General features: G+C 40.3%; 53 protein-coding genes (1 of these 53 running past the window's edge). 37 read left to right on the plus strand and 16 right to left on the minus strand.

Features of this window, described 5'->3' with window-relative positions; translation table 11 throughout:
* Positions 1–453, plus strand: a 453-nt coding sequence (locus M472_RS40650) for an ATP-binding protein (protein ID WP_021071778.1), incomplete at its 5' end; no start/stop codon positions are given.
* A 278-nt stretch (positions 454–731) separates the two neighbouring features.
* On the opposite strand, the gene M472_RS40655 is transcribed toward M472_RS40650, so the two are convergent.
* Positions 732–1,496 carry a MarR family transcriptional regulator gene (locus M472_RS40655; RefSeq protein WP_021071779.1) on the minus strand — a complete coding sequence of 255 codons (765 nt, stop codon included), beginning with the start codon at positions 1,494–1,496 and terminating at the stop codon, positions 732–734.
* An 862-nt stretch (positions 1,497–2,358) separates the two neighbouring features.
* On the opposite strand from M472_RS40655, the gene M472_RS40660 reads away from it, so the two are divergent.
* Genes M472_RS40660 through M472_RS40675 form a run of 4 tightly spaced genes read left to right on the plus strand, consistent with a single transcriptional unit; the run spans position 2,359 to position 8,175 of the window.
* Positions 2,359–2,886, plus strand: a complete 528-nt coding sequence (locus tag M472_RS40660; RefSeq protein WP_021071780.1) for a hypothetical protein — start codon at positions 2,359–2,361, stop codon at positions 2,884–2,886.
* On the plus strand, positions 2,879–3,643 hold the full coding sequence (locus tag M472_RS40665; protein ID WP_021071781.1) for a TlpA family protein disulfide reductase: 765 nt from the start codon (positions 2,879–2,881) through the stop codon (positions 3,641–3,643). The genes M472_RS40660 and M472_RS40665 overlap by 8 nt, the downstream gene beginning before the upstream one ends.
* Positions 3,633–6,797 carry a SusC/RagA family TonB-linked outer membrane protein gene (locus M472_RS40670; RefSeq protein ID WP_031301966.1) on the plus strand — a complete coding sequence of 1,055 codons (3,165 nt, stop codon included), beginning with the start codon at positions 3,633–3,635 and terminating at the stop codon, positions 6,795–6,797. The genes M472_RS40665 and M472_RS40670 overlap by 11 nt, the downstream gene beginning before the upstream one ends.
* Positions 6,798–6,822: 25 nt before the next feature.
* Entirely contained in the window at positions 6,823–8,175 is a 1,353-nt protein-coding gene (locus M472_RS40675; protein WP_158499939.1) for a RagB/SusD family nutrient uptake outer membrane protein, read from the plus strand.
* On the opposite strand, the gene M472_RS40680 is transcribed toward M472_RS40675, so the two are convergent.
* From M472_RS40680 to M472_RS40690, 3 genes are all read right to left on the minus strand, one after another.
* Positions 8,176–8,526: a hypothetical protein gene (locus tag M472_RS40680; RefSeq protein WP_021071784.1), complete on the minus strand. Its 351-nt coding sequence runs from the start codon at positions 8,524–8,526 to the stop codon at positions 8,176–8,178.
* A 305-nt stretch (positions 8,527–8,831) separates the two neighbouring features.
* Positions 8,832–9,830 (minus strand): helix-turn-helix transcriptional regulator, encoded by a 999-nt coding sequence (locus M472_RS40685; RefSeq protein WP_021071785.1) that lies wholly within the window; start codon positions 9,828–9,830, stop codon positions 8,832–8,834.
* A gap of 66 nt (positions 9,831–9,896) precedes the next feature.
* Positions 9,897–10,292 carry a hypothetical protein gene (locus M472_RS40690; RefSeq protein ID WP_021071786.1) on the minus strand — a complete coding sequence of 132 codons (396 nt, stop codon included), beginning with the start codon at positions 10,290–10,292 and terminating at the stop codon, positions 9,897–9,899.
* A gap of 300 nt (positions 10,293–10,592) precedes the next feature.
* On the opposite strand from M472_RS40690, the gene M472_RS40695 reads away from it, so the two are divergent.
* Together M472_RS40695 and M472_RS40700 are read left to right on the plus strand one after the other, a co-directional pair.
* Positions 10,593–11,711: a hypothetical protein gene (locus M472_RS40695; RefSeq protein WP_144062782.1), complete on the plus strand. Its 1,119-nt coding sequence runs from the start codon at positions 10,593–10,595 to the stop codon at positions 11,709–11,711.
* 78 nt (positions 11,712–11,789) lie between these two features.
* On the plus strand, positions 11,790–12,284 hold the full coding sequence (locus tag M472_RS40700; protein WP_021071788.1) for a helix-turn-helix domain-containing protein: 495 nt from the start codon (positions 11,790–11,792) through the stop codon (positions 12,282–12,284).
* Between the two features lie 210 nt (positions 12,285–12,494).
* On the opposite strand, the gene M472_RS45920 is transcribed toward M472_RS40700, so the two are convergent.
* The 11 genes from M472_RS45920 to M472_RS45300 form a co-directional block, all read right to left on the minus strand.
* Positions 12,495–13,637, minus strand: coding sequence for a TlpA disulfide reductase family protein (locus tag M472_RS45920; protein WP_021071789.1), 1,143 nt, complete (start codon positions 13,635–13,637; stop codon positions 12,495–12,497).
* A complete protein-coding gene (locus M472_RS44720) occupies positions 13,637–14,767 on the minus strand; it encodes a TlpA disulfide reductase family protein (RefSeq protein WP_021071790.1) in 1,131 nt (376 codons plus the stop codon). The genes M472_RS45920 and M472_RS44720 overlap by 1 nt, the downstream gene beginning before the upstream one ends.
* An 11-nt stretch (positions 14,768–14,778) precedes the next feature.
* Positions 14,779–16,182, minus strand: coding sequence for a RagB/SusD family nutrient uptake outer membrane protein (locus tag M472_RS40715; protein WP_021071791.1), 1,404 nt, complete (start codon positions 16,180–16,182; stop codon positions 14,779–14,781).
* Positions 16,183–16,227: 45 nt separating this feature from the next.
* Positions 16,228–19,683, minus strand: a complete 3,456-nt coding sequence (locus tag M472_RS40720; protein WP_021071792.1) for a TonB-dependent receptor — start codon at positions 19,681–19,683, stop codon at positions 16,228–16,230.
* Positions 19,684–19,720: 37 nt separating this feature from the next.
* The gene (locus tag M472_RS40725) at positions 19,721–20,914 is read right to left on the minus strand and encodes a FecR family protein (RefSeq protein WP_031301969.1); all 1,194 of its coding nucleotides are present in this window, start codon (positions 20,912–20,914) and stop codon (positions 19,721–19,723) included.
* An 83-nt stretch (positions 20,915–20,997) separates the two neighbouring features.
* Positions 20,998–21,600, minus strand: coding sequence for an RNA polymerase sigma factor (locus M472_RS40730; protein WP_158499940.1), 603 nt, complete (start codon positions 21,598–21,600; stop codon positions 20,998–21,000).
* 788 nt (positions 21,601–22,388) lie between these two features.
* Positions 22,389–22,841 carry a hypothetical protein gene (locus M472_RS40735; protein ID WP_144062783.1) on the minus strand — a complete coding sequence of 151 codons (453 nt, stop codon included), beginning with the start codon at positions 22,839–22,841 and terminating at the stop codon, positions 22,389–22,391.
* Between the two features lie 66 nt (positions 22,842–22,907).
* Entirely contained in the window at positions 22,908–23,999 is a 1,092-nt protein-coding gene (locus tag M472_RS45835; protein WP_235049529.1) for a CHAP domain-containing protein, read from the minus strand.
* The gene (locus M472_RS40740) at positions 23,918–24,301 is read right to left on the minus strand and encodes a hypothetical protein (protein ID WP_021071798.1); all 384 of its coding nucleotides are present in this window, start codon (positions 24,299–24,301) and stop codon (positions 23,918–23,920) included. Before M472_RS40740 ends, M472_RS45835 begins: the two co-directional genes overlap by 82 nt.
* 116 nt (positions 24,302–24,417) lie before the next feature.
* Positions 24,418–25,053, minus strand: a complete 636-nt coding sequence (locus M472_RS40745) for a fibronectin type III domain-containing protein (protein ID WP_021071799.1) — start codon at positions 25,051–25,053, stop codon at positions 24,418–24,420.
* A gap of 343 nt (positions 25,054–25,396) precedes the next feature.
* Positions 25,397–25,621: a hypothetical protein gene (locus M472_RS45300; protein ID WP_144062784.1), complete on the minus strand. Its 225-nt coding sequence runs from the start codon at positions 25,619–25,621 to the stop codon at positions 25,397–25,399.
* Between the two features lie 3 nt (positions 25,622–25,624).
* Here M472_RS45300 and M472_RS40750 point away from each other — a divergent pair, with 3 nt between their 5' ends.
* The 29 genes from M472_RS40750 (at position 25,625) to M472_RS40890 (ending at position 55,726) form a co-directional block, all read left to right on the plus strand.
* Positions 25,625–25,858, plus strand: a complete 234-nt coding sequence (locus tag M472_RS40750) for a hypothetical protein (RefSeq protein WP_144062785.1) — start codon at positions 25,625–25,627, stop codon at positions 25,856–25,858.
* Between the two features lie 500 nt (positions 25,859–26,358).
* Positions 26,359–26,832 (plus strand): winged helix-turn-helix domain-containing protein, encoded by a 474-nt coding sequence (locus tag M472_RS40755; RefSeq protein WP_235049530.1) that lies wholly within the window; start codon positions 26,359–26,361, stop codon positions 26,830–26,832.
* Between the two features lies 1 nt (position 26,833).
* Entirely contained in the window at positions 26,834–27,349 is a 516-nt protein-coding gene (locus tag M472_RS40760) for an adenylyltransferase/cytidyltransferase family protein (RefSeq protein ID WP_021071802.1), read from the plus strand.
* A gap of 179 nt (positions 27,350–27,528) precedes the next feature.
* Entirely contained in the window at positions 27,529–28,578 is a 1,050-nt protein-coding gene (rfbB, locus tag M472_RS40765) for a dTDP-glucose 4,6-dehydratase (protein WP_021071803.1), read from the plus strand.
* A 38-nt stretch (positions 28,579–28,616) separates the two neighbouring features.
* Entirely contained in the window at positions 28,617–29,186 is a 570-nt protein-coding gene (gene rfbC / locus M472_RS40770; RefSeq protein ID WP_021071804.1) for a dTDP-4-dehydrorhamnose 3,5-epimerase, read from the plus strand.
* A gap of 195 nt (positions 29,187–29,381) precedes the next feature.
* The gene (gene rfbD / locus M472_RS40775; protein ID WP_021071805.1) at positions 29,382–30,242 is read left to right on the plus strand and encodes a dTDP-4-dehydrorhamnose reductase; all 861 of its coding nucleotides are present in this window, start codon (positions 29,382–29,384) and stop codon (positions 30,240–30,242) included.
* Positions 30,243–30,262: 20 nt separating this feature from the next.
* Positions 30,263–30,613 carry a four helix bundle protein gene (locus M472_RS45575; protein ID WP_021071806.1) on the plus strand — a complete coding sequence of 117 codons (351 nt, stop codon included), beginning with the start codon at positions 30,263–30,265 and terminating at the stop codon, positions 30,611–30,613.
* A 107-nt stretch (positions 30,614–30,720) separates the two neighbouring features.
* The gene (rfbA, locus tag M472_RS40785) at positions 30,721–31,581 is read left to right on the plus strand and encodes a glucose-1-phosphate thymidylyltransferase RfbA (RefSeq protein ID WP_021071807.1); all 861 of its coding nucleotides are present in this window, start codon (positions 30,721–30,723) and stop codon (positions 31,579–31,581) included.
* Positions 31,582–31,611: 30 nt separating this feature from the next.
* Positions 31,612–34,101 carry an SLBB domain-containing protein gene (locus M472_RS40790; protein WP_031301973.1) on the plus strand — a complete coding sequence of 830 codons (2,490 nt, stop codon included), beginning with the start codon at positions 31,612–31,614 and terminating at the stop codon, positions 34,099–34,101.
* 33 nt (positions 34,102–34,134) lie between these two features.
* Positions 34,135–35,220: a GumC domain-containing protein gene (locus M472_RS40795; RefSeq protein ID WP_235049531.1), complete on the plus strand. Its 1,086-nt coding sequence runs from the start codon at positions 34,135–34,137 to the stop codon at positions 35,218–35,220.
* A gap of 20 nt (positions 35,221–35,240) precedes the next feature.
* Positions 35,241–36,560: a nucleotide sugar dehydrogenase gene (locus M472_RS40800; RefSeq protein WP_021071810.1), complete on the plus strand. Its 1,320-nt coding sequence runs from the start codon at positions 35,241–35,243 to the stop codon at positions 36,558–36,560.
* A 3-nt stretch (positions 36,561–36,563) separates the two neighbouring features.
* Positions 36,564–37,757 carry an L-2-hydroxyglutarate oxidase gene (lhgO, locus tag M472_RS40805; protein WP_021071811.1) on the plus strand — a complete coding sequence of 398 codons (1,194 nt, stop codon included), beginning with the start codon at positions 36,564–36,566 and terminating at the stop codon, positions 37,755–37,757.
* A gap of 1 nt (position 37,758) precedes the next feature.
* A complete protein-coding gene (locus M472_RS40810) occupies positions 37,759–38,886 on the plus strand; it encodes a DegT/DnrJ/EryC1/StrS family aminotransferase (protein WP_021071812.1) in 1,128 nt (375 codons plus the stop codon).
* Positions 38,886–39,458 carry an acyltransferase gene (locus tag M472_RS40815; protein WP_021071813.1) on the plus strand — a complete coding sequence of 191 codons (573 nt, stop codon included), beginning with the start codon at positions 38,886–38,888 and terminating at the stop codon, positions 39,456–39,458. The genes M472_RS40810 and M472_RS40815 overlap by 1 nt, the downstream gene beginning before the upstream one ends.
* Before the next feature lie 2 nt (positions 39,459–39,460).
* Positions 39,461–40,477 carry a Gfo/Idh/MocA family protein gene (locus tag M472_RS40820; RefSeq protein WP_021071814.1) on the plus strand — a complete coding sequence of 339 codons (1,017 nt, stop codon included), beginning with the start codon at positions 39,461–39,463 and terminating at the stop codon, positions 40,475–40,477.
* Between the two features lie 98 nt (positions 40,478–40,575).
* Positions 40,576–41,709, plus strand: coding sequence for a non-hydrolyzing UDP-N-acetylglucosamine 2-epimerase (gene wecB / locus M472_RS40825; protein WP_021071815.1), 1,134 nt, complete (start codon positions 40,576–40,578; stop codon positions 41,707–41,709).
* Entirely contained in the window at positions 41,690–42,823 is a 1,134-nt protein-coding gene (locus M472_RS40830) for a glycosyltransferase family 4 protein (RefSeq protein WP_021071816.1), read from the plus strand. The genes wecB and M472_RS40830 overlap by 20 nt, the downstream gene beginning before the upstream one ends.
* Entirely contained in the window at positions 42,816–44,228 is a 1,413-nt protein-coding gene (locus M472_RS40835) for a lipopolysaccharide biosynthesis protein (RefSeq protein ID WP_021071817.1), read from the plus strand. Before M472_RS40830 ends, M472_RS40835 begins: the two co-directional genes overlap by 8 nt.
* 4 nt (positions 44,229–44,232) lie before the next feature.
* Positions 44,233–44,844 (plus strand): imidazole glycerol phosphate synthase subunit HisH, encoded by a 612-nt coding sequence (hisH, locus tag M472_RS40840; protein WP_021071818.1) that lies wholly within the window; start codon positions 44,233–44,235, stop codon positions 44,842–44,844.
* Complete coding sequence (locus M472_RS40845; RefSeq protein WP_021071819.1) at positions 44,844–45,581, plus strand: AglZ/HisF2 family acetamidino modification protein; 738 nt, start codon at positions 44,844–44,846, stop codon at positions 45,579–45,581. Before hisH ends, M472_RS40845 begins: the two co-directional genes overlap by 1 nt.
* Before the next feature lie 5 nt (positions 45,582–45,586).
* Positions 45,587–46,699, plus strand: coding sequence for an N-acetyl sugar amidotransferase (locus M472_RS40850; RefSeq protein ID WP_021071820.1), 1,113 nt, complete (start codon positions 45,587–45,589; stop codon positions 46,697–46,699).
* 58 nt (positions 46,700–46,757) lie between these two features.
* On the plus strand, positions 46,758–47,846 hold the full coding sequence (locus M472_RS44730; protein ID WP_021071821.1) for a glycosyltransferase family protein: 1,089 nt from the start codon (positions 46,758–46,760) through the stop codon (positions 47,844–47,846).
* Positions 47,836–49,083: a hypothetical protein gene (locus M472_RS40855; RefSeq protein ID WP_021071822.1), complete on the plus strand. Its 1,248-nt coding sequence runs from the start codon at positions 47,836–47,838 to the stop codon at positions 49,081–49,083. Before M472_RS44730 ends, M472_RS40855 begins: the two co-directional genes overlap by 11 nt.
* Complete coding sequence (locus tag M472_RS40860) at positions 49,071–50,168, plus strand: glycosyltransferase family 4 protein (RefSeq protein WP_021071823.1); 1,098 nt, start codon at positions 49,071–49,073, stop codon at positions 50,166–50,168. Before M472_RS40855 ends, M472_RS40860 begins: the two co-directional genes overlap by 13 nt.
* A 535-nt stretch (positions 50,169–50,703) precedes the next feature.
* On the plus strand, positions 50,704–51,789 hold the full coding sequence (locus tag M472_RS40865) for a glycosyltransferase (protein WP_021071824.1): 1,086 nt from the start codon (positions 50,704–50,706) through the stop codon (positions 51,787–51,789).
* 105 nt (positions 51,790–51,894) lie between these two features.
* Positions 51,895–53,043 (plus strand): glycosyltransferase family 4 protein, encoded by a 1,149-nt coding sequence (locus M472_RS40870; protein WP_021071825.1) that lies wholly within the window; start codon positions 51,895–51,897, stop codon positions 53,041–53,043.
* Entirely contained in the window at positions 53,043–53,954 is a 912-nt protein-coding gene (locus M472_RS40875) for an NAD-dependent epimerase/dehydratase family protein (RefSeq protein WP_021071826.1), read from the plus strand. The genes M472_RS40870 and M472_RS40875 overlap by 1 nt, the downstream gene beginning before the upstream one ends.
* Before the next feature lie 102 nt (positions 53,955–54,056).
* The gene (locus M472_RS40880) at positions 54,057–55,022 is read left to right on the plus strand and encodes an MraY family glycosyltransferase (RefSeq protein ID WP_021071827.1); all 966 of its coding nucleotides are present in this window, start codon (positions 54,057–54,059) and stop codon (positions 55,020–55,022) included.
* 272 nt (positions 55,023–55,294) lie between these two features.
* Positions 55,295–55,726, plus strand: a complete 432-nt coding sequence (locus M472_RS40890; protein WP_021071829.1) for a WxcM-like domain-containing protein — start codon at positions 55,295–55,297, stop codon at positions 55,724–55,726.
* 111 nt (positions 55,727–55,837) lie between these two features.
* Here the strand turns inward: M472_RS40890 and M472_RS40895 are convergent, their stop codons facing one another.
* Positions 55,838–56,476: an HdeD family acid-resistance protein gene (locus M472_RS40895; protein ID WP_031301979.1), complete on the minus strand. Its 639-nt coding sequence runs from the start codon at positions 56,474–56,476 to the stop codon at positions 55,838–55,840.
* Positions 56,477–56,825: 349 nt separating this feature from the next.
* On the opposite strand from M472_RS40895, the gene M472_RS40900 reads away from it, so the two are divergent.
* A protein-coding gene (locus M472_RS40900) for a polysaccharide biosynthesis protein (RefSeq protein WP_021071831.1) crosses the window boundary here: on the plus strand, positions 56,826–57,671 show its 5' portion. It continues 1,095 nt past the right edge of the window; the window shows 846 of its 1,941 coding nt (coding positions 1–846); it begins with the start codon at positions 56,826–56,828; its stop codon lies off the right edge, out of view.

A 57,671-nucleotide genomic window follows, 5' to 3' on the forward strand; every position in this document is an offset into this window, starting at 1 on the left:
CAACGGAAGGAAAACATCATAATCTGTGGAGCTTCCGGCACTGGAAAAAGCTACCTGTCTCAGGCACTGGGACACCAGGCCTGTCTCACTGGAATAAAAACACTCTACACAGTAACTGCCCGGATCATCAAGAGACTGAAACTGAGCAAGGTTGACGGTACATATCTCAAGGAGCTGGAAAAACTGACCAAGTCGGAACTTTTGATACTCGATGACTTCGGACTGCAGGCCTTCGATAACCAGGATCGGGAAACATTGATGGATATCATAGACGATAGGCATGGCAAAAGATCCACCATAATATCTTCCCAGATACCGGTATCAGCCTGGTATGAAATCATCGGCGGTGAAGGGACTATCGCTGACGCAATACTGGACAGGATCGTAAACTCCTCGCATAGGATAGACCTGAAAGGTGAATCCTTAAGAAAAGGAATATTGAAAAAGGAATAATCACAGCTTTTTTATATAATTGTATGATCTTTTGAGTGGCACGGTTTGACCGAAATCACTGGCATCAACACTCCGAAATACCCAATTATAGTTTTTAATTCGTTTTTTCTTCTCATGAAATAAGACGCTAAGTTTATACTGTGCCTTTCCTGCTGCGCTAGTTTATTTAATGCTTTTTTCCGGAGTTGGCGATTGCTTATATTGTTTCGCTGTCTTCCTCCTGTTTCAAGCGAAGTATATCCTTGCCTGCTTCGGTGGTGTAATAGGCTTGAATGGGGCTATTTTTGGATCACCTCCCAGTGGCCACCTTTCGTGGGGCCGATGTGTTTTATTAGACCGGCATCTTTTAGCTTCTTTATATTTTTCTGAATGTTAGCGGAATTGATACCGACTGCCGCCGATAGCTTTTCGACAGTCGTGTATTTATTCTTGATGATCTCCTGTAGAATTCTCTCTTGATTAGGAGATAAGTTTATTGTATCTTTTATTGTATCTTTTTGTGATTGATCTTCTTCTTTCGGGACATATAGCTCTAGTATCTTTAATGCCAGATCATAAGTTGTATGCTTCGCTTCCTCAAAGAAATGTTCAAAAAGAACCAATGGTTCTACGCCGATGGCTACTGCGATTCCGTAAACTTCGTCTGCATATATTTCGTCTAATCTCCCAAGTTTTAATATCCTGCTAAATCTGGTTTTTTCTATGTCTGCCGAAGCGTAAAAGGTTTTTTGTGAGTTTAGAAATGGACTAAGAAGCAGAGTTAATCGATTAGTGGAATCCGTTGAAGATATTATCATTTTAGCTTTAGATGCAATAAAAACACTTTTGCAAAATGAATTTAAGTCAAAACCATACTCTTTGTATAGGTTATAAAATAACTTTCCGAATAAATATTTTTTTCCCTTGAATAACGCTTCAATTTCATCTATTTTTTTAGATACACTACCGACCTCAATATCATTAGCCTTAATGAACTCTATTAATGCTGTAACGAATTTTAAGATGTATTCTTTTTTTCTAGGGTCAATTTCCGGTTCTTTCATTTATTTAAGAGAAATTTGTTGCATATTATTATTTCTATTGCTACCTTTGTTCTAGATCAGTTAATCTGGTCGAGTCTCGGATATGGAAACGACGAAATTTCAATGACGCGAGACGTAGGGTTTGCGAACCCCCATTCTTTTTGTATTTTTACAAAGTGAAGGGGTAAGCCTCCCTATTTGAAACTGCGTCATGGGTTATTCGTCGTACCTCATATTCAGTCGAAGATAGCGGGGCTTACCTCTTTTTATATAGCTCCACTTTTCTTCCTCGAGATTCTTAAAGTGTGTAACCAAATTTTATAAACTATGACGACACAAGAGTCTTCCATTGCCAATGTACAGCAAGCGACCCAAGGTCGAGGCTGCTACCCAGCGCTACGCGTACTGATAAAGAACAAGCTTTGTCCCCCCGAGTAGTGTTTCAAAACATTAAAAACCAAGAAGGGGTACATAGACTACGGTCTATTTACACAGTACATGTTAAGGTCCGTATAGGGCAATAATTAGTACTTCTCTTTTGGTTTTTCCGACTTGTACCGATACGAATCCGGCACAGGACAGACGTATTTTCCACACATATGGACTTAAGCAATCTAAAAGTAGGAAAATATAAATGCACTTGCAAGGATTTGAATCAGAATTATATAGATTTTCTATAAATAAACAGGTCGGTTTTTATTCATGCGCAGATGAGGCGTCACCAATTATTAAACCCTTATGAGATAACCCGATAATCCTCGTCTGCCTTTCAATATTATTTTATTGCGGTAAAACCGTAAAGCTGAGAATTCGTAAAATTGCTGCGTCAAATTTACCTATTTGCTCTTTTACGGTTTTGCCTCAAATCTAAATCTTTAAAAAAATGAAGAATTTTTTAAGGGGTGGGAGAGGTACACTCTGTGATCAGAATATAAAGTCTGAACAACAAATAATTAAAAAACTCAGGAAGACACGCGAAGAACGGAAGTTGATGTCTCCTGAAGTAGCGAAATTTCGTGTAAATCGAACCAGAAGATATAACCGTCTTTTGTCACCGGTCCATGATAAATTTGAGTCGCTCGATCTAAATACATTTCGTCCATTTAAAGTTGTCGAAGAGTTTTGGTGGAAATATCGTTGTGATGGTGCAAAGTTTAATCTATATGATTTAATACTATCGGCAAGGAGTACTGTTCGAAAAAGTAATGGTAAGCTTGAAGACCTAAATAATTTCCTTGATGATTTCTCCTTATTTATGATTGCAAGTTATATCATTCATTATATGGATTATGATGATAGCGCTGTTGGTAAATATGTGTTTTTTGATGACCAAAAAAATATCAAGGAAGAGATAAGATTTAGCTTTTTAGAGACATTGGTAGGTATACAGAAAGGAGGGGGACATGTCTGATAAAATTAAACAAAATAGCAATTGTGCCTTGCTCATTTATAGACCTTCTGATGAGTCGGGTCAGATACTTCCCTGCGGTCGAAATGACATTACGGGAAAATGGTGGACGCTATTAGCTAAAAATCAAAAGCTATCAGCTTTATCAATAATATTCTGTGTGTTGTTTAGTTCGCTTGCGTTTACGCAGGTGGTCGCTCAGACGCAGTCGAGGTCAGTACTTCAGGGGGAGATACGCTCGGCTGCCGATGGGCACAATACTATAGATTCAAATATTGTACAGCCCTTGGCGTTGGGGATGAAAGTTCCTGAAGAATTTTGGACTACTAATCACTTGTTTTACAATAATGGGGATACTGTACGGACCAATTTGGAACAGTACCGAAATAAACTTCTGGTTTTGGATTTTTGGGCTACCTGGTGTGCTATCTGTATCGGTCAGATGGAGAAAAATGACAAACTATTTGCGCAGTTTCAAGAAGAAGCCAATATTTTATTGGTAAACCCCCGGGTTACACGTGATACCTATGAGAAAATTAAAACCCAGGAACCATCTATTTTGGAAGCGAGTAAGATGTCAGCGCTACAGTCCATAATAGATGATACTCTGATACAGCAGCTATTTCCGCACAAAATCTATCCACGGTACGTTTGGATCAGTCATGGTCGTTTTCTTGCCCATACCTTGGCTCCTTCTGTAAGTGCAGGGCATGTGGCCGATATGTTAAACATTTTAAGCCAAGGCAATCATGAAAAGTAGCATATCAATTATAGTTATTTACTTATTGACCATGGAGGCTCTTGGGGCACAGATCAGGGGTAGAGTGGTCGATGCGATCAATGGAATACCTATAGCAGGGGTAAATATTCAGGGAAAAGGTTTTAAGACAATGGTGTCTGGTCAGAACGGAGGATTTGACATCCCGAGTGTAGGAGCCGATGTGGTATTGAAGTTTAGTTATCTAGGTTATAAAGATACCAATATTGTCGTTGTCGATAAGTTAATGGAGTTGATCGTTCATCTGGTACCAGCTGGTACGCAGATAGAAGAGGTCTTGGTACGTACGGGCTATCAACAGTTGGACAAAAACAGTACGACCGGGGCTTTTTCGATAGTAGGGAAAGAACAGCTTGAACAACAGGTGGGGTTAGGGCTTACGGCTATGCTACCAGCTGTAGCCCCTGGAGTTATGTATGATAATAACAGTAACTCGACGGGGAGATTAATGGTGAGAGGTTTAAGTACAATAAGAGGGGAAAAGCAGCCGCTTGTTGTTGTCGATAACTTTCCCTATGAAGGTAGTCTCGATGATATCAACCCTATGGATGTGGAGTCTGTTACAGTATTAAAAGATGCAGCGGCCTCTGCTATCTGGGGAGTCCGTGCAGGCAATGGTGTAATTGTGGTGACCACTAAAAAAGGGAAGTATAATCAAAAAGCGCAGTTTCGGTTCTCTTCCTCTATGAAGATTGGTGAAAAACCGGACCTGATGCGCTTACCAGTTATGAGTTCTCCCGACTTTATAGCGATGGAAGAGTTTCTGTTTGATAAAGGATATTACGATTCTAGGATAAGCAATCCAGCAATGTTACCATTGACACCCATCATCGATGCGCTGGCTGAGCTGAGAACGGGTGCTATCGACAGCACCGATTACAAGATGTTAAGGGAGCGGTTGCTAGGTATTGATGTACGTAAAGATTATTTAAAATATCTATATAAACCATCGCTTCTCCAGCAGTATCACCTTGAGGGGCAGGGTGGCAGCGAACGCTACGCTTGGGCATCTTCATTGGGGGTTGATCGAGATCAATCTACCACGAATAATGACTTCCAAAGGGTAGGCTATCGGCTGTCCAACCAATGGAAGCTATCCAAATCTTTGACGTTATCTACCGATGTGAATTTTACATTTATCAAGAATGTAACCGGTAACTCTGGATATGGAGATATTAAACTTGGTACGTACGAACTTTATCCTTATGCAGAGTTTGTAGACTCGAATGGAAGGTCTCTACCGATTGCGCAGCGAAACAAAAGCTACATTGATCAGCTTAATAACGAAGGGCTTTTATTAAACTGGGACTTTGTTCCGTTGGAAGACCATAGCTACCTGGATAATAAAAGAAAGCAGTTCATTGTTAATTGGAATACTGGATTTAATTATAAGTTGTTTGATTGGCTTGCTCTAGACGTCAAGTATAATCTGGTGACTGATCGCAGCGAGCAGAAGAATCATCGCAACGAAAGGAGTTATTATGCCCGTAATCTGATTAATTCTTTTTCAGTGATTGATAAGGCTACAAATACAGTGAAGTATAATGTACCCAAGGGAGGAATAGTCGACCAAGGTTTTGCAAATCAATGGGCGCACAATGCTCGTCTTCAGGTGGATATCAATAAGCGGATAGGAGGTCACTTTTGGTCAGGGCTGTTGGGTTTCGAGGGTAGAAGTATGCGTAATGAGGGCTACTCAGATCGTTTGTATGGCTTTAATGCAGACAATCTTACAATTTCAGATGTCAATTATCTGGAAACTTTTCCAGATGTAGTGACGGGAACACGAAGCTATATTCCAAATGGACAATCAGTGATGAGAACTAACATTCGTTATGTGTCGGTATTTGCTAATGGGACATACTCTTATGGGCAAAAACTAAACGTGACGGGAAGCTTACGAAGAGATGCGACTAATCTATTTGGTTTACGAACTAATGATAAGTGGAATTTGTTATGGTCACTAGGGGCGAGTTACAAAATTATAGACAGCAAGATAGGCTGGGTAGATCGTTTGCGATTGCGAACCACTTATGGTTTTAGCGGCAATGTAGATCCCAGTATGGCATCTGTCAATACAATACGACATATTGGTTTTAGTTCTCAAACTAATAGTTCTATCGCAAACTTTGCAAGTTATGCTAACCCCGATCTGAAGTGGGAAAGCATTGGTACATTAAATTTGGGAGCGGATCTTGGTCTATGGGGAGGTCGTGCCGAAGTCATTTTTGATTGGTACCGTAAGTATGGTAGAGATCTGTATGGAATGGATGAGGTAGACCCGACAGCCGGTATCGGTGAGTCTGTCGTGCGAAATGTCGCTAAAATGAAAGGCCGCGGAGCTGACTTACAGCTGAATGTACATGCCATACAATCTAAGGACTGGGGGCTCACCTTCCAAACAAATGTAAGTAGGTCAGCAGATAAAGTAGAAAGTTACTACCTGACAAACCTATTTGGCAATCAGTTTATGTTTGAAGGAGCTATTTCTGGTCTAGAAGGACGTCCTGTATATGCTGTCTACGCTTTTCCCTGGAAATCATTGGATACGGATGGTAATCCTATTGGTTATTTTGAGGGGGAAGAGTCAAAAGATTATGCAAGTATTTATAATAATACATTGTTAAAAGATATGCACTACGGAGGGCCTTTGCTTCCAAGGTGGTTCGGTTCAGCAGGGAGCAGTATCCGCTATAAAGAACTTTCATTAGACTTTCGGATACTGTATAAAGCAGGTCATTCTATACGAAGGCAAAGTGTTGATTATCCAGTACTTTTTGGGCAGAATGTGATGCATGCTGACTACGGCAAGCGTTGGATGAAGGTCGGAGATGAGCAGAATACGCAGATTCCGGTGATGTTATATCCCTTAGATATAAATAGAGACAGTTATTATAAATATTCGTCTGTACTGGTCGACTCGGGGAGTCACATCCGCTTCCAATATGTTCATCTGAATTATGATTTTAAACAATTACTTCGTGGGACAATGAAACCGAGTTTATTTGTCCATGTAGATAATCTTGGGCTTATTTGGAGTGCCAATAAACAGGGAATAGACCCAGATTATGAAAACAGCTTAAATTCATTTAGGCCACCAACTCAATGGGCATTTGGTGTTCGGATGGCTTTTTAACGCTTAAATGTAAAATATTATGAATATGAAACCATTATATGTAGTCGCCTCGGTATTCTTGTTGAGTATAATTACTGGTTGTGATTCCTTTTTGGATGAAAAGCCTGATCAGAAATTGAGTATTCCTACTACTATAGAAGATCTTAACGCAATACTGAGCGGTACAGGTACTTTAAAGGGAGTTCAAGAGAGTGAGGTGATGACAGATGATTATTATCTTTTAGATGCAGATTATGATGCTTTATTCTGCATGACTGATATCGAGCTGTATAGTTGGAAAGATCCCAATTTTATACAGACCTGCGATGGTGATTCCGGATGGGGATATGGCTACAGTACGATTTACCGAGCTAATGTCGTACTGGAAGCATTAGAAAAGTATCAAGCGCAATATGGTGTGAGTCAAAAGTCGGAAGAGGTAAAAGGGCGAGCTTATTTTTTGAGAGCTATTAATCACCTGGAGATTGCTCAGGCTTGGGGTGAGGTGTATGTTGCCGAAGATGCGGATAAAAAGCAGGGGATCCCGCTTAAGCTAAATGCGGATTTCAATGAGAAAACGACAAGAGCTACACTTGCTGAGACATTCGGGCAAATAGAAGACGATTTTTTGAAAGCTTCTCAATTGCTCCCTGTTCGAGCAGAAAAAATACATCTCCCTAGCCGTGCGGCAGCACTGAGTTATATGGCGCGGATGTATTTGTATATGAACGATTTTCCTAAAGCAGCAGAATATGCTGACCTGACCTTGAAGGAAGGAGGAAGTTTACTCGACTATAATGAGTTTACCTTCTCAGGGCGGTATCCTTTTACCGTGGATGAACATAAGGAAGTTTTATATGGACGTGCTTTGAGTGGCGCTCATTATTCGATGAATGTGGGTATACGTAAGGTCAAACAGGACCTTTATGATAGTTATCCCATAAATGACCTGCGCAAAAAAATATTTTTCAGTGAAAACGTAGATGGAACAATAAGATTTATTGGATCTTACTCTGGAGCTTCACTTTTCTCAGGAACAACAGCTGCGGAGATGTATCTGATACTCGCAGAGACTCATGCACGTGAACAGAATTATGACCTGTCAAGAAGCCTCCTGCTTTCATTTCTACAGCATCGGTTACTGAAAAATACGGCTATACCCAATATCTTAGACGACAACTTGCTTGATGAAGTAATTGAACAGCGTAGGAAGGAACTTCTGTTTCGTGGCGTACGTTTTACTGATGTAAAGCGATTGAATAGCTTAGGAGCAGGTATCAAAATGAAAAGGATCATTAAAGGTAAAGAAGAAATTCTACCCTCTAATGATCCTCGATTTAATTTGCTTATTCCCGAACAAGTGGTCAGAATGTCTGGCGTCAAGCAGAATCGTAGGTAACTATTCGGCCCGACGTGTAGATGTCGCAGCTTCGACAGCTGATAGATTACCAAGGTCTGTCAAATGTTGACTGATAGTCTTACCTGCGGGCACTTGAAGGCTACAAGGCACATCAAGATTTTGATCATCCTCACAAGTAAATTGGGGAGCTTGGGTCGTACTCCAATTTGAGGCTACCATAATATTGGTTGCTAGGGATGCGGATGGACCGTTGTAATAGTATGTAGTTGGAGCTTGCTTGGCTTCCGTTTCTTCTTTTGCAACGGTTCTTTCGTTGATCACAAACATGAGACCCAGCATCAATGTTAGTCCCATGATGGCTTTTAGCCAATTTCTTTTTAAATTTTCCATTTTTTTAATGTTTATATGGTTCACTAATGCCAACCTATTTATACTCCGGGTTGGGCATTGGGAGTCATTTGCTATCATAAGCAGTCTCTACGTTGCACGATGTCAGAGCTGCCCATACTGATAGTCCGAAATACCTTTTGGCCGGTACGCCCTTTTCATTGATACCTGGTATCGCCGAGCCGTTGTACTTGCGTTTTGATAAAGCTAAGGTAGGCTGTAAAACAAAGCGGCTGTTAGGCCAAAGCTGATAGTCGATATAGACCGAAATTGATGTTGTGGTTTTGTAGGTCAGGTGGTTATCGGCGTTAGCGTAAGTTCTCTCGGTATTGGGCCGGCGTGGTGCCTGTTTGCTTTTTGAAAAACCTGATGAGGCTGTTGGAATCACTGAAACCGCAGCGTTCGCTTATATCCGATAAGCTATAAGAGGAGGATGTCAATAGTCCTTTGATCTTGTCGAGCAGTAGTTCGTCCCGGTAGGCCAGTAGGGTGGTTTTGTGTTGTTCTTTATGTATCCTGCAGAGATGCTCGAAGCTTACATGCAGTTGCTTGGCGATATTCTTGAGTATAACGGGCTGGGAGCTGTCCCTTATTTGGTCTGCTATACGCTGTCTGCACCGTCGGATCAGTTCCTCGGGGTCGGATGTGCGTTCGTACTCGTCATATATCTCGGTGCGGGCGAGCTGCAAAAGCGTGATCACGGTGTCCAGTATATATTTTTCGCTGTCAAGGTCTCCTTTTTTGACATTTCGGAGCAGCTGCTCGATATAATTTTTAGTCGTGTTGCCCACCTTAAAATCTACGCTGCACAGGGACTGTATCTGCCGGTTGCGGTGTGCATGTATCAAGGGGTGTAAAAACTTAAAAGGCCGCTCGTTATTATCGCGGAATAATTTGGGCTGAAAATAGAATCCAAAAAGTTGGATCCTTGCTGCTGGTACCTGGAGGTGATAGATTCGTGCTGGCAGATAGAAAAAGCGGGCCCGTTGGTCTGCTAGCGGATAGCATTGCTGCTGCACCGGATCGATAAGCATTAAAGGGGCAGCTGTGGACAGCGCATACATGGCATGTATATCTATTGCCAGTACCTGCAAGGGCAGCTGTATACTTGATGTCAGCGATAGATCCAGTTGGTAGATGTACCCCTCGCGACCATCGAATTCCTGTAGTATAGCCTCCCCCTGCTCATTTTTCCAGTACGTGACGAGATCGGTTTTCATCATGATATCAGGGCGCAGGTCTAGCCGTTCGGCCGTGCAGGGCTTGCCAAAGAGGAGTTCGAGCTGTATGTGTAAAGATTGTTTCATACGGTTAATAATCGAGGGATACCGGATTTCGGGACGGTATCCCTGATGAATAGAGCTATGGGTGTGCTACATCCTGTATTTGTAACGTATTTGGATCAACAGGGGAGGTATTGCCCCTGTGTTTTGTAACCTGTTATGCCCGGTCTCGGGATCATCCAACCCAAAGATGATAAGTTCTTTCAGATCGGGGACATCATCTTGGTCGCGGGTGTCTTTTTGAAAAGTAACCCGGACGTCAGATTCCCAGCTGCGAGCGATGCGATGTCCTAGCTGCTGTGTTAGCTCGGAAGGCATTTGCGCTAACTGGCTGTGCTGATTGGGATGCAGGTCAAAATTCGCGCGTAGCCAGGCGACAAGGTCCGATCGGATCTGGTCGCACTCGTGCTGGCGTAGCGCAGGCGTAAGGGACAGGATGTGGTTCTGCATGTGGTGCACACCCTGATTGTCGAATTTTTCGTTCATATGTATTTATATTTTGGTGTTTTTTACAAACTGGTTTGTCTAAAATTCCGAAATTAAATCGGATCATACAGCTCCTCAAGAGGGCTGAGGGATCCAACAACGTTGTTTTTGGTTTTTAATCCAGATTTCAGGATTGTACAGGGGAGTTTTGTTTTTCAATCCGGTATCGATTGTAATACAAATACCCGATCAGGGCTGGGTGTATCGGTAAAATTAAAATATTTGCTATTATGAAATTTGCTTCTTTAAGATTTGCTCTTTATATTTAGGGTTAATCAGTTAAAAACCAAATATGTAATTATGTTTCTTCGAAAGATCTTCTCAAGAAATTGGAGATATTATTTGATGCTATTGGTGTTCCCTTTTTTATATAATCATATCGGTTATGGGAAGATTATAGAGCACAGGATCTTTTCCTGGGGCTTTGCAATCTTATACCTCTGTATGTTCTTTCTCATGTTAGGTACCTTATTCTGGGTATCGTATGTCACCAAAGAAGGGATGAAAGATGTGGACTCTGGGCGATCGCGCAGAGGGTTGCATAGGCTGTTGTATTATGCGATATGTGTAGCTCCAGGGCTGTTGGCATTGCTGATTTTTGTAGCAGGTTCTTTTTTTGCTAATCCACAGCTCCCTGATATCTTGTATTACAATGTCAAGTATAGGCTTTGGGTTTATGCCTTAGCAGTGGTGTGTTTTGCATATTGGAGATTAAAAAGTGCGAAGCGACAGTTGACTGATCTGCAGGCATCCGCAGCTGAGCAGCCCCCCGCTCTGGTCGAGGCCGAAGTGCTGCCTGCAGCGGAGGCAGCCTCAAGGATGTACATTGTTGCTGCGGATAAGAATGAGGTGCGGGAAATAATCCAAGATGCTCTCGAGCCCATTATGCAGGATATGATAGCCCGTAGCTCTTCTCCCGGAACCGAAATTATCTCGGGGCAAGATGATGGTTTGCATGCGCTGTACCAGCGTTTGATCGTGTTGCGAGAAGATTCGCTGTACAATGCATCCGGGATTGTCCGTTTTTTTTACATCGTTCTCATACGTGTACGGAGCAAGGGGGGAGATGTCTATCTGATGGATGGAACCTGTATCCGCTGTAGTAATATACAGGAGACATTGAGGGAATTGGGGCTTTTGGAATGTATGGTACGCATCCACAAATCGTGCATGGTCAATATGATGCATGTCCATATGAACCATTATAAGGAAGGGGGACATCTGCTGCTGCAACGTGATACGATGGCTCGGATGACGGAGAATGGCCTGCGGAAGATGGATGTCATGAATCTATTGCAGTTTGGGCCTAATATCGGTACCGCCAATGTGGAGCAATTTATCGCGAATAGAGCTGACCGATGGTATGAAGTCTGGGATATCTTCGTGCCGATCAAGAAGAAACATAGTCCCGATCAGTAAATCAGATCAACTGGGGTGGGCCTCATTATCTTGACGCTTGTCCTGATTTCGGCGGTGGGTCACAACCACTACCAAACCATGGAAAATAAAGATTTTAAAGCTAGACAAGAGGCGGCATGGGCTCGCTATGCCGAACTGTCTCCCGAATTGTACATCCCCTTTATCATCGGACAAATCGACCAGCTCATGGATATATTTATATCTTGTCAGGCTTCTCAGGCAGAGTGTCTGGCTGGTATGCAGCTGCTTATAGAGCGATCGCTCTCGGGCAAGGCTGCAGCTCCTCGTGTGGAACATGCAACAGTTCCAACGCAAAAGGATGATGTCTTGGTGCCGGACAAGCGCCGTCTTATTCATATCCACGACCTGGTACTGGCCGAGGGCGATTGGCTCATGGATACCAGCGAAGCGCTCGATATACTGAAGATATCGCGAGGCACACTGGTGTCCCACCGGGATGAAGGCTTGCTCACGGAGGTACGGATCGGCAAGAAGGGCGGCGGCGTACGCTTTATCTCCAGCGAGGTAGCGCATCTGCGGGAGTGGTATTCGGTGCGTAAGGGGAAGGTGTAGTTTTTGGGTTATCAAGTGATCGAGTTATCTTGTTAGCTAGTGATGAGTGATCAGTAATGAGTGATAGGGGTAGATAGGTTAGAGAGTTAAGGGCAGAGATGGATTATCAAATTATCTTGTTAACTGGTGACCAGTGGTTCGTGACAAGTCTGATTTAACAAGTCATGCCCGAGGCAGTGTGTCTCGGGCATGTTATGTGGGATGAAATCCCTATTTTATGAATTCAAGGAGTGTTTTTTCCAAATGGTCTCCTCTTAGGTTTTTGGCGACAATTTTGCCGTCCGGCGATATCAAAAAGTTCTGGGGTATACCTACTATCCCATAGTTTTTGACCGCTTCGGTGCCCCATGCTTTCAGGTCTGAAAGATGGACCCAGCTTAATTGATCGTCCGCTACAGCTTTGAGCCAGGCATCCCGTTGCTTGTCGAGGGATATGCCGATGATTTCAAAGTTTTTGCTTTTATACTTTTTGTATAGCTCGACCAGAAAGGGGCTTTCCTCTCTACAGGGACCGCACCATGAAGCCCAGAAGTCTACCAGTACATACTTTCCCTTGTAGTCTGACAGTTTGACGATATGGCCATCTTGATCCGGCAATGCGATCTCGGTAGCTTCATCACCGACTTGTGCAAGCATTCTGCGATCCAGTTGTTCTTGAAAGGATTTCCCCTGTTTGCTCTGTCTGAGTTCGGGAGACAGCCCGTCAAATAATGCTTTAGGGATGCTGACGTCCTCATATACGTTGATGATTTCGGACAGTGCCCGGAGACTGAATGTAGAATTCGGGTTTTCGCGGATGTATTTTTTCTGGAGCTCGATCAGTTCTTGCTCGACTTTATTATAGGCTATATCCGTTTGGCGGACGTACTCGGGATCATTTTTCTCCTCGGCACTCGCGTAAAAAAACTTCGTATTGATAACTCTGATTTTTTCGATAACGGGTTGCAGCGGGGCTTTATAGCGCTCATGTTCTCTGTTGATAGCCGAGTTCTCTATCGTCGCCTGCTTAAAAGTAGAGTCGCTCGCAAGCCTTATGGTTTCGCCATCCAGGTAGAACATCTTTTTGTCCGACTTGGACGAATACTCCTGAAACCCCTGGTTGTTGCTGTCTAGCAACAGGGTGGCCAGCTGCGGCCCATCAATGGTGCCTTCAAAACGGAATTTGCCATGTTGGGAATAGAGGGAGTCCAGCACGTCACCCTGGGTCGAATTGTAATTGAAATATATCTTTTGACCATGGGTCGCTTTGCTCAGCTGTCCAATGACCGTAAATTTTTGTTCCTGGGCCTGAGCATCGTTGAGGTGGCAGACGGTGAGTAAGCCGATAGCTACGGTAGCTAATTTGTTTAACATTATTTTTTATTTAGTATACGTTGAAATGCTTTTTCCATACGCTCTCCACGAGCATCATTCTCCACTATGGTACCGTCTCTGTCTATGAGAAAAATATGGGGCACCCCACTGATATTATACTCTTTTGTGATCGGTCCCTGCCATGCTTTGAGGTCGCTCAGTGCCAGCCACGGGTAGTTTTCTTTGTTCAGATCGGCCTCCCAGGCTTCCTTGTCCTTGTCCAGCGAGATGTAGATGATCTCTAGGCCCATATCCTTATATTTATCATAGGCAGCCTGTAGATAGGGTTTTTGCATTTTGCACCAGTGGCACCATGAAGCACCAAAGTCAAGTAGGACCATCTTTCCTTTAAAATCAGACAGTTTGTACGATTTGCCGTGTCTGTCGCTCAGGGTAAAGTCAGGCGCTTTCTCGCCGATAGCCAGCTCTGCATCTTTTTTTATGTTATGGTACAGAAACTGTACATAGCATGATTCTTTTACTCCGTCATCGAGCAGGTCCAGTGTAGCTTTCAGTTTTTCATTGTCTTGCAGGATGGACCCGATATGGTTATAGACGATAAATGCTGCAGGTATGCTCTTGGAGTAAGCCTTGTCTGCAGTAAGGTAAGTGATGGTCTCGTCGAGCAGCTTTTTGCGCTCTTTCTGCAAACTGTCCACATCCGCTTGCCTTTGTTCTTTCATCGCCATCGAAATCTTGCCAGACAGTTTTTCAAGGCGGTCGAATAGATCGGTGCCTTGATACAGACGCTCGAATTCGCTATGGTTTTTACTGCCTTTTATCTCGGCTTTCTTGAGGTTCTTAAGGTCGGTCTTAACTTTTATTTTGCTGTTTTCCATAAAGATCTGAAAACCATAAGAAGGCAATCGATCATGGAGACCATCAAAATAGAAATAGATCATCTTGGGCATGTCGACCTCTCCTTTGTAGGTAAACTTGCCATCTTTGACTATTATCGTGTCCATCTTGTACAGATCGTGGTCGGGACCGGTAAACATGGTGAGTATCCTTCCGTCTTTCATGTTTGCGACCTCACCTTGGACTTCAAAGCCGCGAGATTTTTTCAGCGAAGTGAACAGTACGGTGCCAAGTAGGCACAGTACTGTTATCATAATGTTTGTTTTGTTCATTGTATGGATTGTTATCGTATGTAATAAGGATTCTGTCTAGCAAGGATATTGTACGAGATCTCGGCGCTGGGGATAGCACATACCCAACGGTTGGGGTCTGTGATAGCAGGTTTAAAGTCGGCTACCTTATTCATGCGGACCATAGCATACCATTCGTGTCCGATTTCAAAGGATAGCTCGTGGAATATTTCGTTCAATAGTTCTTCCTGCATCGTAGATTGGTTGGTCACGGCCACACGGTCGGTGCGCCCCGCTCTTTCGCGCAGGATATTGATCATATCGGCAGCTTCGGAAAGATTTTGATTGCTGCGGATCAGGGCTTCCGCATAGATCAGGTGCATCTCCGCAAGCCGGATGAATACGGTGCCAAAATCTGCCTTGTCGTTCCATGTTTTTAGGGTCTTCATACCATAGAATTTCTCCTCGCCTGTGTAGTAGTCTTCCATGATCGCGCTATCCGTATTGAGCTCATAGCGGGGATCATCTTTAAGAAGCTGTATGGCCAGGTCCGAAAGAACAAGACCTGCATTCTGGAATGACCATTTTTGATTATCGTATCGCTTGGCTTCTGTATCTAGTTTTCTGCCAAAAATCATCTCTTTGGCGGTAAGGTTCTTTTTGAAAACCTCGGCGTAGTTGCTTTCTAAGGCTACCCCGTCTGTATTGTCCAGTACCGCTTTGGCATATTTTGCAGCCAATTCAAAATTGCCCATATAGAGATATGTGCGTGCCAGTAGGGCTTTGGCTGCAAGGCGGCTCCCTCTATAATTGTTTTCTGATGCATACTCGGGTGCATGCTCGCTGGCATATATCAGGTCTTCGAGGATAAATTCGTACGATTCCTTGACACTCGATCTTTCTTTGGAGAGATCTTTGGTGCTGGAGGCTTCTTTTCGGAGGACAATGCCCAGTGGGGCGTTCATATCCCAGAAATAACCAAAGTAAGTCAGGAGATACAGGTTGGCATGTGCCCGTAGAAATCGAGCCTCTCCCAGCATCCGTTTTTTTGCTTCTTCTGTTACCGTTTTGTCGTCCGTAGCGGCCAGGGCCTTTTCGAAATAATTGACATAGTTCACCGTTTTGGACATCCCTGTCCACAGGTGTCCCGTTTGTGTGGTCGAAGCGGAGATTTCATTCCCCATAAAGCTGTGCTCGCCCACAAAAGACATGTTATCCCTGACCCCCTCTTTAAAGAAGCCTGCGGCACAGGACGGTGCCCATACCAGTGCATCGTTGTATGCTCTGCCACGCATTTCGGAATAGGCTCCAATCAAGAGCTTGTCGGCACTCTTTTCATCATTAATAACATTTTCTGGCACCAGGGCATGAGGCGGAAGCTCATCCATTACATCCACCAATGAACAGGAAGATACCGCTCCTGCCAGTACTATTAGTATATATTTAAAGTAGTTCATATATTTCGTTGTTTGGTAATCCGTGACTTGTGATTCGATTTGTTGTTATAGTTCAGCTTTGATACCAAAGGACCAGGTTTTGGTCATCGGGTAGTCTGTATAATCGATAGATCCGTTGTAAAATGCCCCATCGTATGATGCCGAGAACCCTTCGGGACTCATGCCTGGATATTTGGTAAAAGTGGCGATGTTACTCACGCTGGCATGAAGCATGAGATTGCGGGTTTTGAACTTTTTGGCAATGTTCGCAGGTAGCTTGTACGACAGATTGATGTCCTGTATCTTGAAATAGGAGTAATCATGAAGCCAGAATGTGGATACACGTGCGTTGTTAACACGGTCGCCTATCGAGAGCCTCGGTGCATCATTGGTCGGATTGTCTACTGTCCATCTGTCCAACATCAGGTGGGATTGATTTTGATCCGTGAAGGTATAGGCCGTACGCTTTGCATTCCACAGTTTTTTTCCACCTATGGAAAAGTTGGAATATACAGTCAGCGAGAAGTTGTCCAGAAATGTAAAGGTATTTGTAAGTCCTCCGGTCCATTTTGGAGAACTGTTGCCTATCACTTGCTGATCTTCGAAGTCTACCTTGCCGTCTCCGTTGACATCGACAAAGCGAATATCTCCAGGTGCCGTAAACTGTTCTTGGTAGTAGGCTTTCGGATTGCCCGTTTTTTCCCGTGCGGCCTGGTTGTATTGATCTACCTCGGCCTGTGTCTGGAATATGCCAGCAGCGACATAGCCCCACAGCGTACCTGCGGGCTCGCCTTCGATAAATCGGTTGTCATCGTAGTAGGAACCGACATCTTTGCCGTCATTCAGCTTTTCGATTTTCGCAACGTTTTTGGCGGCATTGGCTCCCATGTGCCACTTGAACTTGTCCCGTTTGAGCAGGTATCCGTTCAGAGCCATCTCAATACCTTTGTTGGAACTCTCCGATACGTTGCGCGTGACCGTATTGAAGCCCGTGCTCGTGGCTATGGTCGTACTCTGCAAGAGGTCTTTTGAATATTTGGAATAGACACCGATACTACCATTGAGCTGATAGTCGAATAGTGAAAATTCAAGCCCTGCATCAAACATGCTCGTGCGCTCCCATCTTAGAGCAGGGTTTTCGAGGTTTTGAGGTATTATCCCAGGCAGTCCAGCATATCCAGCGGAGGTATACTTGGTCCGCCATCTATAGGTTCCTAAGCTCGATCCGCCCACGATGCCGTAGCTTGATCTCAATTTGAGCTCATCAATCCATTCGGTCTGTTTTAGGAAAGATTCTTGATTGATTTTCCAGGCGGCGGCTACGGATGGGAAGAATCCATAGCGATTGTCGCTTCCAAATTTAGAGGAACCGTCCAGTCGGGCGGTAAATGTCAACAGGTAGCGGTCGTCGTAGATATAGTTCATCCTGGAGAAGTACGACGCCAATCCTACTTTTTCCTTATCACCGGATACGGCGTAGGCATTTGCAGCACTGGATAGATTATTCAGGACATAGTCATTGGGGTATCCTGTGCCGATCCCGGTAAAAAATTGGGCGGTCAATTGCTCAAAGGACATACCCAACAATGCGTTAAAGTCGTGCTTTTCGTTGAAAACACGGTTGTAGTTTAGCGTATTGTCAAATATTCTGTTCAGGTTCTCGGAGTGGCTTTGCTCGCCTATCCCACCTTCTCGACTGCCTTGTATGGTGGTTGTCGGAAAATATAACCTGGTCTTGCTCAGATCATAGCTGAATGAAAGGGCACTTTTCAAGAATAAGCCCGGCAGCACCTTCAGCTCTAAGTACCCTGACCCGTTAAGGGCTGTCGTAACAGCATTATTGATCTGTGTGCTCGCTGCAAGTGGGTTGTCGCTGTTTTCATACGAATAGTAGGATCCGTCTGCATTGTATATAGGGAGGTCGGGTCTCCAGGTTATCAGATTGGTGAGACCACCATTTTTGATGTCTGTATCGGAGTTGGAGACGTTTATATTGGCGCCCATGCGCAAGTTGGGGTTGATATAGGCATCGAGTTGTGCTTTCCCGGAATTTCGGGTCATCCCACTGCCTTTCAGCACACCGTTGTTTGAGTTGTTGGAATAGGATACATAATAGGTAATATTGTCCGAGCCACCTCTGCTGGAGATATTAAAGTTTTCTGCGGAGGATTTGTTATTGGTCATCAACTTGAGCCAATTGTTGTCCTCTGTTCCAAAATACTCGTCGGGCTTGTTCAAGATAAGCGCCATGTGCGGGTATACCGCCGACCACCATCCCTGCAGGCTGGGGCTTCCGTTGGTGGCTGCCTCGGTCATGATGTTCCTAAACTCCGCTGTATTTAATGGGCGGTATGCGTTATGCATTTTCTGAAACCCATAATCATAGCCTACGTTGATCAATGGTTTCTGTCCCTTGATGCCTTTTCGTGTCGTGATGATGACTACGCCGTTGGCCGCGCGCGACCCATAGATCGCCGAAGCGGATGCATCCTTTAGGACATCGATACTTTCTACGTCAGCTATATTGATGTTCAACAGCCCGGATAGATTTTCCCGGATATCTCCGCCTGTAGTCTGGTTGAACGCATAGTTGCGGTCGGTGATCACGGGTATACCATCGACAACATAGAGGGGTTCGGTATTGCCGATCAAGGAAGAATTGCCTCGGATGCGTACTTTTACAGCCGCACCGGGCATGCCCGAGCTTATCATGACATCGACACCTGCGACTTTTCCCTGTAACAGTTGGTCGACAGAGGAGACGGAGGTGTTCTCGATGGTTTCGCGGCCGATAGAACCAATCGCACCGGTCAGGTCTTTCCGTTTGACATTGCCATAGCCCATGGCGACTACGGCCTCGATTTCATGATCGGTTGGAACTAGGGTAAAATCATGGTTCTTTTTGTCTTTGGCAAGGTTGATTTGAAATTCTTGGGTGTTGTGACCGACGCAGCTGACGATTACTTTATAGTTTCCGGGAGGCATGCGGTCCAGTACGAACGAACCATCCTTGGCCGTTGAAATGTCACGTTTTGTGCCGTTTCCCTCTACGGTGATCGTACTTCCGGCAATTGGTTTGCCTTCCTTGTTTTTCACCTTGCCAGTCAATGCCAGAAGCTCTTGCAAAGGCGTCTCTTTTGCTGTAGGCTTGGTGTTTTCTTTTTGACGGATTACAACCGATTTATTGGTGATACTGTAGGTGATCGGCAGTGATTTGGCGAGCTGATCCATGGTTTCCTGGATGCTTGCGTTTTTTACATTGATACTCGCTGGCAATGCCCCCAGGTCATTTCCTTTCCAAAAAAAACGATAGCCACTTTTGTCCTTGATGGTATTCAACAATTCTTCGAGATCAACATTCTTTCTTTCGAGGGTGATCGTTTGTGCCTCTGCGAGCAAGATACTGCTGTTGCTTACGAGCATACTTACTGCCAGTAAGGACATCTTGAGCTTACGGTGTCTGCGTATGCGACACAGTAAGGCAATCCCTCCTTTTAAGGATAAGATCAATTTTTGTTTCATGATATTTATTTTAGGTTAGTTAAATAAAGTGCTCTAGTTAATGTGGGTTAGTCTTATTGCTTACGACAATCGTGTTTTTGCCATCTACCCGAAGGAGCTTGGAGGTGAGCCCACTCTGTTCAAGAATCTGCATGAGTTCTTTTAGGGAGTTGCTGCGTTCGATTTCTCCATTGAATACCTCTTTGAAATTGGCATTTTGATAGATGACATCGACGTCATACCACCTCTCGATGGTACTCATCAATTCCTCCAGAGGGGTATTGTTGAAGTAAAAAACGTCATTTCTCCATGCCGTTATGGCCTTCGTATTGGCTTTTTGCAATCGTACGATTTGTTGTTTCAGATGATGGATAGCTTCTTGCCCAGGAATCAGCTTTTTGCTGTCGATAAACTGATCGGTCTTTTTGTCCCGTATTGTCAGCGCTATCGATCCTTTTATCAATGTGGATCTTATCATGCCCATTTCGGGGTATGCATTGACGTTGAATGCTGTACCTAACACCCGTATCTCCTGTGTGCCCGAGGTTACAAAGAATGGTTTTGTCTTGTCGTGCGCAACTTCAAAATACAGCTCGCCCTGCATATTTACCCGGCGCTCATTGCCCCATTTTCTGGGGTATGTGATTTTACTTTTGGCATTGAGCCATACCTTCGTTCCGTCGCTCAATTGGAGCGTGTAGGTGCTGCCTGCCGGAGTGATGACGCTGATAGAGTCGGTCGATAGCAGCGACTCATCAATTTGGTCGCCATTGGCATAGCTTATGGACTGTTCGTCGACGATCAACTGTTGGTCCTTGCGCAGTGGGATGGACTTATTGTTGGCCAACTGGATATAGGCTGTCCCATTGAGCGGAACGACATCTTCCAACGGCTCTATATGGACTAAGGAGTCTGATGTGTGTTGGGCTAAAAACCAGGCGTATCCTGCAAAACCAACGGCGATCAGCACAGCTGCATATTTAATCCAGCTCCATGGTAGTGTCCGAACCTTCCTATTGTCGGTCTCCTGCTGGCTGCTGATATATTGATTTAGGTTCTCCTTAACATGCAATAGTGTGTTGTGATCCTCTGGCTGTGTATGATCTGTGCTGTTTCCCTCGCTGCTGAGTTCATCATGGATCAGGTTTTTGAGCTCGCTCGTATCTTCTGTTCCAAATAGGATGAATATCCGAAGTAATTCTTCGGGTGTGCAGGAGTTGGTTATAAATTTATGATACAGTTTTTTATTCACGGATTTCAGCAATTAAAAAAAGATAAATACACCCTATATACGGTTGGGAAACCGTAGGCATCTAGTCTGGTATGAAAAAAATATTATTTTAGTATCGAAAGCAACAGCAAACTCCATATGCCGGAGTTGGAAAGGTATAGTTTTACCTTTTTTGTAGCCGATACAATCTGTGCATTCACGGTAGATTCGGAGATTTGTAGAATCTCGCTGGCTTCTTTGTATGTTTTTCCTTCAATTTTGCACAGCTCAAAAATGAGACGCTGCTTAGGAGGGAGTTGCTGTATGGCCAGATCGATATGTTCCTGGACTTCTTTGTGCAATATCGTGTCGTCCTGAAAAGAAAAGCCCATGTGCATGGTGATTTCTTCTTGTGCTTTATGATCTAAGGAAACTCTCCGGTAATGGTCATATACTTCGTTCTGAGCGATACGGTATAAATAGGATTTAAAAGATTTGTCTTCTTGGATTTGCGCTCGTCTGTCCCAGATTTTAATAAAAACATCCTGTAAGATATCCTGGGCTATGGTATCTATTTTTACTAAGCTGCGAATTCTTTGATAAAAGAATAGGCTGTACCTATCATAGAGCGTGTTGTAGGCATCAGTATCTCCACTTTTGAGTCTTATCAGGAGTTCTCTTTCGGCGTTCGTCGTCAAAATCGGATCAGTTAGTTGTGTTGAAGGCAAATATAGGATTTTACTTTTTACTTTTTAATTTGTTGACGAAGTGGGGGGGATGATGTGATCGAGTTATCAAGTGATCGAGTTATCTTGTTAACTGGTTATGGAGTTATGTAGTTGTGAAGTGATCAAGTTATCTTGTTAACTAGTGATGAGTGATCAGTAATGAGTGACAGGGTTAGATAGGTTAGAGGGTGAGGTTGGATTCAAAAAAAATACGCCTGAAGTGATGTGCTTCATGCCGATGCGCCAAATTCCTTTATTAGCCACGTTTTTCCAACCTGCCTAGCGCCCCGTATTATCAAAGGTTTTCTTCTTGGAGAATCTTTCCATTTCAATAATTCTTCTAGCTGTGCTCTTTTCATGATTAATATTCTTTGTGTTAGGCAAATATACATAAACACAAAGGAGTTTTTGTGATTTTAAACATTAAATCGAAGGAGTTTTTGTGTTGTGTGTACACAAATACGAAGGAGTTTGTGGTTGATGAGTAACGAAGTGACTGGTGATGATAGGTTATCTAGTGATCGAGTTATCTTGTTAAGGAGTGGAGAGTGACGGGAATGTAAATAATAATACAAAATAAATCATTGTTTTTGTAATGGCCATTAACTTAATGGTGGTTAAGTTAATGGTTGTTACATTATTGGGACAGTAAGGGTATCAAAGTGATCGAGTTATCTTGTTAACTAGTGATGAGTGATCAGTAATGAGTGGCAGGGTTAGATAGGTTAGAGGCGGAGGTTGGATTCAAAAAAATACGCCTGAAGGGATGTGCTTCAGGCGTTCTTAGTTTAAATTCTTTTTCTCCTGAGGTAATAGACTCCTAGAGATCCTAGGCCAAGTAGCATAATCAAATAAATATACCAGGGGAGCTGCTTTTTCCGAATCGTTTTTTGTTGCGTTTTGGAAGAGTGCTGCTGGATGACTGTACTGTTGCTAACGCTGATGTTGGTCTTCTGCTCGTGGGTGTGTGCCGACTGCTCTTCGTAATAGAGTGTACCGCCCTGCCCCCAAAGGCCTCTATCAGGATGAAAGTAGAATATGGAGTCACTTGCAAAGTGCCAGTAGCGTATGGTGCTATCCTGTTGTAGGTACTGCTGCCATTCCTGCGATTCGGAGCGATGTACCTGTTGTGCGGCTTTTTGTTTCTCCACGCTGTGTTTGTTGGTACGGCAAGACAAGGCGAGGAGAATGATGAGGATGGGACTGAGGTAAATTCGGGATATCGTAATATTTCTTTCCATAATATGATTGTTTTATTGTCTTCCATGCTAGCCAGACATGACTCTTTACTTGTTAACTCGATAACTTCATAACTCGTTAACCTGATCAACCCAATCCGCCAACGCATACACCGTCCGCAGGTGTCTACGTCGGGATTCCACTCGGTTATTACTGTTACCTTCGATCGTGATCAGGTATTCATTGGACATTTCTTTGACCAGTCCCACGTGGTTGATACGTTTCACTTTGGTGCCGTATATCCCGAATACATCTGCTTTTACCTTCTCACTTTCTAATCTTTTAACCTTCTCGCCGCTTCTCCAATACGTTCTGGCTTTGGGAAACAGTGCCGGGCTCCATGGGTTGCGTGGGACAGGTAAGCCCGCTTGTCCATAGCACCACGACACGAAAGCGGCACACCACTCGTAGCCTTTACCAAGATGTGTATAGCGCAGGTATTCTTCAACACGTTTGCCATCATTGTTGCCCGTGGCTTCGGTGGTTCCCAGTTCTGCAGAAGCAATTGCTATTATTGATTGGCGAATACTAGCAAAAAGAATCTTATCATCTTTAATCTTCATGTCTTCGTCGCCAGACGGGCTCCTTCTTTTTCCCAAAAAGAAGCAAAAATCGTCGCTCGAACCTTCTGACCGTACGTTAGTGCCTCCCATTGCTATTGTCAGAATCTTCACAGGCGACATTAATCTAGGTTGTAAGGGACTACTAGGGTTACCTAAATAGGTTGAACTACTAGCACTACCTGAATAAAATGGCCTAGGTTGCGCGAGACGTAAACCATTCAGAATATCCCCCTGATGAGCTTGCGAGCTCACCGAAGGCGTTTCGTCGTCCAATGACCTAGGGTGATACAGCGTTAAGAATATTTTTTGCAGGTCGTTAAAAACATATCGATGAAGTGGAGCGAAGTGCAACGGCTCCGAGATGTTTAGACCTGTCAAGAAATATTTAGCGTCGTATTGCCCAAGTCTTGATTTTTTTTGCTTCGTTTTTTTCATCAAGAAAAAAAATGAAGTCCTCGTCATGGAAAATGACGGATTGGTATCGGGTAGGGTAAATAAAATAGTATAACCGAACTTTAAAACACCACTACCATCACCATTATCACTGCATATAGCAGTAAAAAGAAAACCGAAAAATAAAGAATACATTGTTGCCATGATGAAAGTGTATTGAAGTGATGACCAAATTTTTGACGGAACGATTTGAAGGGATGCCACAGGAGTTCCTGCAGCCATACGCTGATATATACTGCGAGCCATCCGACCAGCAGACCGAATAGCAGCAGTGTCAGGCTACCATAATCCAGTACGCCTATAGCCGGATCGAACAGCTGCAATACGGTAGAGACCATGATCCAGCCGATGATCAGCAGTAAAAAGCCAAAGAACAGCTTTTCTTTTAAAGAGAGTTCCCGCTGCCAGCCCTGGGCCAGCGAAGAAGGAGTTGTTATTGTTATCATGTTATGTAGTTATTAAGTGATGTAGTTAAAGTAAGTGACCAGTGACTAGTGACCAGTAACTTCGTCACTGTGTTACTTTGTCACTGTATCACTACTTTAAAACCCAAATTGATTCGCTATCGCACCATCATTGATACGGGATCAGACCAATCGCCCGTACCGATCTTATTGCGGCCACGCACACGTACATAATAGCGGGTGCCGGGTACCAGCGGCGCTATAATCGTATTCATACTGGAAGCTGTCAGGTGCATCTCACCCCAGATAATCCGCTCTGAGGAGCTATCCATCTCGCCGACCTGTATCTCATATTCATAGGCATTGTATATCCTATCAAAATCGACGCGCATTTGACCTGTCAGGCGACCATCCTTGAGTATGATCCTATCGGTGATGCCTGGTTCCTGCTGTGCAGTAGGCTGCTTATTAAACACAAGACCCGTACTGCTCAGTGCTACGGTATTGCCCTGAGCTTCTATATTGACCATATGGGCCAGATGTGTAAGCATATTCAAGAGCTTTGACTTTGCCTCTTTTTTGAGTTCTTTCTCGTGCGAGGAGCCCCCATTGATGGCTATCTCATGCTTGATACGGTAGTCTTCAGCCGCAGCCAGGAGCTCTGCCGCCGAGGGTTTGATGTCCGTACTAAAATTGGTGTTGCCTTCCATGAATCCGGCAATCTTGCCTGCCAGGATAGCCAGCTCGCTATCCTTCACTCCTGTATAATCTGTTTTTACTTTGTCTCTTCTCATGATTTAATTCATTGTTATGTAGTTATTCCCGACTATGTCGGGACTTCGTTGCACTACGCAAGTGAACGAGTTATCCAGTTAAGAGGGTTATAACTCTTGGCTTTGTTACTCATCACTCTTGTCCCTGCCTGTGCCGAATTGTCGGCAATTTTCGGGGTTTTCACCCTTTCCCATTACTCCAAGGGCGGCGCTCTGATCTGTTTTATTATTCCTTTCATACCCCGAAGTTGGGTTGAATATCAGCGGAGATCGATTTTTTGGACAAGATTGCACAAGATTATACAGCCATTGTACAAGCAGTATACAAGCGTTTGCAGAAACCTCTATTTTTGGCAGAAGGATCTCAAATTTGGATGTCCTTTTGCGCTGGAAGATCCATCAAGTGGAGCAGTCTATTGACCCAATGATGCAGATGATCCATCAAGTGAAGCAGGTGATCCATCAAATGTGCTGGGCGAACAATTAATTGAACGGGATGATTATTCGATAGGGATAGTTGATTAATCAAATGAGACGGATGATCAATCAAGCAAGGCAGAAGATGAATCAAATAGACTAATCTATTCATCAAGTGGCACACACGATTGATCAGGTCAGACAGTCGATTGATCAAGTGCTCCAGCCGATGAATCAAATAGGACGGCCTATTGTTCAAATGATCTCCGTGATGCATCAAGTTTATCTGGTGATTGATGGGATGGACCTTCCTATGGATCAAAAGCTACAGGTGTATCATCAAGTGGCCCGTATGATGAATCAAGTGATGCGTATGACTAATCACGAGGTACAGCTGAATGATCGTTGACGGTAAGTTATTTATAGGCAGAGACGGCTGATTGATCAAGTAAGATGACAGATGAAGCAGACGGAGCTTTCGATGTGTCATTTTTGCAGGTATTACCTGCATCCTTTATTCTGCTATCTGTTTTTTGAAGTGGAGTGTCCATCGGAAGGCAAGGGCGATGAAAAATGATATTACCAAACTCCATGTAAAGGTGGATGGATTCATGATTGTGGTGTATAGGCTATAGATCCCCACAATCGACATTAGTACAGAGCAGCTGATGTCGACTTTTGTGCTTAATCTGCTTTTGACGATATATAATGATTGGAGTACAAGGATTGCACTCATTGCGATGTAAACGATTGCGACGAGTGTCTGTTTAGCAGATTTCGAGCTTATTCATATTTCTAATTTTTTGTCTTTTCTTTTTGCCTTTTAAATTTGTAACGAGTACTTTTGTTGCTCAACACTATTAGCCAATGTTGGATTCATTGATTACGTCTAAGACGAGGTTAAAACTATTGATTAAATTTTTTGTATCGGCGAGCAATCGCGGGTATCTGCGTGGTATTGCCGAAGAGTTTAACGAGTCGACCAATGCTATTCGTAAGGAGTTGAATCAGTTGACAGAAGCCGGGTACCTCATTCGAGAAGAAGGTGAGCAAAAGGTGTATTATCGAGCCAATTCAGCGCACGCTCTTTTTGGATCGCTGCAAGGATTGATCCATCACTTTTTGGGTATTGATCAGGTGATAGAACAGGTGTTGGAGCGGGCAGGTGATGTAGAGCAGGTTGTGCTGTTTGGGGATTATGCTGTCGGGGTCAATTCGGGACATATCGAGGTGCTGGTGACGGGAAAAGATATCGATTCGGCATATTTATTGCAGGCTGCAGGGAAGGCTGAGAAGTTGTTGAACAAGAGGGTGAGTCTGTATCTGGAAGCACCCGGTCAAATAAAAACAAAAATTATTCTGTATCAAAAAGATAGCTTATAATATGGACGCGAAATATAATGAAGTCCCGATGAACGAAGCGAATCGGGAAGACAAGACACATAGGAAACAGGATTACAATCCGGGACCTCGAGTAGGTATCACCTTCTCGACCTTTGATTTGTTGCATGCAGGTCACATTATGATGTTGGCCGAAGCAAAGCGTCAGTGTGATTACTTGATCTGTGGATTACAGATGGATCCAACGTTGGACAGACCAGAGAAAAATGCGCCTACACAAACTGTTGTAGAGCGTTATATCCAGTTGCGGGGTTGTCAATATGTAGATGAGATCGTTCCCTATTCTACGGAACAGGATCTGGAAGATATCTTACGTTCGTTCAAATTGGATGTCCGTATTGTAGGAGATGAATATGAGAACAGAGATTTTACCGGCCGCCAATATTGCGAAGAGAAGGGGATTGAGCTGTATTTTAACAGCCGTGATCACCGTTTTTCGAGTTCTGGCTTGCGGAAGATCGTTGCGGATAAGGAGAATTTGAAGAACGGCAAGGGGTAATACCCCACTCGTCATTGCGAGCTCGGTTGTCGTCGAGGCGTGGCAATCTATTATGATCTGTAGCATTTTCTCATGCCGCTGAAGCCTGAATTTATTTGAGGATTGAGGTCTAGCCGGATGGAGAAGAGAAGGTCAAAAGCATCTTTGCTGCTTGGTAAAAAGAATAGAAAATATAAAAAATGAATAAAACCATATTGATCACAGGTGGAGCCGGTTTTATCGGTTCACATGTGGTGCGTGAATTCGTAAATAAATATCCAGCGTATCGCATTGTTAATCTAGATGCCTTGACGTATGCAGGCAATTTGGAGAATCTGAAAGATATCGAAGATAAACCCAACTATACCTTTGTAAAAGCAGATATCACAGATGCCAAGCATATAATGGAGGTTTTTCAGGAATATCAACCCGACGGCGTGATACACTTGGCAGCAGAGTCGCATGTGGATCGCTCGATTACGGACCCTTCGGCATTTGTAATGACCAATGTGATCGGTACAGTCAATCTGTTGAATGCCGCTCGTGAAATCTGGAAGGATAACTATGAAGGCAAGCGCTTTCATCACGTATCTACAGATGAGGTGTATGGTACGTTAGGAGAGACGGGCTTATTCACCGAAGAAACGGCTTACGATCCCCATTCACCCTATTCGGCTTCTAAGGCCTCTTCAGATCATTTCGTACGTGCATACCAAGATACCTACGGATTGCCTGTAGTTCTGACGAACTGTTCTAACAACTATGGCCCCAATCACTTTCCGGAAAAATTGATTCCGCTTTGTATCCATAATATTTTAAATACTAAGCCACTTCCCATCTATGGTGATGGCAAATTTACACGTGATTGGTTGTTCGTGATTGATCACGCCAAGGCGATTGATCTTGTATTCCATCAAGGAAAGAACGGACAATCCTATAATGTGGGCGGCTTTAACGAATGGCAGAATATCGATTTGGTCAAAGAACTGTGTAAGCAGATGGATGAGAAATTAGGCAGACCAGCAGGTACAGCCGCAGAGCTTATCACCTTTGTGAAAGATAGGCCAGGACACGATCTGCGCTATGCCATTGATGCAACGAAAATAAATCAAGAATTAGGCTATAAGCCATCTGTAACTTTCGAACAGGGATTGTCCATCACCATCGATTGGTTCCTTGCTAACCAAGAGTGGCTAGACAATGTCACCTCAGGAGAGTATCAGAGTTATTATGCTAAACAATACAATTAATCTAGATCACTTGTTAACAAGATAACTCGATAACTTTGATGAAAATTACCCCTACAAAACTAAAAGACTGCTATATCCTAGAACCAACCAAATTCGGTGATAGCCGTGGCTATTTTATGGAAAGCTTTAACGAAAAGACTTTTAATGAATTGACTGGTATGAAAACACACTTTGTGCAGGACAACCAGTCCTATTCTACAAGAGGCGTACTTCGCGGTTTACATGCCCAGGGTGGTCAGCATGCTCAGGCCAAGCTAGTGCGTGTCTTGCAAGGCGAAGTGCTGGATGTAGCTGTAGATGTACGTCTAGGTTCATCGACTTTTGGAGAGTATGTGGCCGTGCGACTTTCCGCAGAAAACAACTTGCAATTATTCGTTCCACGTGGCTTCCTTCATGGGTTTGTGGTATTAAGCGAAACAGCAACCTTCTTTTATAAATGCGATAATTTCTACAATAAAGAATCGGAGTGTGGCATAAACCCACTGGACCCCGTTCTAAACATAGATTGGCAAATCCCCGTTGAGGAAATGCTGTTATCAGATAAAGACAAAGAAGCGCAATCATTCGCCGAGTTTAAAGTAAGTCAGTTAGAGAGAGTGACGAAGTGATGAGTTACAGAGTTACGAAGAGAGATCAAAGCTTCTTGCTGTACAATTTATATAATGTCGCCTAATAAGCTTTTGAGGTTGCAGGAGTTTTACCTGCTTTACGTTCAAAAGGTTTCAGCGACGAGTTTTTTCCACCCTTTTTTGCGGAAAAAAAGGGTGAGCCTGTCACGGCTTGAGTGACATAAAGAGATTGATATGAAGATATTAATAACCGGCTCCAATGGCCAACTCGGTTCGGAGCTACAAGATATATTAAAAAGTCAGGCGGACAAGGAGTGTTACTTCTTGGACCGCAAGCAGCTCCCTTTGGATCAAACCCTGATCATTCAGGATATTTTAGGGATGTATCAACCGGATATTATTATCCATGCCGCAGCCTATACGGCGGTAGACAAGGCGGAATCAGAGCCGGTCTTAGCGGATATTGTAAATCATTTGGCGTCAGAGGAAATCGCACAATACTGTAGGTTGAATGGCGCAAAGCTAATTGCTATCTCCACCGATTACGTATTTGATGGCAATTCGGACACGGCGCTAACCGAAGATGCGCCAGTAGACCCGATCAATACCTATGGCTTGACTAAGTTGAAAGGAGAGCAAGCTGTTTTAAAATGGCATCCTGAGAGTATTGTGATTCGCACTTCATGGGTCTATTCAACTTATGGTAATAACTTCGTTAAGACGATGATCCGCCTGATGACTGAAAGAGAGGAGATATCCGTTATTGACGATCAGATAGGATCACCAACTTACGCCAAGGACTTGGCTCAGGCGATTGTAGATATTATTGAAGGTGAAGACTGGGTAGGAGGTGTATACCACTACTCGAATGAAGGCGAAATCTCCTGGTACGATTTTGCTGTAGCAATTAGAGAAATAAAAGGATTGGATTGTAGAATCAACCCTATCCCTACGGCACAGTATCCAACCCCAGCAAAGCGTCCAAAGTATTCATTGTTAGATAAATCAAAGATAAAACGTACATTTAAGGTAGAAGTGCCGGATTGGAGGACAAGCTTGCAAGCTATGCTTGCAAAAGTAACCAGTAACGAGTAACAAAGTAAACCGATTAGAATATGAAGAGTCACAAAGATCTTATTGTTTATCAACGGGCGATGACCTATGTGAAGAGTGTATACGATTGTAGTTCGACCTTTCCAGATTCAGAGAAATTCGGACTAATGAATCAATTGAGACGGGCCGCAGTATCCATACCATCAAATATTGCAGAGGGAGCTGCTCGGCAGACCAAGAAGGAATTTGTTCAATTTTTGTATATTGCTTTAGGATCATTATCAGAAGTAGAAACTCAGCTCGAATTGGCAAAATTACTAGGTTATTTAAAAGATAATATAATTCTTATTGATGAGAATAGTCAAATAAGACGTATGTTACTCAAGTTGATTGAAAGTTTAAGAAACGGCTAGCTGTTGTCACTTGTCACTCACTACTCGTCACTAAAGAATAAAACTATTAATAATGAATACGCGTAATTCGCATTAATCTGTGATAACTCGCGACAATTAGCACTACGATGAAAGGAATAATACTAGCCGGAGGTTCAGGAACAAGACTGCATCCATTGACATTAGCGGTGTCCAAGCAGTTGATGCCGGTCTACGATAAACCTATGATATACTACCCCTTGTCGACTTTGATGTTGGCGGGAATCAATGAAATACTGATTATCTCTACACCACAGGATCTGCCTAATTTTGAAAAGTTATTGGGCGATGGTTCACAATTGGGCTGTAAGTTCTCGTACAAGGAGCAGCCAAGTCCTGATGGATTAGCACAGGCTTTTATTTTAGGAGAAGAGTTTATTGGTGACGATAAGGTGGCGCTGATTTTGGGAGACAATATCTTTTACAGCTCGGGGCTGTCCAAATTGTTGCAGGCATCTGCCGATCCGGATGGAGGAGTCGTATTCGCTTATCCAGTACACGATCCTGAACGCTATGGTGTAGTCGAGTTTGATAAAGACAACAATGTCGTATCCATCGAAGAGAAGCCAGCAGAACCAAAATCAAATTATGCAGTACCTGGACTGTATTTCTATGATAATGATGTGGTAGAGATTGCCAAAAATATTAAGCCTTCGCAGCGCGGGGAGTTGGAAATTACGGATGTCAATAGAGAATATCTGAGAAGAGGAAAATTGAAAGTAGGAGTATTCGATCGGGGAACAGCTTGGCTGGATACCGGTACGATTCAGTCGTTGATGCAGGCAGGACAATTTGTACAGGTTATCGAGGAGCGTCAGGGCATGAAAATCGGGGCGATAGAAGAGGTTGCATATCGTATGGGCTGGATCAATAGAGAGCAATTAGCCCTAATCGCAGAGCCTTTGAAGAAATCAGGCTATGGGGAGTATTTATTGCGATTGCTTAAATAGAATTTAGCTACTTTTGTAAGAATGAAGTATATGTATATGAAGAAATTTTATTTTCTTGTTTTAGTTTTTTTTATTGCATTTCGTACACAAGCACAGGTCGATGTGAAACAAATTCGCGTCGATCAGCTGAGCGATAAGCAAATCGAGCAGTATATGAAACAGGCGGAGGCGATGGGCTATAGGGAAGAGGAGCTGCCTGCTCTGGCAAAGGCGCAGGGAATGGCACCCGTGGAAATTCAAAAGCTACAATCGCGTGTTGCCTTGATTAAAGCTGGCGAACTACAGGAAAAAGACGGCTCAATAAATTTGACTGGTAGAAAAGTAGTAGGGCAATCTCTATCGAATAAAGGTGGAAAAGATAGCCTAGCTACGAAACAGGACACCGTTTTTAAATCTAAAGTCTTTGGAGATGTACTGTTCCGGAACAAAGGGGTCACGTTTGAACCCAATCTACGTATGGCTACACCGAGCTCCTATGTTATTGGCCCTGATGATCAATTGCTAATTGATATTACGGGAGATAATGAAGCTTCTTATAAGCTTTCGGTCAGTACGGAAGGTAATATCAATGTACAGTATGCAGGAACTATTGCCGTCAACGGCCTTTCTGTGGAGGCTGCGCGTAATAAGATAGCGCAAAGATTATCATCTACTTATCCTGGAATTCGTTCTGGCAGAACACAAGTTTCGGTCAATCTGGGAGATATCCGGAGTATTCGTGTGACGTTGACAGGGGCAGCGACTAAACCGGGTACTTATACTTTGCCTTCTTTGGCAACAGCGTTTAACGCCTTATATGCAGCAGGCGGACCTGCAGAAAATGGTACCTACAGGAATATTCAGGTTATTCGAAATAATAGGGTCGTATCCACGATAGATGTCTATGACTTCCTAGTTAATGGCATGCAGAATGGAAATATACGCTTAGAAGATCAAGATATTATACATATACCTGTGTATGGCAATAGGGTAGAGGTTTTAGGGGAGGTAAAACGTCCAACAGTTTTCGAAGGTAAAGAAGGAGAAAGTTTACAGGATCTGATGCGTTATGCAGGCGGATTCTCGGAAAATGCGTATACCTCAAAAGTTAAAGTTTTTCAGAAGACTGATAAAGAACGACGGATTACAGATGTCTATGCCGATCAGTTTGCAACCTATAAGATAAAGAATGGCGATAGCTTTATGGTAGAGACACTGTTGGATCGTTTTGAGAACAGAGTCACTGTTTTGGGCGCTGTTTTTCGTCCTGGGGCTTACGGCCTAGAAGAAGGGATGAGTCTACGGGATGTATTACAGTCGGCGCAAGGAGTTCGTGAAGATGCCTTTTTAGAGCGAGGTATAATCAACAGGCTCAAAGCGGATAATACCTTGGAGATCGTTAATTTTAATTTGCGTCAGATTCTCTCAGGGGATGCTCCAGATATTTTGCTCCGTAGAGAAGATCAGATTGAGATTTCCTCAATTTTTGATCTGCGGGACGAGTATAAGTTTATTGTTCAGGGGCAAGTTCGCTTACCTGGTGATTTCCCTTTTGCAGAGAATACAACGATATCGGATATGATTCAAAAGGCGGGTGGATTAACCGAAGAAGCAAAGAATGCTCGTATTGAGATTGCCCGGAGAATACGCAATCGAGATGCACAGGATTCCATTTCAGCGCAGACCATATTGGTTAATATTTATAATGGGGTACTGGATCAACCAGATATTAAACTGAGGCCCTATGACGTAGTGACCGTATTGGGCGATGCTAATTACAGGTCTCAGCGTCAGGTAAAGATTGAGGGAGAGGTCATGTTTCCGGGGATATATACCATTAGCAGAGAAGATGAGCGTATCTCAGATCTCATTGAGCGTGCAGGAGGGCTGACCGTACACGCTTACGTGGAAGGAGCGTCGCTACGTCGTACCGGAAGTTCCAAGGTAAAAGAAGAAGCGCGTAAAGTGAGAGAAGAGCAACTGAAGGCAAGGGGAAAAGAAATGGACGAAAACAGTTTTGAAAGTGAGCTGTTGGATGCTGACCCGCGAGGTATGATGGGGCAAAAGGAGAAAACATTAGCTAAAGCATCGGAAAATGGAGCGACCATCACCTCTTTAGAATTCAACGATTTAGTGGGTATTGAATTAGAGAAAATCTTAAAGAAACCTGGTGCGGCTGGAGACCTGTTGCTTTTGGATGGTGATGTGATTACGGTGCCGAAAGAACTACAGACGGTTCGAGTAGTAGGTGAGGTACTACACCCCAATAATGTAGTCTTTAAAAAAGGACAGTCGTTACGCTATTATGTCAACCAAGCAGGAGGATATAGTTCAGAGGCACTCAAACGTAAGGTGTTCGTACAATATGCGAATGGTTCGGTTAAAGGCACGTCCGGACGTAACCCTGATATTAAGCCGGGAGCAGAGATTATCGTGCCTAAACGGGCTCCGCGTGAACGATTGACGGCACAAAGCTGGATAGGCTTAGGTACGGGGATAGCTTCCATGGCCGCTATTATTGTTTCATTGATACGGAGGTAGGTGATGGAAATGCAGTCGAATAAACAAGCAGGTATGGGACAAGAAGAAATTTCACTCAAGGAGTTAATTTTAAAGTTGCAAAGCTGGTCTCATTATTTATTGTCAAAGTGGTTGTTTCTGCTAATTGCAGGTATACTTGGGGGAACAATAGGCTTTTTGTATGCCCATTTCAAAAAACCTGTTTACACAGCTATCACTACCTTTGTTCTCGAGTCCGGAGATCAAGCGGGGGGGGCATTGTCGCAGTATGCGGGTATGGCGGCGATGGTAGGCATTGATCTCGGAGGTGGAAGTGAGGGACTCTTTCAGGGGGAGAATATTTTAGAATTATATAAATCCCGTAAAATGATTGAAGCGGCTTTGCTAAAATCAAGCATTAGTGATTCTACTAAATTATTGCTAGACTGTTATCTAAAGCTGAGTGATACTCAGGATAAATGGAAATCAGAACAATCAGAATTAGTAAATGTCAATTTTCGAGACGACAGTCAAAAGGAATTAAAGCGTGTAAAAGATAGTATAATACAAGGGGCTGTTCTAGATATCAATAAGGAGTATCTACAGGTAGAGAAATTAGACAAGAAGCTGTCTATAATTAAAGTCAATGTCAAATCAGAGAATGAGGTCTTTTCTAAGGAGTTTAATGAAGCTTTAGTAAAGGAAGTGAATGATTTTTATGTAGAAACGAAGACAAAAAAATCATTAGATAATATAAAAGTATTAGAACAAAAGACAGACTCGGTACGAGCCGTGATGAATGCTAATATCAGTACAGCAGCATCGATTATAGACGCTACTCCTAACTTGAATCCAACTAGGCAATCACAGCGTTTAGGGCCTACTCAAAAATCACAGTTCTCGATAGAGGCAAATAAAGCTATTTTGGGACATTTGGTACAAAATTTGGAGTTATCTAAAATGGCGTTAATGAAAGAAACTCCTTTAATACAAGTCGTCGACGAACCTAGGTACCCATTGGAAAAGGCTAGCTCTAGTAGAGTTGTTTTTAGCGTTTTGGTAGGTTTTTTATTCGTATTATTAACATCCTTTTACTTTATTGTTCAATATATCCTAAGAGACATTGGGGTTTTAGAGAATGAAGAAAAAGTTTTGTCTTAAATTATGTTTTTGGGAGAAAAATGGAGCAAAAAGAAAAAGATATTAGAATAGTAAATAACGTAAACATTGCTGTTATTGGCTTAGGTTATGTTGGATTGCCTTTGGCAATTGAATTTGCAAAAAAATATAAAGTGCTAGGCTTTGATATAAATCTAGAACGTGTAAATGAACTTAGTTCTGGTAGAGACAGAACCCAAGAAGCTGATCTTGATTTTTTACATCAAGTGATTGAAAAACAGGTTGATATTGAGGGGGCGGGTCTTTCTTTTTCTTCTGATATAGAGGATTTGAAAGAATGTAATACATATATAGTAACTGTTCCAACCCCAATTGATGAGTTTAAAGCTCCTGATTTGAGGCCGCTTATTAAGGCCTCAGAGATGTTGGGTAAAGTGTTGGGAATTGGAGATGTAGTAATCTATGAGTCTACAGTATATCCTGGCTGTACTGAAGAGGACTGTGTGCCAGTTTTAGAGCGTGTTTCAGGATTGGTTTTCAATAAAGATTTTTTTGCAGGTTATTCTCCAGAACGAATCAATCCGGGGGATAAAATCAATACTTTGACTAAAATCAAGAAAGTTACTTCTGGGTCTACAGTAGATATTGCTAATCATGTGGATGACCTATATCGGTCTATTATTACAGCAGGTACGCACAAAGCACCGTCAATTAAAGTTGCAGAAGCATCGAAAGCAATTGAGAATGCACAAAGAGATGTGAATATTTCTTTTGTCAATGAGCTTGCTTTAATTTTTGATAGAATTGGTATTGATACTAATGACGTGATTGAAGCTGCAGGGACAAAGTGGAATTTTTTGAAATATCAGCCAGGATTGGTTGGAGGACATTGTATAGGTGTAGATCCTTATTATTTAGCGCATAAGGCGCAGGCTCTTGGTTATCATCCTCAAGTAATTCTATCGGGAAGAAGGGTTAACGATAATATGGGGCCTTTTGTTGCAGATAAGGTAGTTAAGTTGATGATTCAGAAGGACCATAAGATTAAAGGAGCTAAGGCGTTGATTATGGGAATTACCTTTAAAGAAAATTGTCCGGATGTTCGTAATACTCGGGTTGTTGATATTTATCATGAACTTCTCAGTTTCGGGTTGGATGTAGATATCTATGACCCATGGGCCGATACAATTGAAGTTAAGCATGAATACGGTTTAGATATCGTGAATAAATTAGATGAGTCTGTTATCTATGATGCGGTAGTGATAGCTGTGGCACACAATGAATTTCTGAAGTTTGATTATAAAAAGATAAAACGCAATAACGGGGTAATCTTTGATACTAAAGCTTGTTTGGATAGATCTTTAGTAGACGCAAGGTTGTAAGTGATGACTGAAAAGTATGATATCATAATTATTGGAGCAGGTCTGGTTGGGTTAGCGACAGCGTATCAAGCAAAATTAAAATCGCCTGCTTTAAAGATTGCTATTTTAGAAAAAGAAGCAGTGGTTGCGGTGCACCAATCTGGCAATAATAGTGGTGTCATCCATAGTGGGATTTACTATAAACCTGGAAGTCTTAAAGCAAAAAATTGCATTGAAGGGTATACATCCATTGTGAGTTTTGCTCAAAAGCATAGTATTGCATATGATTTATGTGGTAAAATAATTGTTGCTACAAGTAAAGAAGAACTTCCACTATTAGATAATATATATAAACGTGGTGTGGAGAATGGACTTCAAAATCTTAAGTATTTAACGAAAGAAGAGTTTGGAGAAATAGAGCCCCACTGTGTAGGTTTGCGTGCGATAAGAGTTCCGCAGACAGGTATTATTGACTATCTAGCAATAGCAAAAAAACTGCAACAACTTTTTGAGGAGCTGGGAGGTCAGGTTTTATTTAATCAAAAGGTTGTCAGTTTAAAGAAAAATAGTCAAAGTTGTGTGATATTCACTGATAAGAAAGAATTCTTAACTGGTAAAGTCATATCCTGTGCAGGTTTATATTCGGATAAGATTACGGAGATGACAGAGGAAAAGAATGATGTGAGAATTATTCCTTTTAGGGGAGAATATTATGAGTTAAAGCTGGAACGTCAACACTTAGTCAAACATTTAATATATCCTGTTCCAGATCCAAGTTTTCCATTTTTAGGTGTGCATTTTACAAGAATGATCCATGGCGGTATTGAAGCAGGACCAAATGCAGTTTTGGCCTTCGGAAAGGAAAGTTATAAGTTTTTCGATATCAATATCGGGGAGTTAGCACAAGCATTATCTTGGCCGGGATTTCATAAAATTGTTAGTAAGTATGGTAAGACTGGGATGGGAGAAATGTATAGATCGCTATCAAAAACCGCATTTACAAAGGCATTACAAAAGCTTATACCAGAGATTCAGGAAACTGACCTAATTCCTGGGGGGGCAGGTATTCGAGCTCAAGCTTGTAGTCGTGATGGTATTTTGCTGGATGATTTTGATATTGTCCGCAGCGGAAATGTAATTCATGTACGTAATGCTCCATCTCCAGCAGCAACATCTTGTTTGTCCATAGGTAATACAATTAGTGATTTAGTTTTATAGAATGAAAAATATACAAATGGTTGACCTTAAGCGTCAATACGAACATATAAAAACAGAGATTGATAAAGGAATTCAAGAGGTAATAGACCAAACTGCTTTTATCAATGGACCACAGATTAAGACCTTCGCTACGAATTTAGGTGGTTATTTGGGAGGGACAAATGTGATTCCCTGTGGAAATGGTACGGATGCATTACAGATTGCTTTGATGGCCCTTAATTTACAGCCTGGGGACGAAATCATTGTTCCTGCTTTTACCTACGTGGCTACTGCAGAAGTTATAGGTTTGTTAAAACTTAAACCTGTGATGACGGAAGTAGATCCGAATACGTTTATGATTACTCCTGAGGAGATTGAGCGCGTAGTGACACCTAGATGTAAGGCTGTTGTTCCTGTTCATATGTACGGGCAGTGCGCACCAATGGAAGAAATCTTAGCGGTTGCAAAAAAATATAGCCTCTATGTCATTGAAGATACAGCGCAGGCCATTGGTGCAACGTACACTTTTTTCGATGGACGTAAAGCAAAGGCTGGGACTATGGGTGACATCGGATGTACATCCTTTTTTCCTTCCAAAAACTTAGGTTGTTATGGTGATGGAGGAGCTATGTATACAAATAGTTCTGAATTAGCACAAAAGTTGTATATGATTGCCAATCATGGTCAAGCTAAAAAATATCATCATTCCGTAATAGGCTGTAACTCTAGGTTGGATACTATTCAGGCTGCAATTTTAAATGTTAAATTAAAACATTTAGACCGATATTCTTCGGCTAGAAATTCTGTTGCGGATGCCTATGATAAAGCTTTTGAAAATTTGGGTTGGCTAAGAACGCCAAAAAGAGTTTCAAATTCTACACATGTGTACCATCAGTATACTATTCAATTGACTGATGCCCGAGACAGAGATCAGTTGAAGGTATATCTGCAAGAAAGGGGGATTCCGAGTATGGTATATTATCCCGTGTCATTGCATTTACAGGAAGCTTTTAGATCAGATGAATATGGAGTGGGCGCTTTCCCTATATGTGAAGATCTTTGTACCAGGGTACTATCTTTACCTATTCATACTGAAATGGATCAGGAAACATTAGAATATATTATTGAAACCATTAAAAGTTACAAATAATGAGTTATTATGTACATGATTCAGCTATCGTAGATGAAGGCTGTAAAATAGGTGAAGGAACAAAAATTTGGCATTTTTCACATATTATGCCTAACTGTATTATTGGTGAGAAGTGTAATATAGGTCAAAACGTGGTAGTTTCTCCTGAAGTTGTACTGGGTAATAATGTAAAGGTCCAAAACAATGTTTCTATCTATACCGGCGTGATCTGTGACGATGATGTTTTTTTAGGTCCTTCAATGGTATTTACCAATGTCATTAATCCCCGAAGTGCTATCAATAGAAGAAATCAGTATGCCAAAACCCATGTTGGTAAAGGAGCTTCTATTGGAGCTAATGCGACGATTGTTTGTGGGCATGATATAGGTCGATATGCTTTTATTGGAGCAGGTGCTGTTGTCACGAAAACAGTTCTAGATTTTGCGTTAGTAGTGGGTAATCCGGCCAAACAGATTGGTTGGGTAGGTGAATATGGTCATCGTCTAAATTTTAAGGATTGTGATGTAGCTGTGTGTCCTGAAAGCAATCAAGAATATAAATTAGAAAACAATCAAGTAATCCGTATTAAATAATCATGCAAGATAGAAAAATTAAATTTGCTGTACTTGGCTGCGGTCACATCGGGAAGCGCCATGCAGAAATGATTTCTCGCAATGACGAGGCTGAATTAGTGTCACTAATAGACGTAAAAGATAAATCAGAATTAGGAATTGAATCTTATGAGGTTCCTTTCTTCTCTAGTTTGGAGAATTTTTTTGAGGCTGGAATTGAATGTGATGTCATAAATGTCGCTACTCCAAATGGATGTCACGCGGAACAAGGGATGAAGATTCTAGATGCAGGAAAGCACTTGGTTATTGAAAAGCCAATGTCATTGACTAAAAAGGATTCAGAAGCATTAATTTTTAAAGGTTTACAGAAACAAAAACAAGTATTCTGCGTGATGCAAAACAGATATTCTCCCCCTTCAGTTTGGTTAAAAGATCTTATCGAATCCGATATACTTGGGGAAATATATATGGTCCAAATTAATTGTTACTGGAATAGAGATAATCGTTATTACAAGCCAGAGTCTTGGCATGGTAAAAAAGATTTAGATGGAGGAACTCTATTTACCCAGTTTTCTCACTTTATTGACTTAATGTATTGGTATTTTGGAGATATTACCAATATTCAGGCAAAGTTTGCTGATTTTAATCATAAACATCTTACTGATTTCGAAGACTCAGGTTTTGTGTCTTTTGACTTTGTAAATGGAGGTATGGGGGCGTTAAACTATTCAACTTCGGTTTGGAATAAAAACTTAGAGAGCTCCATCACGGTTATCGCTGAAAATGGTTCTTTGAAAGTGGGAGGACAATATATGAATGAGGTGGAATATTGCCATATTAAAGATTACGAAATGCCAATACTAGCTCCAACAAACCCTGGAAATGATTATGGTACCTACAAAGGATCAGCTGCAAATCACCATTATGTTATTGAGAATGTAGTAGATGTTTTGAAAGGACGGAATATGATTACTACAAATGCCCTTGAGGGGTTGAAGGTCGTTGATATTATTGAAAGAATATATAAGATTGATTATTGAATTAAATAGGTGGAATACAGATTTGAAAACATAATCGAGTCTATGAATTCAGATGGAATGTCTTGGTGTTAGAATTACAAAAGTAAAATTTGGTGATTATGAAAAAAAAAGTTGTTTTTATACTAGGGACTAGGCCCGAGGCAATTAAGCTAGCTCCAGTTATTGAATTTTTCCTTAAAAAGGGAGAGTTTTTGGTGGAAGTTTGTTCAACAGGGCAACATAAAGAAATGTTGTATCAAATATTAGATTATTATAATATAGTGCCAACTATTGATTTGAAGTTAATGGTTGATAATCAGAGTTTAGTAGGTCTAAATTCTTTGGCGCTAGTTAAAATATCCGAGTATCTAAGTACCTCTCGTCCCGATTTAATAGTTGTTCAGGGAGACACAACTACAGTTCAGGCAGCGGCAATGGCTGCCTTCTATAATAGAATACCTATTGCTCATGTTGAAGCTGGTTTAAGAACTAATGATTTGTATTCTCCTTTTCCAGAAGAAATGAATAGACTTGTAACATCTGTTTTGAGTAGTATTCATTTTGCCCCAACAACTTTATCTCGAGACAATTTATTGAGAGAGGGACACTTAGATTCTAATATTCATGTAACAGGAAATACAGTTATAGATGCTTTATTGAATATTAAAAAGAAGATGTCGAATGGAGAGTTGGATTTGGTTAAGTTTGATTTTCTTGATCCGTCAAGAAAAATGATACTGATTACGGGACATCGTAGAGAGAGTTTTGGCGATGGAATTAGAGAAATTTGCCAAGCAATTAAAAGATTGTCTAATGAATATCCTAATGTAGATTTCGTCTATCCTGTACATTTAAACCCTAATATTAAGCAACCAGTACTTAGTATTTTAGATAATCTTAAAAACGTTTTTCTTTTGGAGCCACAAAGTTATTTGTCTTTTATAACCTTGTTAGATAGGTCTTATTTAGTCCTTACAGATTCAGGTGGGGTACAGGAAGAAGCGCCCACATTAGGAAAACCTGTTTTAGTTATGAGGGACAAGTCCGAAAGACCAGAGGCTCTAATGAGTGGAACTTCTATTTTAGTTGGCAATACAGAAAAGTCTATTTATGAAAATACTGTTCGTTTATTAGAAGATCATCTTCAATATGAGAAAATGTCCAAAGCAATAAATCCTTATGGAGATGGCAAAGCCTGTGAAAAAATATATCAAATTATTTTAAATTATTTTAATGAGAATCTTAATAATTGATGACGGCTATCCAAGTGAAGAGAATCTTTATGGTGATGTCTTTGCACATGTAAGAGTTAAAGAGTATTTAAAATATTTTGATGAGGTATTGGTAGCAGCAAATATAACAAGTCCTAGAGAGGATTATACTTATGAGGGAGTAGAAGTGAAAGCTGTTAATTCTATTGACGGTTTGAAAAAATTGATAAATGAGTATAATCCTGATAAGATTCTGATTCATTTTGCTACTTATCCAATTATAAGAGAAATAATTTTTTGTTTTAATAAGCCTTACATCATTTGGGTACATGGTTACGAAGCATTATCGTGGCGTAGAAGACTTTTTAATTTTGATAAGAAACTTGCATTTTTAAAGTATATTAAAAACAATGTAATACAACTCTATTTTTTCAAGAAATTGATTAAGTTTTCTAATAATATAGAAAACAACGTTCGATTTGTATTTGTTTCTAATTGGATGAAAGAAATTGCTGAAAAGGATTGTGGTATAAAAGTTGTGAATTATAACATAATCCCGAATCCGATTAATGACATACTTTTTTATCCTGTTGAAAAGGCAGCTATAGAAAGGTTTAATTTTTTGATGATTAGACCTTTTTATAGTAAAAAATATGCAACTGATTTGGTGTATGAGGCTGTAAAGTTAATTCAGCATAAGCCATATTTTTCAGAACTTAATTTTACTATAGTTGGTAAAGGGGCTTTAGATAGTGATTTTAATAAAGACTTTGGCCATTTACCCAATGTGTCTATAAGTGAAGGTTTTTTAAGACAAGACTTGATAAAGAGCCTACACGATAAACACGGTGTTTTTTTATCATTAACTAGACAGGATGCTCAAGGCGTTTCAATGTGTGAAGCTATGTGTAGTGGCTTAGTCACGGTTAGTTCCAATAATACGGCGATACCCGAATTTATTACACATAATGAATCAGGGCTTTTAACCAATAATTCTCCGGAAGAAATAGCTCAAGTTATAGATTGGATTTATGAAAACCCAAAAGATTTTCAAAGATTGTCTAGACAAGGAGCGTTAAAGATTATTGAGATAGCAGGAATAAAGAGCGTGATTGATCGAGAGGTTAAACTGATTGAATACAGACAAAATGTTTAAGTTATTTGCCAAGTATTCTTTAGGAGGAGTATTATCTGCATTAATCTCATTATTCTCCACTCCTATTATTACAGCATTAATTATTCCTGTTGAAATGGGAAAAGCCTCGATGTATACCTTGGCTTTTAACTTCGTCCTTCAAATTGTACTTTTGGGAACAGATCAGAGTTATGTAAGAGAGTACTATCGGAAAACTAATAATAGTGAAAGGAAAAAATTGTTTATGAACTGTATGACACCTGGTTTAATTTGCACCTTTTTCTTTTTAATTCTGTTTTATCAGTTTCGAGAGTTTATTTCTAAAATGATTTTGAATGAACATTCTGATTTAATTGTTGTTTTACTTGGAATTAGTGTTTTTTTAGGTGTTTTGGAACGTTTTGTTATGTTGACGCTGCGATTAGAAAAAAAGGCGATTTCTTTTTCTTTTTTTCGATTCCTTGCAGCGGTAGTTAGTTTTTTTGTTACTTACTTGTATGCTATTTATATTGATAAAAACTTTTATGCAATTGTCTACGGTAACATAGCTGGTATATTTTTTACAGTAATTCTAGCAATAATAGTTACATCCGCTAATTGGAAATTTGGTTTGATTTCATGGAAAAAAATTAAACCACTACTGAGATACGGTATACCTTTTGTTCCTGCGTTTCTAGCTTCATGGATCTTTGAGGGCGTTGATAAAATTATTCTTAGGAATGTGGCGAGCTTTGAGGAGCTTGGGCTTTTTAGTGCTGCTTTTAAATTTGTCTATATTTTAAATATTTTACAGCTCGCATTTACTTCTTTTTGGGCACCAATGGCTATGGAGCTATACGAGTCAAACTCACCTACTACTAGAAATAGATTTAAAGAAGTCTTGTCAATTGGCTCAGCATTCTTATTCATAGGGGGATTGATTTTAATATCTTCAACAGACATTATAATGTACCTTTTTGATAAACAGTATGATGATAGTGCGCAAATAATGCCGTTCTTGTTACTCATACCAATAATGTATACACTATCTGAGATTACGGTGGGGGGGATCAATTTTAAAAATAAAACATATTGGCACTTAGTTATAGCAATATTAAGTGGGACAATTAATTTTTTGCTTTGCTTTCTTCTAGTCCCTATTTATGGTGCTAAGGGGGCCGCAATGAGTACAGGATTTTCTTACATTTTGTTTTTTATTCTTCGTACTATAATTTCAATGAATTATTTTTCATTTGAAATAGATATTTTTAGATTATTGAGTGCAGTTGTTTTATTTGTTAGTATTTGTTGGTTAAATACTTTTCTGGTTTTTGAAAAAGATGTCTTGTTGTATATTAATTTTTTAGGTGTTCTTTCTGTAGTTGCTTTATATTTTAAAGTAATTAAAAAAGCAGTATTTAGTAATGAACTGAAAGAACTTATTTGATAGTATGATTTCAGTAATAGATTATGGCCTGGGGAATTTAGGTTCCGTATGTAACATGTTTAAGAAGGTGGGATATGAAGCGATGATAATAACCAGTCCTGAAGACTTAAATAAAGCCACGAAAATTATCTTGCCGGGTGTGGGCGCATTCGACACAGGAATGAAAAACCTAAACGAAGGACAGTGGATAAAGGCTTTAAATAAGCGGGTTTTGGAAGATAAGATTCCAACATTAGGAATCTGTTTGGGGATGCAATTAATGTGTAGGAGTAGTGAAGAAGGTAGCCTGAGTGGGTTGGGCTGGATTAATGGTAGGACTAAAAAATTCCATTTCGAAAATAAGGATTTAAAATCTCCACATATGGGGTGGAATAACTGTTTGCCACAAAAGGAATCTAGTCTAATCATCGATGACTTTGAGGTGAGGAGGTATTATTTTGTACATTCTTATTTTGTAGAAATGACGAGTGCTTCTGATATTTTATTTACGACAGTATATGACAAAGAGTTTACATCTGCTTTTGAGGTTGATAATATTATAGGCGTTCAGTTTCATCCAGAGAAAAGCCATAAATTTGGCCTGTCACTATTTAAAAACTTTGCAGAGAGGTATTGATGATTAGAAATAGATATATACCGTGTCTCTTATTACATGATGACGGATTAGTGAAATCTGAGAGATTTAAAAACTACAAGTATATTGGTGATCCAATAAATGCTGTTAAAATATTCAACGACAAAGAAGCTGATGAGATCATTTTTTTGGACATAGATGCTTCGAAGTATAAGTCCGGTCCAAATTTTACGGTTTTGCAAGACCTGACATCTGAATGTTTTATGCCTCTAGCCTACGGAGGTGGTATAGAGAAACTTAATCAGATAGAACGTCTTTTAAAACTGGGAATTGAGAAGGTGATAATTAATCATATGGGCTTAGAATCTCAGACTTTTATAAAAGAAGCTGTATCTTATTTTGGGAGTTCGACAATAGTAGGAGCAATAGACGTAAAGAGAGATTTTTTTGGTAAAAAATTTGTTTATGACCATGTTAGCTCTAGGGTACTTAAAGTGCATCCCATTGATTTAGCTAAAAGATATTGTGAGACAGGTGTTGGCGAGATATTTCTGAATAGTGTAGATTTGGATGGAACTCTTAAGGGGTATGATCTCGAGCTCATTGCTAATGTTTCAAGAGAAATATCTGTACCCTTGATTGCATCAGGTGGTGCGTCGTCCATAGATAATCTAGAGCAGGGCATACGTGCTGGAGCATCTGCATGTGCTGCAGGCTCATTGTTTGTTTATCAAGGTTCTCACAAAGCAGTCTTAATATCGTATCCAAAAAATATTTAAAATTTATGAATCAGAATAAGTTATATCAGCAATGTACAAAATGTGTCATGGATACTCAGGATCCCGATATTTTTTTTGATAAAAAGGGAGTGTGCAATCATTGTTTGGATGCAGAATTGAAGCTTCCAATGTACAAGTATACAGCTAACCAGGAAGAAGAAAATATTTTACAAATTAAAAAGACTTTGTTGCGAGATAAGAAAGGGAAGTATGACAGCGTTATTGGACTTAGTGGAGGAGTTGATAGTTCATATGTTGCTTATCTAGCTAAGAAAATGGAGCTTAATCCTCTTTGTGTACATTTTGATAATGGGTGGAACTCGGAAGTTGCTGTTTCAAATATTAAAAAGATTGTTGATAAATGTGGATTTGATTTAGAAACATATGTTATAAACTGGCCTGAATTTAAGGATCTCCAGCGTTCTTTTTTTAAAGCTGGGGTTATTGATGTTGAAATGTTGTCGGATCATGCAATCATGGCTACGATGTATAAGCTTCGAAAAAAACATAACATTAAGTATATACTATCGGGTGCGAATTATGTTACAGAACATGGAATGCCCAATTCATGGGTTTGGAGAAAACAAGATTTAACTCAAATAGAAGCAATTCAAAAGCAGTTTGGTCAAAAAAGAATCAAGAATTTTCCAACTATGAGTTCTATAAGATATCAAATTAGTAGGAAATTAGGACTTGGAGGTAGTTATATAGAGCTTCTTAATAGTATTAATTATGAAAAGGAGACCGCTATGAAATTGTTAGAAACCGAGTTTGATTGGGAGTACTATGGAGGAAAACACTATGAGTCTGTCTTTACCAAGTTTTACCAGGCATATTATTTGCCTGAGAAGTTTGGCGTAGATAAACGAACAGTGCATTTATCTGCCCAAATCAGAAATGAAGAAATTAGTAGAGAGAAGGCTTTAAATGAACTTAAAAAGCCTTTATACTCTTCCTCTGACTTAAGCTCTGACTTAGACTATGTTTTGAAGAAGTTGTCTTTTACACAGGAGGAATTTGATCAGATTATGAAGCAAGAAGCCAAGTCACATTTGGATTATCCGAGTGATCAGTGGATATTTGATTTTTATATGAAAATTAAAGGATTGCTAAGATAATAGCTGTTGCTTGCGTAATAGCGATTGATTGTATACTAGATTATTGTTAGAGTGGAGTATGAAAATAGTTTATGTTTTGGATTGGGATATTATAGCTCAAAGCAGTGTTTTAAATAAAATTTGTGCTAAGATTTCTTATTGGGAAATGCAGGGGAACGAGGTTCATCTCATGATAGTTTCTTCTGGTACTGTGAACGACCATGTACCAAGAGTGAAAAATGTTCATGTTTTTGAAAGGCCAGGTTTATCCTTTCTGATACATTCTTCAATTCGAACTTTTATAGGAAGGAATATGGCATTTGGAAATTTATATGATAAAATTAAAGATATTGGACCAGATGTGGTTTATTTGAGGCCTGGGAGTATGTGGTATCCGAATGTTAGTAAAGTTGTTTCCAGATTTCCGTCAGTGTTAGAGCTCAATTCTATTGATGAGGAAGAGGTCCGGCTCTATTATCCTAAAGGTGATATTAGATATAGTATATTTAGTTTTGGGAGAGATAGGTTATTGAAGAAGTGTGTGGGCATAGTGGGATTGACTGATGAAATAGTCAACTACTATAGTAATTACAAGAAAAAGACTATAATGATATCGAATGGGGTTAACTTTAAAGCACCATTCGATAAAAAAAAATCGCAGAATGAGACTAATATAATCTTTGTTGGAACACCAGGGCAATTATGGCAAGGATTTGATCAGTTTGTCGAAATGGCTAGACTGCTTCCTGAGTTTAAGTTTCATTTGGTGGGACCCCAAAAAGATTTTGATTTGTTTCCTGATAATCTTATTTGTCATGGTTTTTTACAGGCGAATGAGTTGTCTGCTTTATATGAACAATGTCAAGTAGGAGTAGGTACTTTAGCTTTATTTAGAAAAAATATGAAAGAGGCTTGCCCGTTGAAAGTGAGAGAGTATGTTGCCAATAAATTATTTTTAATTCTAGGTTATATTGATAGTGATTTTCATGAGACACCATTTACATTATATATAGGGAACAATAAAGACAATGTAAGTAATAATATAGAAAGAATAAGATCTTTCGTTTTGAACACGGTTTCTTCAGGTGAAATAGACATTAATAGAGACAGGTACTCTATCGAAGCAAAAGAAAATATGCGATTGAGTTTTTTAAAAGATGTTATATAAACTTTCTGAGAATAATGTGACTAAGGACTGGCGAAACCCTTTTCTATTGATAAGTGTTGTATTGGTTATCATTGCATTACTAGATTCTATGATCATGTGGGGGGTTCCGACGACAGGTAAAATAGTAACCTATGTATTGAAGTTTCTTATTTTACTTTCATTGCCCTTCTTGATACATAGTAACAAGCAAGGTAATTTCGCTTGGGCATTAGCCGTATTGCCCTTTACTTGGATTTTATTTGATGAAAAATCCATTTTGTCTTTTTTTCAATATTTCTACTCTGGGGTTTTACCTATTCTTGCTTTTTTCTTGTTACCACCCTCGTTTCGTAAATGGTGTGTGTTGACATTTATGGATGTTGTTTGTAGACTTTTTGTTATTGGTTTTTTATTCTACTTAGTTCTCAACTTCTTTGGCGTACCTCCACATTTGACATATATAAGAGATTCAGATGGTAGAACATATTATAATTTTTTCTTTTTATACTATACCCAAGGTTTGGATCCTCTAACATTAATCAGATTTACATCTGCTTGGGACGAACCTGGAGTTGTAGGAACAATGTGTGGGATGATTCTGTTCTATTTTAGAAGTGAACTTTCAAAAAGACAGTTTTGGATTTATTTAATCGCAGGGACATTGTCACTATCCATGTTCTTTCTGTTGTTAATAATACCCGTATTATATTTTTCGAAATTTAGAGAACTGACAAGATATAAACAAGTTATTAAAGGTTCTCTTTTTTTATTGCTTATTATAATTGGGTATTTTTCTTTTTCTTTTTTAGCTAGTAAAACGGTTGATCACCCTGTATTGAAGTTTTCTATCCATAGCCGTTTCAAATGGGACGGACCATTTATTGTTGGAGTACATTCAAATCGAGATGTTATGGATGGATTTGAAGAAGCTTATCAGAAGTTTGTAAGGAAAGGAGGATTTGAGTATTGGTTAACGGGGAAAGGGAAAAATAGTACCGTAGAAGAATTTGGATCTACTGGTTTGTCACACAGAATTCTTATCTACGAAAAAGGGGTCGTTATTCTAATATATATAGCTGTTTTTTATATATTATTACACAATAATTGGCGTAAAGACTTTGTTTTTAACCTAGTATCTCTCGTGTTTCTTTTGCTTTTGTTTACGCAAAGGCCTTTACTTTATGGCCTTTACTTTGTTATGGTAATTTATTCGGGATTAAGGCTACATAATTATAGAAATATAGAATGGCTAAAATAATGCATGTTATTCCTTCATTAAGTAGAGGAGGGGCCGAGCGGTTTGTTGTTGATCTTTGTAATGAGCTCGCAAAGACTAATGAAGTTTATTTAGTGTCATTGTTTGACAATAATAAGGACTCCTTTAAAGATGAAGTTTCAGAAAATGTTCAAGTTATTTCAATCGGGAAGAAATCTGGTTTTGATATGAAGACTTTGTTGAGAACATTAAGACTGATTAACAATGTCAAACCAGATATTGTTAATTCTCATATAAATGCTTTGGAGTACATATTATTTTATCGGTTGTTTAAAGTGAAAAGCAAAACGATAAAGTTTTTTCATACTATTCATAACGAGGCTAATAAAGATGTGGCTAATTTCTTAGCTTTTTTTTTAAGAAAAAAGCTGTTCAGTTCAAAATTGGTGATACCCATAACTATATCTAAAACCATGAGTAAATCCTTTGAAGAGTTTTATGACTTGTTTGGATATGATATTCAAATTGACAATGGAAGACCATATAGGCAGTTTGATAAAACTAAGCGGGATGCGATTAAAGCCAAGTATAAAGGAAATGGTCAGCAATTGTTTGTCAACGTAGCTAGAATAGACGCGCAAAAAAATCAACTTAATTTAGTCAAAGCATTTAAATCTAAATGCTTAAGGATGAAAGGGGCAGTATTATTGGTGTTGGGAGACGTTAGGGATAAAGACCTTTATAACGAAATACTTACTGAGACGCAAGGCGAATGTAATATTCATTTAGTAGGGGGAGTATCAAATGTTGAAGATTATTTGGCTGCATGTGATGCTTTTATTTTACCAAGTATTTTTGAAGGGATGCCAATTTCTTTGATTGAGGCTTTATCTCACGGATGCGTGCCAATTTGTACTCCAGTTGGCGGTGTCGCTGATATGATCGAGGATAAAATAAACGGGTTCTTGATTTCAGGAACTTCAGCTGAGGATATTTCTAATGCTATATTAAGCTATATAGATTCAGAGAATATAAATTTAATTAGATATAATGCTAGGGAGAGTTTTCATAGTCGATATGATATAGAAACTACAAGTTTGAATTATTTAGATGCTTATGCAACATGAAAATGTATTGTTTTTGGCGCTAAAGCAAACGACAACACAAAAGATAATATAGCTGAAGAACCCGCTATGCTACAAAAATGGTCAACATTGTTAACAGCTGACATCTTAAAAAAACACTTGAGATTTGAGAGAAACATGTGTATCATTACGTGAATAATATGAATACTTTTTTCTTACGGGAAACTTTACAATACTTATGTCTTCAGGTTGATAGAGAGGGTATATAATGATAGTGAGGTTGATCACTTTGGCGCATCTCTATTTCATTCAAACAAATGACTTGTTTATAGAAAATATTAGTTGTAATTGTTTCAAAGCAGACGGCCTAATGAAAGCTAATGTGAGAGGGGATGATAATAGCATCAAAATTAAATGTTCTATTTTTGATTTTCATCGAAGGACAGGTATAGCTGTTGTAAGTCTATTACTATAGTGGATTATACAGTAAGTAGTAGAGAGCAGTTTTTATATATTGTGACGGGAAGGCTTCAGGAGGAAATACTAATAAAAAGAAAATTTTAAATCTTTCCAATTAATGAAAGTTCTACATATTATTAATAATCTTGGGAATGGAGGTGCAGAACGCTTGCTTGTAAATTTTTTGCCCAAATTAGCGACGAAGTGTGAATCTCTAGAATTATTGCTTCTCACTAAGAGAGGTAGTATAGATAAATATATAAGTGAACTAGAAGCTGCAAATGTACGTGTGCGCTTTTTGTCTGACGGCGGCTCACTCTATAATCCTATCATATTATGGTATCTTTATAGGTTCTTTAAAAAAAATCACTTTGATATTATCCATGTACACTTGTTTCCTTCTTTGTATTATCTGTCAATGATCCAGAAGATATGTAAATTGGATTCTAAGTTTTTTTTTACGGAGCATAGTATCGTGAATAAACGTTTGGGGAAGGCTAAGTATCGAATGCTAGAGGATTGGATTTATGCAACTTACACTAAAGTCGTAGTAATTTCTGAAAAAATTAAATTGAAATTGGATGATTGGTTTAGGAAATCAGATAGAACAGTCTTGATAGCAAATGGTATTGATCTTGAAAAAATCAGAAATCTTAGTCCCCTTGATCTTAAATCGTATAGTGATTGGAAGCCTGATTGTATATATATATTAATGGCAGCAAGATTCGAGTATCCTAAGCGACATGATCTTTTGGTAGAAGCCATAACTCATCTTCCCAAGCGGTATGTTCTTTTATTTGCTGGCGAAGGGCCTGATATAGACAAGTGTAGAAGTCTCGTAAAAGAGAAGGAAGTTCAAGATAGAGTTGTGTTTCTTGGTCACCGACAAGACATTCTATCTTTAATGAAGTTTGTCAATATTAATGTATTGCTTTCTGATTATGAGGGAATGTCTGGTGTTACAATTGAAGCATTAGCTTGTGGTCGTCCTTTTTTGGGTTCAGATGTTTTTGGTATTAATGATGTTGTTCCTTCAGGGGATAACTTGGTTGATAATACAGATATAAATCAGATTGTATCCGAAATAATTAATAAGTGCGAAACAAATCAAAAGGACCTAATTGATATTCAATATAAAAAGGCAAATACGTTAGATATAAGTAATATGGTTGAGAATTATTTTAAATTGTATAACTTGAGTTGATATTTGGTTCATGTTAAAGTTAGTTGTAGATTATTTGTATAATTGTTAAAAGCAGATGTCTATTAATAACCTAAATGTAAATAAAAGTTTTTTAGATATTTTATAGTGTTCAAAATAAAAGTTTTACAAGTTGTTAACGATGCTTTTGTCTTACCTTATTTTATAGGAGAGCAATTTCAGTATTTTTCAAATAAGGAAATTGATCAGTTTGTGGCGTGTACGGGGTCCGAGTTTTTAGAGAACTATTTGAAGAAAGTCAATATTCCCTATTTTGAAATTGCTATAACTCGTACTATAAGCCCTTTAAATGATTTAAAAGCAATATGTAGGCTGTTTAGAATCATAAAGAAAAATAAAATAACACATGTTTTTGGCCATACTCCGAAAGGAGCTATGGTTGCAATGATTGCGTCTTATCTTGCGGGGACAAAAAATAGAGTTTATTTTAGACATGGACTTGTATATGAAACTGCTACTGGGGCCAAAAGGAGGCTTTTGATTCTTATTGAGCACTTGACTGCTTACCTTTCCACTAAAGTGGTGAATGTTAGTGATTCTGTGCTAGAAAAAGTCAACTCCGATGGACTTGGCAGAAAGAAGAAAGATATTATCTTATCAAAAGGCACTTGTAATGGAATAAATACCGAGAGATATTCTCGCCTGAGATTTGAAAGCACGAATTCAGTTGGGTTTTTACGTAAGTCTCTAAATCTTGATAAGACAGATTTTGTTATTGGATTCGTTGGGCGTTTGGTAAAAGATAAAGGTATCATAGACTTAATGAATGCGTGGGAAGTGCTTCGAGACAGAGGTGTAAAAGCGAAACTTCTTTTAATAGGGCCATTTGAAACTAGAGATGGAATTCCAGAACGTATTAGGAGGCAAATAATGGAAGATTCACATATTATACATGTTGATTTCATTGAGGATGTAGCCGCATATTATATGTTAATAGACGTTCTGGTTCTGCCATCATATCGCGAGGGCTTCCCGACAGTCGTTTTGGAGGCTTCCTCAATGTCAATACCAGTATTGACCACGAGAGTGACGGGATGTGTGGACGCAATTATTGATAGTCATACAGGGGTGCACATAACTCATGAACCTAGGGATATAGCAAGTAAAATAGAAATCTACTATAAAAATCCAGAGCTAAGAAGGTTGCATGGCAAAAATGGAAGAGAATTTGTCGATAGGTTTTTTAGGCAAGAAGTTGTTTGGAAAGAAATTGAAGAAAAGTTAATTTTTAACTAATGAATGTTTGTGTTTCGGGTGTATCAGGTTTTGTAGGTAAATACCTATCTCAGTTTCTAAAAGACAATAGCATAGATATTCAAAGTCTTTCTTTGCGTGACGAAGGTTGGAAATTAGAAAGTAATAGCTCAATAGTAGCCCTCATCCATCTTGCAGGAAAGGCACACGACACTTCTAATACTTCTCAACCTGAGGAGTATTTTAAAGTCAACAGAGATTTAACGATTGAATTATTTAATCAATTTATTAACTCTAGTATTCGAGACTTCTTTTTTTTCTCTTCCGTAAAAGCTGTGGCAGATACTGTGGACGGAGTATTGGGAGAGGAAATATTGGCAAGTCCACAGACTCCTTATGGACAATCCAAGTGGGAAGCTGAAAAATACTTACAAGAGCAAGTGCTTCCAGCCGGAAAGAGGTTGTTTATCATTCGGCCCTGTATGATACATGGGCCTGACAACAAGGGAAATCTGAATCTCTTGTATCAGGTTGTTAGAAAGGGATTGCCTTGGCCCTTAGCTTCGTTTCATAATCAACGCTCTTTCCTTAGTATTGATAATCTTTGTTATCTAATTGCCGAGATGATACGGAAGGTAGATTTGCCGTCAGGAGTCTATAACTGTGCAGATGATGAAACGCTTTCTACGAACGAACTTGTGGCTTTAATTGCAACGATACTGGGTAAGATGCCTAGATTATGGCACATACCAGAAGGAGTAATCAAAGCGAGTGTTAAAATAGGTGATTTTTTACCATTACCATTGAACTCAGAGCGATTGAAAAAGTTAACGGAATCCTATGTGGTCTCCAACGCAAAGATAAAAGCCGCTTTGGGGATAGAGAAACTGCCCTTGACTGCTAAGGCAGGCTTGGAGAAGACGATAAGGAGTTTTAACGAAGATAAAAAGTAAATAGTAACTAGAACTGGAGAATAGAATAAAGATTGCTTCACTGGGGTTCCCGAGAGTCGGGACGCGGCGCAATGACGGTGTAGCGAGGGGAAAACAATTACAATGATATACGCATTAATTTTTATAGCTCTATTCATATTAGAGCTTGTTTATTTTAAGATAGCGGATCGGTTCAATATCATCGATAAGCCCAATGAGCGATCCTCACATACGACCGTTACGCTACGTGGTGGTGGGATTATATTTTATGTTGCGGTGTTGATCTATTTTATTCTTTCCAGATTTCAATACCCTTGGTTTTTTCTGGGGTTGACGATGATGACTGTGGTTTCATTTTTAGATGATATATTCACATTGTCGAATAAGATACGTCTGTTAGTTCACTTTGCTTCGGTCATGCTATTGGCTTATCAGCTTGACCTTTTCGAGATGCCCTGGTATTTTCTCCTAATCGGTTTTGTAGTGGCAGTGGGCGTCATCAATGCGTACAATTTTATGGACGGTATCAATGGTATTACCGCTTGTTACAGTCTTGCTGTCGGTGGGTTGTTGCTGCTCGTCAATCAGAAAGTAGGATTTATCGAATCCGACTTATTGGTATGCGTGCTGCTTGGTACTTTGGTATTTACTTTCTTTAATTTTCGAATGAGGGCAAAATGTTTTGCAGGGGATGTGGGCTCTGTCGCCATGGCTTATATCTTGCTGTTTGCATTGGGAATGTTGATTTTGACTACGGGTAAGTTAATCTATATTTTATTTCTAGCGATATACGGTGTCGATGCGGTATGGACCATAATCCGTCGTTTGTATCTTAGGGAAAACATATTCCAAGCGCATCGTTCGCATTTGTACCAATACCTGGGCAATGAGGCAGGCGTGAATAAGTTGTTGGTTTCGCTACTGTATGGAGTATTGCAGTTTGGTTTGGGATATATGGTGATTCGAATCGCGGAGCATGATGGGCAGACGCAATTGTTCTTTGCAATAGGTGTATTGTTGGGACTGAGTCTCCTTTATTTATTGGGCAAAGCCTATGTGATTCGGCGCTTTGTTGAGAGTGCCGAATAAAATAAACTTTAATAATTTGTTTAAAGAGTGTAGAGTTTTTCCTTATACGCCTAGATAAATTAATGAACTATATAATGCTACTACCACTATAAATAAGCCAAGGGCTACTGCAAAGACACGAGCCTCATTGGGCAGTGTTTTAAAAACTAAAGAAAATCTGCTCATATTAGTTTCAAGAAAATAGGTAAAATGTAGAGATTGTGCAGCAATATCCTTGCCAAAGTCGAATAAAGGCAAGATTGCAGTGCTGAAATCGAATAAAACGAATTGAAATGATAGAAATTATTCAAGGGGGCATAGCCTCTGACCATCGTGGCGCTATACGCTTTGTCAATGAATTTGACATGACACAGGTCAAACGGTTCTATATTATCCAAAATAAAGACACCGAATTGGTACGGGGCTGGCGTGCGCATCGGATCGAGCAACGTTGGTTTTATGTATTGTCGGGTTCTTTTATGTTGGACACGGTTCAGATCGATAATTGGGAGCAAGCGTCTCCAAATTTAGATATCGAACGTCGAGTTTTGAAAGCGGAGGACAAGCAGGTGATTCATATGCCAATAGGCTATGGTACAGCTTTTCAAGCTTTAGAAGAGGGATCGGAGCTATTGGTTTTTGCAGACTATGGGATTGAGCATGCACCACAGGATAATTATACCTGGCCTTCGGATTTTTTTGTGAAAAGGGGGAAAAAGGGTTAGAGAGGAAGTTAGAAAGTGAGAGCGTTAGAAACGGTTAAACCGTTAATGGGTTAAATGGTGAAAAGGTCAGCAGCTATTTACAGTTGCTGACCTTTTTCGTTGACTGTAGGGTTAACCCTTCATTTCCTTATAAAATTCGTCTTTTAAACTTTGGTATTTAGCTTTCCACTCTTCGGACATCGCTATGGTTTTATTCTTGATACCTTTTAGTTGGAATGCTAGGAAGCAGGCTGAAAAACCGATGGCAATAATGGCCATTCCTGTCCATATCACGAGCGATAGGCCGGCAAAAGCAGGGTTCCACAACAGGATAAAACTAAAGACTAGTCCCAATACGGCCCACACAGTGATCCATCCCCAGTTTTTACTGCCATAACTTTTGAGGTCGAAGGAGAAGGACATCAGCTGTATAGATCGGAACATCACATAGAAACCGACGATAAACGTCAATGATACGGCCGAAGCTCCCGGATTGCTCAATAACAGGATTCCCAATAACGTGTAAAGGATACCACCCGTCAGATACCATCCCCATCCCTCGATTTCGTCTTTATTCTGTATAGAAAAGATAATCTCCAGAAGACCAGATACAATAAATGACCAAGAGAAAATAAGAGTCAGCGCAAAGAAGGACGCTAACGGGGTACTGATGGTATAGAAGCCTAGGAGAATCAACAGGATTCCGATGATCAGCGGAATGTACCAATGTTTGACAGAATTGCGGACTGTTTTAAAAAATGAATGTTGCATAATAAAAATATTTAAGGTAATTCGATCTTGTTTTGCAGTACCCTGTGGGCCATTGTGAATATCCAAAGGCACTCTTCTCCTATAAACAAAATTTTTGCCCATAGGTTTTAATTAAATCCTTGCGATGCGATATCAAGTAAGTTACGTATTTAATGCAAATACCATTGAATATTTTTGTATATATTGCATGTTGTTAGACCTAAAAAGAAGCCTTTTGTGGATTTTTTGGTATTCTTTTTGTCAAAGTAAATGGTGTTAATTGGAAGTGTAATAATTTAATCGGCGAGACAGCCAAAAGGTGCGATTCCAATTGGGCAGAATAGCTTGATACATAGTAGGTAGAAGATACATGGTAAATATTTGGAGAGAGGGATTGCGGATGGATAAGCCGCGCTGGATGATTCTGTTAATAGATCTGGTACTGATGTCTGGCGCATTTGTGTTTAGTTTTGTCTTGATCTTTAAAGAGCGCAACGGTGTTGAAGTTCACAATATGATGGGGCAGTTTGACCGGATGCTGGGACAGTTGCTGATTGTTGGGACAATTTACTTCCTGTGTTTTCTGTCGTTTCAAACCTACAAGAGCGTCATACGGCGTACCGGCCTACGTGATATACAGCAGCTGGCGATAACGATAGTCGTTGCTTTTGCGATGTCGGTATTGGTGTCACACCTGATCGAATGGAAAATAGAATACTTGCCTCCTCTACGCGCTGTTACTCCTTTTTCGGATACTCAATTGTTGTTCCATGCCTTTGTAACAGGCTTTTCCATGTCTTTTGCGCGGGTCTTATACCGTGCATTGTACCACGAGATATTGTGGAATCGGAAGGATAATCGTATTCCTGTTATCCTGTTTGGTGCAGGTAATATGGGGAATACCACATTTCATTTTATTCAATCGACCTCCCGTAACAAGTATCGGGTGGTAGCGATTATGGACGATAATCCGGCACGTATAGGGAAGCGGATACAGGGATTTAAGGTCCAGGATGTGGCGCGATTGGACAAGGAATTTGTTCAGCAACACGGTAACGCACACGAACTCATCATTGCGACGGACCGACATAGTCCCGAGCGTTTGCAGCACGTTTTTAAATTGGCAGAACCTATTCCCTTGATTGTAAAGATTATTCCGGACTCGGCCAAGCTGTTGGCTGGGGAGGTGGCTACTCGGCAGATACGTAGCCTGCGT

Source organism: Sphingobacterium paucimobilis HER1398, assembly GCF_000416985.1.
Taxonomy (GTDB): domain Bacteria; phylum Bacteroidota; class Bacteroidia; order Sphingobacteriales; family Sphingobacteriaceae; genus Sphingobacterium; species Sphingobacterium paucimobilis.

Excerpts from the sequence above, each read along its gene's own strand:
- M472_RS40655 (WP_021071779.1), bottom strand. The coding sequence starts at position 1,496 with ATGAAAGAACCGGAAATTGACCCTAGAAAAAAAGAATACATCTTAAAA.
- M472_RS40660 (WP_021071780.1), top strand. The coding sequence starts at position 2,359 with ATGAAGAATTTTTTAAGGGGTGGGAGAGGTACACTCTGTGATCAGAAT.
- M472_RS40665 (WP_021071781.1), top strand. The coding sequence starts at position 2,879 with ATGTCTGATAAAATTAAACAAAATAGCAATTGTGCCTTGCTCATTTAT.
- M472_RS40670 (WP_031301966.1), top strand. The coding sequence starts at position 3,633 with ATGAAAAGTAGCATATCAATTATAGTTATTTACTTATTGACCATGGAG.
- M472_RS40675 (WP_158499939.1), top strand. The coding sequence starts at position 6,823 with ATGAAACCATTATATGTAGTCGCCTCGGTATTCTTGTTGAGTATAATT.
- M472_RS40680 (WP_021071784.1), bottom strand. The coding sequence starts at position 8,526 with ATGGAAAATTTAAAAAGAAATTGGCTAAAAGCCATCATGGGACTAACA.
- M472_RS40685 (WP_021071785.1), bottom strand. The coding sequence starts at position 9,830 with ATGAAACAATCTTTACACATACAGCTCGAACTCCTCTTTGGCAAGCCC.
- M472_RS40690 (WP_021071786.1), bottom strand. The coding sequence starts at position 10,292 with ATGAACGAAAAATTCGACAATCAGGGTGTGCACCACATGCAGAACCAC.
- M472_RS40695 (WP_144062782.1), top strand. The coding sequence starts at position 10,593 with ATGTTTCTTCGAAAGATCTTCTCAAGAAATTGGAGATATTATTTGATG.
- M472_RS40700 (WP_021071788.1), top strand. The coding sequence starts at position 11,790 with ATGGAAAATAAAGATTTTAAAGCTAGACAAGAGGCGGCATGGGCTCGC.
- M472_RS45920 (WP_021071789.1), bottom strand. The coding sequence starts at position 13,637 with ATGTTAAACAAATTAGCTACCGTAGCTATCGGCTTACTCACCGTCTGC.
- M472_RS44720 (WP_021071790.1), bottom strand. The coding sequence starts at position 14,767 with ATGAACAAAACAAACATTATGATAACAGTACTGTGCCTACTTGGCACC.
- M472_RS40715 (WP_021071791.1), bottom strand. The coding sequence starts at position 16,182 with ATGAACTACTTTAAATATATACTAATAGTACTGGCAGGAGCGGTATCT.
- M472_RS40720 (WP_021071792.1), bottom strand. The coding sequence starts at position 19,683 with ATGAAACAAAAATTGATCTTATCCTTAAAAGGAGGGATTGCCTTACTG.
- M472_RS40735 (WP_144062783.1), bottom strand. The coding sequence starts at position 22,841 with ATGGAAAGAAATATTACGATATCCCGAATTTACCTCAGTCCCATCCTC.
- M472_RS45835 (WP_235049529.1), bottom strand. The coding sequence starts at position 23,999 with ATGGCAACAATGTATTCTTTATTTTTCGGTTTTCTTTTTACTGCTATA.
- M472_RS40740 (WP_021071798.1), bottom strand. The coding sequence starts at position 24,301 with ATGATAACAATAACAACTCCTTCTTCGCTGGCCCAGGGCTGGCAGCGG.
- M472_RS40745 (WP_021071799.1), bottom strand. The coding sequence starts at position 25,053 with ATGAGAAGAGACAAAGTAAAAACAGATTATACAGGAGTGAAGGATAGC.
- M472_RS45300 (WP_144062784.1), bottom strand. The coding sequence starts at position 25,621 with ATGAATAGATTAGTCTATTTGATTCATCTTCTGCCTTGCTTGATTGAT.
- M472_RS40760 (WP_021071802.1), top strand. The coding sequence starts at position 26,834 with ATGGACGCGAAATATAATGAAGTCCCGATGAACGAAGCGAATCGGGAA.
- rfbB (WP_021071803.1), top strand. The coding sequence starts at position 27,529 with ATGAATAAAACCATATTGATCACAGGTGGAGCCGGTTTTATCGGTTCA.
- rfbC (WP_021071804.1), top strand. The coding sequence starts at position 28,617 with ATGAAAATTACCCCTACAAAACTAAAAGACTGCTATATCCTAGAACCA.
- rfbD (WP_021071805.1), top strand. The coding sequence starts at position 29,382 with ATGAAGATATTAATAACCGGCTCCAATGGCCAACTCGGTTCGGAGCTA.
- M472_RS45575 (WP_021071806.1), top strand. The coding sequence starts at position 30,263 with ATGAAGAGTCACAAAGATCTTATTGTTTATCAACGGGCGATGACCTAT.
- rfbA (WP_021071807.1), top strand. The coding sequence starts at position 30,721 with ATGAAAGGAATAATACTAGCCGGAGGTTCAGGAACAAGACTGCATCCA.
- M472_RS40790 (WP_031301973.1), top strand. The coding sequence starts at position 31,612 with ATGTATATGAAGAAATTTTATTTTCTTGTTTTAGTTTTTTTTATTGCA.
- M472_RS40795 (WP_235049531.1), top strand. The coding sequence starts at position 34,135 with ATGGGACAAGAAGAAATTTCACTCAAGGAGTTAATTTTAAAGTTGCAA.
- M472_RS40800 (WP_021071810.1), top strand. The coding sequence starts at position 35,241 with ATGGAGCAAAAAGAAAAAGATATTAGAATAGTAAATAACGTAAACATT.
- lhgO (WP_021071811.1), top strand. The coding sequence starts at position 36,564 with ATGACTGAAAAGTATGATATCATAATTATTGGAGCAGGTCTGGTTGGG.
- M472_RS40810 (WP_021071812.1), top strand. The coding sequence starts at position 37,759 with ATGAAAAATATACAAATGGTTGACCTTAAGCGTCAATACGAACATATA.
- M472_RS40815 (WP_021071813.1), top strand. The coding sequence starts at position 38,886 with ATGAGTTATTATGTACATGATTCAGCTATCGTAGATGAAGGCTGTAAA.
- M472_RS40820 (WP_021071814.1), top strand. The coding sequence starts at position 39,461 with ATGCAAGATAGAAAAATTAAATTTGCTGTACTTGGCTGCGGTCACATC.
- wecB (WP_021071815.1), top strand. The coding sequence starts at position 40,576 with ATGAAAAAAAAAGTTGTTTTTATACTAGGGACTAGGCCCGAGGCAATT.
- M472_RS40830 (WP_021071816.1), top strand. The coding sequence starts at position 41,690 with ATGAGAATCTTAATAATTGATGACGGCTATCCAAGTGAAGAGAATCTT.
- M472_RS40835 (WP_021071817.1), top strand. The coding sequence starts at position 42,816 with ATGTTTAAGTTATTTGCCAAGTATTCTTTAGGAGGAGTATTATCTGCA.
- hisH (WP_021071818.1), top strand. The coding sequence starts at position 44,233 with ATGATTTCAGTAATAGATTATGGCCTGGGGAATTTAGGTTCCGTATGT.
- M472_RS40845 (WP_021071819.1), top strand. The coding sequence starts at position 44,844 with ATGATTAGAAATAGATATATACCGTGTCTCTTATTACATGATGACGGA.
- M472_RS40850 (WP_021071820.1), top strand. The coding sequence starts at position 45,587 with ATGAATCAGAATAAGTTATATCAGCAATGTACAAAATGTGTCATGGAT.
- M472_RS44730 (WP_021071821.1), top strand. The coding sequence starts at position 46,758 with ATGAAAATAGTTTATGTTTTGGATTGGGATATTATAGCTCAAAGCAGT.
- M472_RS40855 (WP_021071822.1), top strand. The coding sequence starts at position 47,836 with ATGTTATATAAACTTTCTGAGAATAATGTGACTAAGGACTGGCGAAAC.
- M472_RS40860 (WP_021071823.1), top strand. The coding sequence starts at position 49,071 with ATGGCTAAAATAATGCATGTTATTCCTTCATTAAGTAGAGGAGGGGCC.
- M472_RS40865 (WP_021071824.1), top strand. The coding sequence starts at position 50,704 with ATGAAAGTTCTACATATTATTAATAATCTTGGGAATGGAGGTGCAGAA.
- M472_RS40875 (WP_021071826.1), top strand. The coding sequence starts at position 53,043 with ATGAATGTTTGTGTTTCGGGTGTATCAGGTTTTGTAGGTAAATACCTA.
- M472_RS40880 (WP_021071827.1), top strand. The coding sequence starts at position 54,057 with ATGATATACGCATTAATTTTTATAGCTCTATTCATATTAGAGCTTGTT.
- M472_RS40890 (WP_021071829.1), top strand. The coding sequence starts at position 55,295 with ATGATAGAAATTATTCAAGGGGGCATAGCCTCTGACCATCGTGGCGCT.
- M472_RS40895 (WP_031301979.1), bottom strand. The coding sequence starts at position 56,476 with ATGCAACATTCATTTTTTAAAACAGTCCGCAATTCTGTCAAACATTGG.